The organism is Teredinibacter haidensis (assembly GCF_014211975.1).
Lineage (GTDB): Bacteria > Pseudomonadota > Gammaproteobacteria > Pseudomonadales > Cellvibrionaceae > Teredinibacter > Teredinibacter haidensis.
In genome coordinates, this window is record NZ_CP060084.1 from 3191714 (window position 1) to 3249384 (window position 57671).

Here is a 57671-nt window from a genome sequence, read left to right on the forward strand (position 1 = left end):
AATCGCTTCCATTCCGAGATTGGCCAGCTGATCAGCAACATCGTAGTTAGTGCGACCAATAGGGATAACATTGTGTTCGCCAACCAAGCGAGGGTCAGCGCTACTCAAATGAAACTCTTTGTGGATGATCGCCTCTTTTACGCGAGTAACCACTGCAATCCGGCTGAAGGTCATTTCGCTATAACCGCGATCAAACGTTTTCATCAAGCCTTCCTTGCTGTGGGCATAACCCGTCACAACAGGCAACTGAGTTGATAGGTCAATGGTTTCAAAAGCCTGGAAAATACGGTCGTCCAAATCCAGATGCTTGTCATCATCCCAAGCGGTGAGATCGACAAAGATCGCATTAACCTCGCTTTGACGTAACAGCGCCGCCATATTCCAGGCACTGTGTGCCTCACCGAGGCTGGCGAGCATCTCGCGTACGGTATCCAAATGAGATCGCAGAGAGAAATGCCCGTGTTCGCACAGATGCTGCAGATCACTGAGACAATGCTCTGCGACATCTAAACGCTCGCCAATAAAAGCATTGGCCTCAGCCAAACCGGCTTCATCACTGAAGAGAGAAGCATTAATTCCAAACAAGCGCTCACGCAGAGCCAACGTGGCTTTGCGCCAGCTATCGTCATTTACACCGTTGGCAAATTGACCATATATACCCGGCTGGCCGCTTTTTTTATGCTCTAACAAATCATCCGTCACGCCGCCGTAGGCCGACACAACAAAAATGCGCTGATACAGTTCGCTTGCGTTCAGCACAATATTGTCCCTAACAGCCGTGTAGTTGGTCATGGACGTACCACCAATCTTCTCTACCGTGTGCTGATTTAAGGGTTGATTAAGATAGTCTTTGCGGCTATCGACACTCACAAACTGCCTCCTAAGTACTGAACAGGGAGCCCATTATCAGGCTCATTGATTAAAAACCGCGCCATTATATCGATTACTTAAACGGTTTAAATTGATTCCTGCCAAAAATGCACTCTGATAGACGTTTAAAAACCAAACAGGCCCGCATTAGCGGGCCTAAGTGCCTGGTGTGGAGGTAGCGAAAGCTAGGGGGAGAAATTATCCGTCACATCGGCACGGGCTATCTGGTTGAACAGCAGCTCGATATTCGCGATACCTGAGCGGCTGACCCGGCCCTGGCGCACGTAGCTTGCACCGCCGGTTTCAAGCACACTTTCTTCAAAGATAAAGCGCTCCATTTCATCCCTATCGGCGTTTGCCATATGAGCAATATCTTCCGGTAAGCTGAACGACATCACCGGAAGACTGGCTATGGTGGTCGATGTTACCGCAACCTCGCCTAGCTGGCTGGAAGCGCCACTGTCACGATAGTGCTGGACAAACATAACCGAATGAGCGGCGTCGGAAGCGTTGCCATTGGCCGATACAAAGTAGGCTTGAACCTCATAACTACCGGCGGCATCACTGCCTTCTCCAATCCAGAGACTGCCCTGTAGTGAACCGGCACTTGTCTCTGCGCTACTGTTGATGACCTCATCCAAGCTCTGAGCAGGGACTGGATCATAGTTGCCCGAACCTTCGGATGTTTCCACCCAGTTCAGGGCGACAACATTGTCGCAATCCAGGTTCGCTTCAAACCAGTCATCGTGATCTTCATCGCACCAGAATGAATAGGCATCGTTCTGCGCCTGTATATGTGCAACATAAGCCACTGCGCCAGCACTGAAGTTAAGGGTTTCCGCAAGGCCTGACTCAAACTCCGGCAACAGCGCCAGCACTGGTACGCTGGCGACATCAAAGGCTTCCAATTCAACATGCATCACTTCGTAATCGACAGCCGCTCCACTGGAGGTCATTTTGATTATAGCGGTTTCGCCATTGGCAGCATCGACAAAACCATCCACCATTACCAGATCCTGCGCGCTAACAATTCCTGCAGAGCTGAGGTATCCCTGCTCACTGGCGTCCGCCGAGCTAAGATCGACCCACAAACCACTGGTAGAATCCCACTCTGTCATCACCTCCAGCTGGCCAGAGGCAATCGTTCCGTATTCGAACCATTCCTCATCGATGACACCATCGCCATCACTGTCCCAGGCCTCTCCCTCAATCCAGCTAATACCACTGGCCAGCGCCGTTTGCTCTACCACATCACTGGGCCCTTCTGCGGTCACAGACCCTTGAGCAGCGCACTCCACCAGGCCATCGTCGCTAGTGTGAGAGTCATTAAATGTGAAGGTAAATGTATCGTCGGCTGGCGAGAAGCTACCCGCTCCCGAGAAATTGTCACCGCCCACAAAGGTGAGACTGTTGTCCGATCCGAGGACTGCGCCCAGGCCTTTATCCTCATGTTCACCCATGATTTTGATAAAAACTTGGTTGCCCTTGGTATAGGTTTCCATAAAGAAGGTGCCATTTTCAGCTGATGCGCAGACGCCCGTGTCTGGGTCATAATCCAGGCTCTCTGCGGTGAAGCTTAGATCAGCGATGTACACACCAAAGATTTCGCCCACGTCTATATCACAGGCATCGCCTAGCCCAGCAACGCCCCCACTGTCAGCCTGATCCAAGTTGGCAACCAACTCGCAGTTATCCGCCATATCGGCAACACCATCACCATCGCGGTCGCCAGCCACGGGTTCGCCTGTGGGTTCGCCTGTGGGTTCGCCTGTGGGTTCACCTGTGGGTTCACCTGTGGGTTCGCCTGTGGGTTCACCTGTGGGTTCACCTGTGGGTTCACCTGTGGGTTCACCTGTGGGTTCACCTGTGGGTTCACCTGTGGGTTCGCCTGTGGGTTCACCTGTGGGTTCGCTTGTGGGTTCACCTGTGGGTTCACCTGTGGGTTCACCTGTGGGTTCACCTGTGGGTTCACCTGTGGGTTCACCTGTGGGTTCACCTGTGGGTTCGCCTGTGGGTTCACCTGTGGGTTCGCCTGTGGGTTCGCCTGTCGGTGCAGCAGGCGCTGTATAGTCAAAATTTGCCCGAACAGCGGCTCCTCCCGCTGCATTAAGACCCGCGTTCCGGTATATCTCACCCGCCATCCTCAGTCGGCCCTCGCGGACATAGCCCACACCATCAGAAGCATCCTCAACCACTGCCAGGATAATGCTTCCAGGATCCTCATCCTCGGTATCGAACTCGTGTAGGACCTTCTCAGACAATTCGAATTTAAGGATAAGATCGGCGTCGTTCGCTAAGGGGTCGATAATCATCCACTCAGATGTTACTGCCTGCCCGTCTGCATCCATCAGCGGCGACAAGGTGCCGTCGTGGTTGTCCAGATAGTAACTGGCGGTGCCAGTACTGCCTTCGGCTCCCGACGTATCCTCGCCCTGAAGGTAGGCCCTCAACTCACTACCATTATCATCACGGGCAACCCATACGCCCTGGTAGAAAGCCGTCATCGACTCATCATAACCGTGAATCATTTCCGCCAATGAGGTGGCCAATACCGGCACATTCTGGTCTTGGGGTTCCGGCCAGCTGGCCGCCATCCAGTTCAAACAGGCCAATTCCACCCCAGCCCAATCAACATCGCCACAAAACACTTCATAGGTGTCATTCTGGCTTATGGCCTTTACGGCGATAGCATTAACATCGGCGCCAAAGGTTGCGGCAGGATCGACCAAGCCCTCGTGTACCCAGTGCCGATCAACGAGGTTCATCATAGACTTACCCGAAGCCGAGAGGGCATATGCGCTCACGTTCCAACTGTTGAGCGTTACTCCACTGCGGCTTAAGCGAGACACGACAGCCATTTCGCCGCTGGTATTCACACTCATACCGGGAGAACTCTGTAACCAACCGCTATTAGTAAGTACCAACTCACCTCTATCCTCACTCCCCATATCGACCCAATTGGCCATATCGGAATCCCAGGAGAAGCTGTTATCACCCTCGCTATTGAGTAGGTTGTACCAGAACGAGATAGCGTTGCTAGCCATCTCACCCTCGTAATCCTGATGGCTTCCCGTAGTGAATAATCCACCCTCTGCACCAGAGGCATCGAGCGCCACAGATGAACTCACTTCTGGCATTGGCGTCATGACAACGGACATGAGTATGTGGCAGTTAATCGCAACGGTGCCATCCTCGAGGCTGACCTTGCGCTGCTCTTCCACACTGCCACTAATAACACCACTCGAAGCATTCATCAGGCCCTGAAAAACCAGGTGAGACTCCTCTTTCACACCCTCGCTTTCATGACGATCACCATGATCTTCAAGCACTATCTGACCCAGCGCATTAACCGTACCCCGGCCTGCATCCTCGCCCCTGAACTCGTCTTCAGCGAAATGCAATTTAAACGCTGTTCCCTCTTGTGAAATCAAGCCCACTTCCGCAGATACGTCACCAGTACTCTGCCCGCAGTCCTGATTAGCTATGGCCTGCCAGTCGTCATTGAGAACCTCAGCGCTGGCGGCCTCCACGGTGATATCCATTAGGTAGTAACCAGAAACATCGGGGGGATCGTCGCACAGATTCCCGACACCATCTTCATCGGAATCGATCTGATCGACATTGGCAACCATCGGACAGTTATCTGTGCCGTCTCCAGTTCCATCTTTATCGCTATCGCGATGCATCGGATCCGTGCCTAAAGCCTGCTCATCGATATCGCTAACGCCGTCACCATCGTCATCGGCATCCGTATTATTACCAACGCCATCACCATCAATATCGTCGGATTCGTCTGCATCGAGAGGGAAGCGGTCATCTCCGTCCGAAACGCCATCGTTATCATCGTCGCTATCACAAACGTCGCCTGTACCATCGCCATCATTATCCCCCTGAGGACCGGCTACTTCAGGACAGCTATCAAAGCTATCACCAACACCGTCACCATCAGTATCTGCAGACTGAGTACTGTCGTGCGGGAAAGCATCATCGACATCCGCAACGGAATCGTTATCATCATCCACATCGGCATTGTCGCCGGTGCCGTCTGAATCAGAGTCCATGTACTCTTCTGCGTTAAAGGGGAAGGCATCCTGCTCGTCGTCGACACCATCGTTATCGTCGTCGTTGTCAGGGGCCAATCCGCCGCTGTCAGCAGCACCATCACTATCGGAGTCGATATAATCGCCTTCTGGAACGGACGAATCGGTGTCATCCGTATCCTGCCCGACGGGCCATCCATCACCATCCACATCGGTGGCTTCGGAGGCATTCGGATCTATCGGGAAGTCATCATCAATGTCACTTACACCATCATTATCATCATCGTCATCACAGGCATTACCCCGGCCGTCGCCATCGGTATCGGTCTGATTGCTGTTGGCACGGAATTTACAGTTATCGCGATTATTCCCAACGCCATCGTGATCGGAGTCCAGGATTTCTGTTGCATCCTCCGGTAGCGCATCGGCACCATCTTTAACGCCATCACCATCGGTATCTTTCTTCGTTGCATCCGGGTCATTTACGTCGGCTAGGCCATCACCATCGGCATCACTGTCGGCGTTGTCACCCACACCATCCTTATCTAAATCTTTACTTTCACGACTATTGAAAGGAAAAGCATCGCCATCTACCGCGCGCGTATCCGGGGTGTTAGGCTGATCATCGCCATTGTTATGATTGGCAACACCATCGCCATCGATGTCATCATCTTTTCCATCGCCAATACCGTCACCATCGGTGTCCGTTGTTTCATCACCATCCAGCGGCAGATCATCGCGTTCATCGGGTACACCGTCGTTATCATCATCCGTATCAACACTGTTTCCCTTGCCATCGCCATCGCTATCGATAAAGGCAATGCCAGGGGAATCAGCGTTAGCATCGTCGGGATCCTGGCCTGCAGGCCAACCGTCCCCATCGACATCGGAAGCATCACTGGCGGTTGCATCCAGTGGAAAATCATCTTCGGTATCCGCAACACCATCACCATCGTCATCGGTGTCTGCAGCGTTACCGATACCATCGCCATCCGTATCGATTTTTTCACGGCTATCCAGAGGAAAGGCGTCATCGATGTCTTGTACCCCATCACCGTCATCGTCGGGGTCAGAATTGTTACCAACGCCGTCACGATCAGTATCGACACTTTCGCTTGGATCGTTGGGGAAATCATCAGCGGAATTGATCACACCGTCCTTATCACGGTCTGTATCCGATTCTGCTGGCTGGGCAGTGGTGGCCACGCTACCATCGGCCAGTTTTGATGTGTCGGCCGTGGCGCCGGTATCCGCTGTTTCTTCATCTAACAGCTCTTCAACCTGTTCAACCGTTTTACTCGTACCGGGAACCATTAAATGGGCTGGGTCTGTTTCTACAATAATGGCCGCATCATCTCCGTTGTACTTGTCGAGTGATCGGTTCTCACTATTTTTACCGTCAATATCGCCATCACTTAAATCGTCTGCTAGACCTTCCATAACGTCGTCGGTGGAAACCGATTCGCTATTTTGCTGAATTTGATAAATGATCGCGGCGACACCCGATATCGCCGTCCGATACTGCGCAACCTCGCTTAACTCTTCGTCAGTGTCTGTATCATTCGTCACCATTGGCGGCGCGGAAAAAATATCAACTTCAGCACCCATGCCAAATCCCAAGGCCGATATCAACTCGTCCGCAGCTTCGTCCAACCCTGAACTAAATTCGTCTGCCGTCACGCTGCCATCGTCGTCCGCTTTAGCAACCGCAAGCGCTACAGCCATGGTTGTTAGTGGCGTGGCATAAACCGGCTCACCAACACGGTCCTCCATTAACACCGTTCGCACCTGGGAAATAATGGGCGGATTACCAGTGTTTAAATCGACGGTATCCTCATCGGCTGTTACAACAATCAGGAAAGGGCCAGCTTCATCCGCCCCAATCTCCAAACCGCTAAATTGTGCCTGAGCATCCGTTTCTCCGTTATCCAGAAGCTCACCCTGTAGATTTGGTTGTGAAGTATCCAGGCGGTATAGCGCCACCGAAGCATTCGCAATAGGGCCATCTACCGCTGCACCTTTCAAGGCAATTGCAGGCGCTGGTGTCGGGTCCGGCGTAGCTGTCGGCGCAGGTGTAGGTGTCGCAACGACATCATTAGTATTCGGCCCATCGCTACCGTTGTCGCAACCGGACAACCACAGCAAAGCGCAACCGAGAAAAACAGTCTTAATTTTAGAGACCTTTTTTTGCGTACGTAGCGAAAAGGAGGAGAGAGAAGGCATATAGCGTTTTCCTAATATTTCATTAACCACATTTAGAGATTTGGCGGACAATGAAAGAAAGTATAGGAAGTAAAAAAGAGGACGTTATTTTTTCAAAAACCTAGAGCCGGAAACCGCGATCACCCGATAATTATTTGACGGGCCGAAAATCAATAACTTAGAAGCGCAAAAACAAAAACGGGATAATTCGTCAATTTATTGAATCTGCTTTTTTAAAATTAGTAACTTATTGAAATAAAAAAATCGAAAAATAAATATTTTCGTATTAAAAATTGACTATTTTATACTTTTTTTCAGCCTAAACGTTTTAGCAGGAAACAAATGATTCTATTGAGTTTTACACTAACGATCTCCACGAACCTGTTGCAAGAAAAAGGAAAGTCTCTACCTCAATCACCACAAATCTGTTTAGCTCACTTTGGCCAACGAAAATTCTGCGCGAAACATTCCCTCAGTGTCAGTCACTCTCAACTCAGAACCATGAGCACTTAGAACAGCCTTCACTATCTCCAAACCGAAGCCAACGGATCCATAGATTTTTCTCGATTGACTCCCCACGTTATCCTTGGTGTGAGCAATTTCATTCGTGATCGATAGTTGACAGTGTCCATCCTCCACACTCGAATTGACGACAATCAACGATTCCGGCGGCGAGTATTTTATTGCGTTGATCAACAAATTCATCAAGCTCTGATTTAGGCGTTTGGCATCGCACTGAACAAATACTCCTGCAGGACTCTTTTGCTCTATACGTATGCCAACCTCGCTGGCCAATAGTTCGACCGAATCCACAGCCTCTCGCAACAAGTTTTCCAGGGCAACCGGTTCCAGGTTTAAACTAAATTTTCCCGTTGTAATAGCCGAATTTTCGAGAATGGTGGAGACAAATTCCAAGGCCTGCTCTGCCGGCTTCCGTATTTTTTTTATGATTTCCCGCAGGCGCTCGTCGCTAACCGTCGTTTTTTCACCCATTTTGGCATAGCCGATAATCGTTCCAATCGGGTTTCGCAGATCGTGGGCAACATAGCCGACAAGCCTCTTTATACTCTCATTCAACTCCCGTAAGCGGTTTGTTTTATTCCGCAACAATACAAAGGAACCGATGGAGTTTGCCATAAGCATGATTAGATTATGCTCATGCTGTGAAAATCCATTTTTCCGCGGAGCCGTAGACGTGAAATTGAAAGTGCCAAATAATTTTTCCCCCACATAAATCGGCGCAGAGAGATAAGCCTCCAACTTCAGGTTCTGATAAACGGGATGACAGTTCATGTAGTCGAGTTTACCGACCTCGGGAAACCCTATAACGCGCTGGCTTTTTATGACTTCACGGCAATAGGTATCCTCCAACGCAAACTCCTGCCCCTTACAGAGTAGCTCTATTGGGCTAACCACATCGCAAATACGGTAGACGCCATTCTCCGTTACCTCACTCACAATACCCGTTTCCAAACCAAACACTTCAATTCCTGAAACGAGGTATTCGTGCATCAAGTCATCGAAACTATCAAATTTATTGGCCGTCAACAGATGTACACGCGTTAAATTTGATAGCATCGCTTTGAGTTGATCAATTTCGGGCAAAGTAGTGTCCATATCCCTATAGACCTGATCTTCAACAAAAGCAGGGTATTCCATCAGCAAAGAGTTCCATACGAGGTGTTTGACACAACCCAATTATAGTTATAGTAGAAGCCATTCAACCAATGCTCTTTTTACAGACATAAAAAAACCGCTGGTACTTTCAGCGGTTTTTTCGGGAGCAGAATTAGGCAATCAACACTGGCCTATTCGAACGGATTACGAAGTACAATCGTTTCCACGCGATCTGGACCTGTGGAAATAATGTCCGCCGTAATACCCACTAGCTCTTCCAGACGACGGATGTAGTTACGTGCAGCTTGCGGTAATCCCTCTATCGATTTAACGCCAACAGTGGAGTCGCTCCAGCCCGGCATGGACTCATACACGGGCTGTACATCCTCCCAGCCCTCGGCATCGCACGGAATGGTAATACTCTCACCAGCGCTATTTTTATAGCCCACGCATATTTTAACCTCTTTAAGACCATCCAACACATCAAGCTTAGTGAGGCACATGCCACTCATGCTATTGATACGCACCGCATATTTTACCGCAACGGCGTCAAACCAGCCGGTGCGACGCTTACGACCGGTGGTAGCGCCAAATTCATGGCCTTTAACACCAAGATGCTCACCCACTTCACACTCGAGTTCAGTCGGAAAGGGGCCCGAGCCGACGCGGGTCGTGTAGGCTTTAGTAATACCCAGTATATAATCCAGATAGAGAGGCCCAAAACCAGAACCCGTCGCTGTACCACCTGCGGTAGTATTTGATGATGTCACAAAAGGATAGGTACCGTGATCAATATCCAGCAGGGAGCCCTGCGCACCTTCAAACAGAATGTTTTTGCCACTCTCACGCGCGTTATGTAGCTCATCAACAACGTCGGCAATCATTGGGACTAACTCTTTCGCCAATTCCAATGCCTGCTCTAAAACCTCATCATAACTAACAGCTTCTGCGCCATAGTAATGAGTAAGCGCAAAGTTATGGTATTCCACAACATCTTTCAACTTACCTGCAAAACGTTCGGCATTAAGTAGGTCTCCCAAGCGCAAACCACGACGTGATACTTTGTCTTCATAGGCTGGCCCAATGCCACGTCCGGTAGTCCCGATCTTAGCTTTACCGCGCTTAGTCTCGCGAGCCTGATCCAAAGCTACGTGATAAGGTAAAATTAGCGGGCAGGCTGGAGATAAACGCAAGCGCTCGCGCACAGGGACACCCTGCTCTTCCAACTGTCGAATCTCTTTCATCAGCGCATCCGGCGCCAGCACCACACCATTACCAATAAAGCAGGTAACGTGTTCATGCAAAATACCGGAAGGAATCAAATGTAAAATCGTCGTTTTACCTTCAATAACCAAGGTATGGCCGGCATTGTGCCCCCCCTGAAACCGGGCAACGTGGGATACCTGCTCGGTCAGCAGATCCACTATTTTACCTTTACCCTCGTCACCCCATTGGGTGCCCAACACCACGACATTTTTACCCATTTTTAGCCCACGCTCTCTTTGCTAATCAATCCCGGCGGCAGAACTACCACCCATTGTTAAATTGGTTGAACCTCAAACTTACCATCGCACTCAACGAGTACGTAGTCACAGTTTTGATGATCAAACGGTTTTTGCTGACCAGAAAGAGCTATAACAACACGCTCTCCTGCTGCCCGCAATTCACATACTTTCTGCCAAGACTCGGTAGATTCGGCACAAGGCGCAAAGATACCGGAAATTTCAGCGTCGGCAACCTCTGCGACGCGGCTCACAGCCGTGATATCTACATTGAAACCCGTTGCCGGGCGCGGGCGACCAAAAGCTTCGCCAATATGATCGTAACGACCACCGTTGGCAATAGCTTCTCCCAACCCTGGTGCAAACGCACCAAAAACAATACCCGTGTGGTAGTGGTAACCACGTAACTCACTCAGATCAAAATAAAGCTGTGCTTCCGGGTAGCGAGGCTGCAGTACCGCCGCCAGCTCGGCCAACTCATCCAGCGCTACGGCAACTTCAGCGGGCGCTTCGGCAAACGCTTCCTGGGCCTTGGCCAGGATACTGACGCTGCCCGATAGATTTGGCAACGCCATAAACCAGCTGCGTACCATCTCATCATCGACATTCTGATCCAGCCAATTTTGGATTTCTGTCGAGGCTTTCGCCTGTAATAACGTAAACAGGCTCTCTTCTTCCGACTCGCTCAATCCAGCGACTTCGGCCAATGCCCGGAATATACCGACATGGCCGATATCGAGATACTGTTTTTCAAATCCTGCAGTTTGTAACGAATCTAGCAACAGGCTAACGACTTCGATATCCGCATCGATTCCCGCTTCACCAAAAAGCTCAATTCCCGCCCACACCGGCGTGCGAGATGCCAGCGGCGCTTTCGGACGAGTATGCAGAACATGTCCGGCGTAGCACAGGCGGTTAACCCCTTCTCGCTTAAGACTGTGGGCATCCATTCGAGCCGCTTGCGGTGTCATATCCGCACGAATACCCATGGTTCTTCCGGACATTTGATCCGTCACTTTAAAGGTTAACAATTCAATGTCGCGCCCAGAGCCCGTTAACAAAGAATCGGTAAATTCCACCATCGGAGGCATAACATAATCGTAGCCCCAGCGTCTGAATCCATCGACCAAACGGCGGCGCAGGCTTTCAACCTTATTCGCCTCGGCAGGCAACATTTCCTCAATTCCGTCTGGCAGCAACCAGCGGTCAACTCTACTCATAATTTGGTTTTTCTCAATTAGTCATTATCAACAGCAAAGCCAGTCCGATTAGCATGCTCACAAGCCCCATTATTCGCAGGCGCCGATCATCAATAAACGCCAGTGTGGCGACCAGCTTGCGCCAACGATCAGGGTATAGAAAAGGCAATATCCCCTCTATGATCAGCATCAGGCAAAAGGCTTTACCGAGTTCTTCCCACATAGTTTTAAACTGCTTTTCGAGAGTTGAAAATTATTTGCGAAGCCTAGAGGCTAAAACCATTAGCACTGCAGTTTAACGCTTCTGCTCAACAGCCCCCGACAACATAGATTCAAGGCCATCCCCGGGAGAGGTATTCACAGAGAGGTCATCATGGAGATAAATCCATGATGGCACGGAGCTTGGTGTAACTGAAGAGCTTATAGAAGCCTCTTTCTCTCCAGACCAATAGCGGCCGGTATTGCGCTATTTTGTACCAGGGCGAGCAAGGATACCAATGCGCAACCCATGATTGCTATCTGTATCCCCCAGTCCCGGACATAAAAAAACCGGCTCTGACCGAGCCGGTTACGGGATTTTACCACGATTCTATAGGCTATTTACCTTTGGAATCTTTCATATAACGGAAGAATTCACTGTCTGGATCAACCAACAAGATATCTTCCTTACTATTAAAGGTCCGCTTGTAGGCACTCAGACTGCGCATGAAGGAATAAAACTCCGGATCACGCTTGTAAGCAGACGCATAGATAGCTGCTGCCCGAGCATCACCTTCACCGCGTAGCAACTCTGCATCACGATAAGCTTCCGCTTCAATAATCGTACGCTGACGCTCAGCATCGGCACGAATAATTTCGGCCTGTTCTTTACCCATTGAGCGGTGCTCCTGGGCTTCCCGTTCACGTTCGGCACGCATACGGCTATAGACCGGATCACTCACTTCGGTAGGCAAATCAATTTTCTTAACCCGCACATCAACGACCTCGATACCCAGTGACGTCTGAGTAAATTCGTTCAGCTGACTGGTGAGATCGACCATCAGCTGGTCTCGCTCCCCGCTTACCACTTCCTGTAGTGACCGTTGAGCGAACTGGTTGCGCAAACCCTCGTTGATACGCTGCTCCAACAAACGCTTGGCCCGCAGCTCTTCACCGTTAGTCGCCGTATAGTAGGTATCCACATTAATGATGCGCCACTTAGCGAAGCTATCCACCATCATGCTTTTCTTTTCTACGGTAAGGAATCGCTCGGGACGAGCATCCAAGGTCAATATGCGACCATCAAACTTACGCACTTCCTGAACTAGTGGAATCTTGATCTTCAGCCCTGGAGACAGGTCGGGATTAGAGACTCGCCCCAAATGCAACAGTACTCCGCGCTCATATTGATTAACGATATAGAGCGAGTTGGCCAGAATAATTACCACCAGCAGAGAAATGAATAATGCAATAAAAGCTCTTACAGACATATTTATCTCCCCTCTCTACGACGCGAACTCAACCCGCTATCGTCTTGACGCAACTGTTCCTTAACCTGATCAGTCAACGTGTTGATCTCCGCTGCATTCAAACCACGAGCAGCCGATTGCTGGCTGTTGCCGACAATTTTATCCAGTGGCAGATACAACAGATTATTACCACCCTTAACGTCGATCAGAACTTTAGAGCTATTGGCCATAACCTCTTCAACAGCATCCAGATAGAGACGCTGACGAGTAACGTCGGGCGCTTTTTTGTATTCTTCCAACAAATACTCAAAACGTTTGGCCTCACCCTCGGCTTCGGCAATTACTTTTTGCTTGTAGGCCGTTGCCTCTTCTTTCACACTCTGCGCAGCACCGCGAGCTTCGGGAATAATACCGTTGGAGTAGGCCTGGGCTTGGTTTTTATAACGCTCCTCGTCTTCGCGAGCTTCGATCACTTCATCGAAAGCTCCCTGTACCTGGCGTGGAGGGTTGGAATCTTCGATGTTTACCTTGTCGATACGAATACCGGTAGTGTAAGCATTCAGATACATCTGCAGGCGGTCCTGCACTTCGAACGCGACCTGCTCACGACCTTCAGTAAGCACATCGTGCATGCGTGTCGAACCGGCAACATGACGCAGAGCACTGTTAGTCGCCTGCCTCAAGCTCTCCTCCGGATCTTTAACTCTCAACACAAAAGCCTCGGCATCATCAATGATGTACTGCACCGACAGCTTGATATCGACAATATTGAGATCTTTGGTCAGCATCTGTTCGGACGTTTGCCACTGACGGACATTGGTTACGTTAACGGTATAGATCTTGTCTATCAAAGGTGGATTCCAGCGAAACCCCGGACCGATAGTCGTGTCGTAGTTACCCAGACGCAGAACAACAGCGCGTTCCTGCTCGTTGACCACACCGGCTCCCACTACCAGATAAACACCAACCAGTACCAACGCACCAATAATCAGTATTCCCCGGCCAAAACCACTATTTGAACCAGAGCCTGATCCACCACCTGGCTTACCACCACCAAATAGAGCGGAAAACTTTTTCTGTATTTTTTTTAGCGCTTCGTCTAGATCGGGAGGACCGTCATTGCCACGATTGCCACCCCCCCAGGGGTCTTTATTGTTACCACCCGGTTCATTCCAGGCCATAGGTTACTCCGTCTTTTTATGATTTGATGACACGATATAAAGGTGATTTGCCAGTTTTCAACTGCCAAGCTGAATTCTTAAGGCCTATACGGCGAGCCGTTGCACGCCGCTACCCTCATCCTTGGAATTAATTAACGCCTGAAGATTTATTTTTTCGGCTGAAAGCATACGCTTGAGATCCACTTCGGGCAAACGAATCTCTAATTCACAAGAGCCATCACTATGGAAGTTTTCACTCTGAACTGCATTCTGGCGATATAGGCGAGCTCTTAGACTGCCCATAGAGGCCTGTAGACAGATACTCTCATGAAAGATGTCCTCTGTAAGCAAGTCAGCTATAGCGGTGAACAGCATCTCGATACCGGAACCATCTTTCGCGGCCTGCTGCGCCGATAACCACACAGCAACGGGACGCCCCTGATCATCGCGATCGATACGCGGCGCCATATCGCCCATTAAATCAATTTTGTTATACACCAGCAGCCGGGGAATTTCGTGCGCTTCGATTTCTTCGAGCACTAGATCTACCTGCTCTATATTATGCAGGCGCTCTTCTGCAGCAGCATCAATAATATGGAGCAAAAGATCGGCACTGGCGGCTTCCTCCAGAGTTGCGCGGAAGGATTCAACCAAGCGGTGGGGCAAATTACTAATAAACCCTACGGTATCGGCGAGCACTGCAGCACCCACATCAGGTAGGCTAATGCGGCGCATGGTGGGGTCAAGTGTCGCGAACAACTGATCCTGAACATAGACACCCGCATTGGTAATGGCGTTAAACAGCGTGCTTTTACCGGCATTGGTGTACCCCACCAATGAAACGGTGGGGATATCCGCACGGCTGCGAGCTCGTCGCCCCTGCTCTCGCTGCTTGCGAACCTTATCCAGCCGCTTACCAATAGTTTTGATGCGCGCGCGCAGCAGACGGCGATCACTTTCCAGCTGGGTTTCACCTGGACCACGCAAACCAATACCACCTTTCTGTCGCTCCAAGTGGGTCCACCCGCGTATCAGGCGTGTCGACATATGCTCCAGTTGGGCCAGCTCTACCTGCAATTTACCTTCGTGAGTACGGGCTCGCTGCGCAAAGATATCCAGGATCAATCCTGTTCTATCCAGCACTCTACACTCCAGCGCCTTTTCCAAGTTACGTTCCTGACTTGGAGACAGCTCGTGATTAAAAATCACCAGCTCCGCTTCATGTGTTCGAACCAAATCCTGCAGCTCTTCAAGCTTACCAGTGCCAATAAAATACTTGGGGTGGGGGGCCGAGCGTTTACCTGAGAGCATTTCCACCGGATCTCCGCCAGCGGACAGCACGAGCTCTTCAAACTCTCTAGGGTCGTCAGTGTTTGCAAATTGGGGCAGTTCCAGATGAACCAGTATCGCCAGCTCGCCTGAGTCAGGTCTATCGAAAAACAAAAAAATCTCCGCGTTGAGACAAAGAAAAAGCAGCGTTCGAGAACTTGACAATATTTTTTTGCCAGGCCCTGCTTTTACTGCTTTGCACTCTAACTCTTAACTTATTCACCAGCCTCCATATCTTCGTTACCGGTTGCTTCTGCGTTCAACATGGGTACACGAACAGGGCGGGAAGGTACAACAGTAGAAATAGCATGCTTATAAACCATTTGGCTTACAGTGTTTTTAAGCAAAACTACGAACTGGTCAAAAGACTCAACTTGGCCTTGAAGCTTAATGCCGTTAACCAGGTAAATGGACACAGGAATGCGCTCTTTACGCAGCACATTAAGGTAAGGGTCTTGTAAGCTATGCCCTTTTGACATGGGTATTCTCCTCATAAGGAACAAAAAAGTAAGTAGGCACTTATCTAGATAAGTTAATGACTATTTGCACTAAAAAAGAACATATAACAGTACGAAATATCAACTTAAGTAGAATCAGCGTAAGCGTATAAATTGACTATAGTCGCTTGGGCCGGAATGTCACGATCAATCAACACCCATCCAGAAAAAGTGCCGGTTTGTTCAGTTCTTGACCCGAAACGGGCTTTTCTCGTCAATGAAAAGACCTATGCCCATTATATGGTGGTTTGATCCAGAATTCTCAATGCTTTAATCACAATTTCATGTGACGTTAATGATTTGCCGGTTTCATTTTGGGTATAAAGCCAATTGACCTTCGCCCAGGAGCGCAACCAGGTTAACTGCCGCTTGGCTAATTGACGGGTCGCCGCCTTGCCTTTGTCGATCATTTGCTCGTAGCTATTCTCTCCGGCAAGAAAATCCCAGACCTGTCGGTAGCCCACAGCTTTGATCGCGGGCAGATCGGCATTGAGGCCAGGGCAATCGAACAGCGCTTTGACTTCATCGACAAGACCCAGTTCAAGCATTTTTTCAAATCGATCACTAATGCGTTGATGCAGAATACTGCGATCCCTTGGTGCGATAGCGATTTGAACCCAGTCGTAATCATCCAATAAACCACCAATATTTTTCTGGCGGCACTCGCTAATGGGTTTGCCGCTTATTCTATAGACCTCTAGCGCCCGAGAAATGCGTTGTGAATGATTGGGGTGTAAATTGGCTGCCGTTTCGGGGTCGACCTCCTGTAACTGCTGATGAAGATAGGGCCAGCCGTACTTCTGTGCCTCAGCGTCCAGCTGCGCGCGCACTGCCGGATCAGCGGCCGGCATATCGGCCAGCCCTTCCAGCAACGTTTTGAAATACAACATTGTGCCACCAACCAATAGCGGAATTTTCCCGCTGGCGACAATAACCTCCATTTCGCGGCGGGCATCGGCGGCAAATTCGGCAGTAGAATAGGGCTCTGAAGGGTCGCGGATATCAATAAGTCTGTGCGGGGCTTTTGCCAACTCATCGGCACAGGGCTTGGCCGAGCCTATATTCATCCCCCGATACACCAACGCCGAATCGACACTAATAATTTCGGCCCCTACCTGTTGATGCAGAGCAATAGCCAACTCTGTTTTACCCGAAGCCGTCGGCCCCATTAACGCAATTGCGCGTGGCTTGCCCGCAATATGAGTAGCAACAGAAGACCTCACTACTGGCCCCGCATAAACAGCTTGTCTAACTGTGTCATGGTAAGTTGGCTCCAGGTGGGACGACCGTGATTGCACTGGCCGCTGCGCTCGGTGGCTTCCATATCGCGCAAGAGGCCATTCATTTCAGCGATCGTGAGTTTGCGATTGGCGCGTACGGAGCCGTGGCAGGCCATGGTGCCAAGAATCTCATTAATATTCTGCTGAATACGCTGGCTTGTACCATAGGTTATAAGGTCTGCCAGCACATCCCTTACCAATTGTTCCACATCGGCGCGATTTAGAATGACGGGCAGCTGGCGAATCAGCAGCGACTCCGGGCCAGCTCTTTCCAGCTCAAAACCCAAACGGGTAAAAATATCCTGGCACTCCTGTGCGCAATCGGCCTCTTTTTCGCTAACGGCCATCGATTGCGGCACCAGAAGCGGCTGCGATTGAATGCTCTGCAACTCCTGCTGAACCTTCATACGCTCATAAATAATACGCTCGTGGGCCGCGTGCATATCGACCACCACCATGCCTTGCGCATTTTCGGCAAGAATATAAATACCTTTGAGCTGGGCCACCGCATAACCGAGAGGAGGGATATCACCCTGGTCATCGAAAACAACTGCAGACGATTCAGGCTGTGGCGTCGTAAACGCGGGCGCCGGATTGTACTGTGGTTGATAGCCTGCCGATGCTTCCGATACCTGAAGCTGAGCACCAGCACCAAAAGGCGCCGAGGCACTGCGGCCAGCCAACCCCAAACTCGCCTGCTCCGGCTCAACGTCCTGCTGCGGGACATAGCTCTGTGAAGGTGCTGCGGTAGCATCCGATGGCCGAACATCCGCCAAGGCTTTGTGCAGGCTGCGAAATAGAAAATCGTGAACCAAGCGGTTATCGCGAAAGCGCACTTCGTGCTTGGTGGGATGAACATTCACATCCACATTGGCGGGATCAAGCTCCAGGTACAAAACAAAAGCGGGATGACGACCATGATAAAGCACATCCTGATAGGCTTGCTTGATGGCATGGCTGACCAGCCGATCACGAATAGCTCGGCCATTGACATAAAAATGCTGTAAATCGGCCTGACTGCGGGAAAACGTTGGCAGCGCGACCCACCCCCATAGACGCAAACCCGCTCGCTCGATATCCACATGCACACTGTTTTCCATAAACGCCGGACCGCATATCTGCGCGACCCTACGCTCCTGCTCCGGCTGGCCATCTGCGGGCCGCCAGCTGTGAATGACTCGGCCATTGTTCTTCAGCGAAAACCCCAGCTCAAAACGAGAAAGCGCTATGCGCTTCAGCACATCTTCTATGCGTGAATACTCCGTCTTTTCAGTACGCAAAAACTTTCGTCGTGCTGGCGTATTAAAAAATAAATCGCGCACTTCTACGGAGGTACCGCGCGGGTGCCCTGCTGGCGTCACCCGCGTCTCCATTTCACGACCCTCGGCTTCCACGCACCAGCCACTGTCGCTCTCGCCATCGTTACTGGTGAGTTTTAAACGAGCAACCGAACTGATACTGGCCAGCGCTTCGCCGCGAAACCCCAGCGTTCCAACAGCCTCCAGATCATCGAGACTTAATATTTTACTGGTGGCGTGACGACTTAAAGCCAAGGGCAAATCATCTTTGCCAATCCCTTGCCCGTTATCGCGCACACGAATTAGTTTAATTCCACCATTTTCAATTTCCACGTCCAGCTGTTTTGCACCAGAGTCCACACTGTTTTCCATCAGCTCTTTAATAACTGATGCGGGACGCTCGACAACTTCACCCGCCGCAATCTGGTTGGCCAGTCGCGGGCTGAGTTTTTGGATTTTATTCATGTAATCTCTTTAGGAGGTCGGTATTCGCAACACCTGACCAATTTTGATATGAGAACCAGACAAGTTATTGACCGCTTTAATGCGTGCAACACTGACGTTATACCGGCTGGCAATGGCCGTGAGAGTATCGCCTCGGGATATGGTGTGCTGAACGGCAGTATTAGCACCGCCATTTTTTTGCCAGGCAACGTAAGAACCCGCCGGTGGGGTTTCGTGAAAATAGGACTTCACCCCCTTAAAAATGGCCTGCGCCAACTTTTTGCGGTGGCCGAAAGTATTGAGCTTTGCCGCTTCGGCGGGATTGGAAATAAAACCGGTTTCCACCAGTATCGAAGGTACATCCGGTGATTTCAATACGGCGAAACCCGCCTGCTCAACCTGATGCTTGTGCAAGCGGGTCACTCCACCGATTTCTTTTAACACTTTATCACCCACCTCCAGGCTGTTTGCCAGCGAAGCGGTCATAGACAAATCCACCAGTACACTAGCGAGCGTTTCATCAACGGTCCCCAGATCCACACCACCAACACCGCCGATCAGATCCGCTTCGTTTTCCTTTGAAGCCAAAAAACGAGCGGTCTCGGATGTGGCGCCACGGCGGGACAGCGCAAACACCGAAGCACCTCTTGCCTTCGGATTTTTAAATGCATCCGCATGAATGGATATAAAGATATCGGCACGCACTTTTCGCGCTTTATTGCGGCGTTCACGCAACGGAATATAGTAGTCGCCAGTACGCACCATATTGGCTTTATAACCCGATTCGGCGTTGACCATCCGCTCCAACTGTTGACTGATTTTGTACACCACATCTTTTTCGTAAATTTTTCGAGGCCCCAAAGCGCCAGGGTCTTCACCACCGTGACCGGCATCAATGGCGACAATAATATCGCGCCTGCCCGTATCCACAGTTACAACCTGATCCACCGTCTTAACCGTTTCGGTTTTCGCATCATATAAATCGACAACCAAGCGATCCTGTTTATCGCCGTGCTTGAGCAGCACAAAGGTGCGGGGCTTCACTTCCGAATTAAGATCAAGTACAACTCGCAAATTTTTGTTGTGCTTTCCAAAACGCAATTGTTTGATAGGAGTATCGGAAAAATCCAGGGAAGATATCGAAGCCTTACTAGTAGTACCGCCGATATCAACCACTATTCGCGAGGGGTTTTTCAGCTGGAAAACAGAATGCTCTACAGGGCCACTTAAATCGAAAACCAAGCGGGTGTGATCCGGCGCTCGCCACAGTCGTACGCTATCGATGTTTGCAGCCAGTACGGGGGAGCAACAAAAAAGTATACAAGCGCTGAATAGCAGCGTCTTGCCTGTATTGCTAAGTGCGTACAACGCCTTCACTCCCAATTCCCCAATTATAATTATGAGCTGAGTAAGCTTCGAAGTATTTTCTCACCGCAAACGGTACTGGCGACAAGCGTTAACTCTCGTGCATCTCCATCGGGCATTACCTTAGCGGTTAAATCAGGTTCTGGCAAAAAGCCCTTACCTCTTCCCGGCCATTCGATTAAACAAATATGCCCCGACTGAAAGTAATCGCGAATACCCATATACTCAAGCTCTTCCGGGTCGCCGAGACGATAAAGATCAAAATGAAAGAGTTTGATCTGCTCCAGCTCATAGGGTTCCACTAAAGTATAGGTCGGGCTCTTAACCGCACCTGAATACCCAAAAGCGTTTAGCACTCCTCGACAAAAGGTGGTTTTTCCGGCCCCTAAAACCCCATCCAGGTACACTACGGCACCGCCAGCAAGCTGCTCGCCCAGAGTTTTGCCCGCCGCAACCGTTGCGTTTTCGTCACGCAACGCCATTTGAACCTCATGCATTGAGCAATTCTCGAATATAGGGGATTAAATCGCTCGCCAGTAACCCACGCTCACCACCATCCAGCACCGCCAGGTCTGCAGCATCGCCATGAACACAGACTCCCAGACACGCCGCGTGCAATAGATCCATACCCTGCGCGATAAGTCCGCCGATAACACCGGCCAACACATCCCCCATACCGCCCGAGGCCATTCCGGGGTTGCCCACATTGGCGAGATAACAATTTTCTTCATCGGCAATCAGGGTGCCCGCACCTTTTAATACCACCACGCCGCCATAGCGCTGTTGCAACTGGTGCGCAGCAGCAAAACGATCCGCCTGAATATCGGCAATCGAACACCCCAGCAACCTTGCTGCTTCACCAGGGTGAGGAGTCAGCACCCAATTTTCACGATGAGCATTCGGCACAACCCTGCCCTGAGCCAAAATATTCAGGCCATCGGCATCGAGCACCAGGGGCAATTTTGTTGCGAAAGCCTGCTGCAACATTTGCTCGGACCAAGGCGACTGCCCCAAGCCAGGACCTATCACTACAACGCTGGGGCGCTTCAAGAGCGGCTCTAATTCCTGCCCCGAAGCGACACCCGCGACCATAGCCTCGGGAAGACGCACCAATATCGGCGTCACATATTGGGGCCGCGTTGCAACGCTGGTTAGACCAACTCCAGAGCGAGCACAAGCTTCTGCTGCCATAGCGACTGCGCCACCAAAACCGGTATCACCACCAATCATCATTGCGTGACCAAACAGGCCCTTGTGCGCATCCACAGGGCGGGGCTTTAACTTTTGCTTAAATGATTCTGTGGAAATACGCCAACTATCAGGTTTTACCTCTGCCAACGCGCTTTCGAGTTTTGCAATATTGGCAATAGCGAGGTCATCAAACAGAATTTGGCCGGTATATGCAGGTGCCTGGCCAGTCAAAAGGCCGCGCTTACATCCAATAAAAGTCACCGTGAGCTCTGCCTGCACCGCCTCCCCTTGTACCGTGCCGGTATCGCTACACAGGCCCGAGGGAATATCGACCGCAATAACGGGTGCGGTACTGGTATTCATCGCAGAGATAGCCGTGAAATAATCCTCACGTACACATCCTTTTAGGCCAGTCCCCAGCAGAGCATCGACAATAACCGTATTACCGTCGACATCTGCCATTTTTGTCGACCAGCTCTCCGCCACTGATACCAGTACACCTTCCTGCAAGGCAAATTGGTATGCCCGCTGCGCATCGCCCTTAAGACTCAGGGGCGATGCAATCGACAACACCTCCACTGCCATATGTCGCTGAGCAGCAAGAGCTGCGATCACATAACCATCGCCTGCGTTGTTACCACCACCAGCACACACCAGTATTCTCTCAGCATTGGGCCAGCGCTCCAGCAACGCATCAAAAACCGCGCGACCGGCCCGCTTCATCAATTGAATACCCGGAACTCCCCCCACCTCTATGGTGAGTTTGTCCAGCTGTCGTACCTGCTCTGCGCGAAAAAGTTGTTGGGGCAGTGTAGAATCGCTCATAACTTGCTCTGTGCTCTGAATGTTGAGCGAAATTATACGTAACTTACTCCCGCGCCCAAAGCTCAATCGTCATTCCAATACAGCCCCACACCTATCAGATGAACGAAATACAATTAAATAGTGAACAAACGGCGGCCCTGGAAAGCCTGACGAATAAAATTCAGAACTGGGCTAAAGAGCTGGGCTTTCAACAAATTGGGATTTGCGATGCAAACCTAAGCAGCGAGGCGGAACGCTTCGAAGAGTGGCTGGACAAGCAATATTACGGCAGCATGGAATGGATCGCCGAACGCAAGACCTTACGCCTGCAACCCACAGAGCTGCACGCGGGAACATGCCGTGTACTCTCTGTACGGATGGACTATCTACCGCAGGATACGGAACAGATTAAAATTCTGAAATCACCAGAAAAAGCCTACATCTCTCGCTACGCTCTCGGTCGGGATTATCACAAACTTATTCGCAAGCGCCTGGCGCTAATTGCAGAAAAAATTCGCGGTGAGGCCGAAAGCATCTTGCCGCAATTGATTGTAAGCCAGCGACCATTTGTCGACAGCGCTCCTGTTCTGGAGCGGCCCCTTGCAGAGAAAGCAGGGCTCGGCTGGGTAGGCAAACATACACTGCTGATTAACCAGCAGGCCGGCAGTTGGTTTTTCCTGGGAGAGATTTATACCAATCTACCCCTGCCGGTGAATCAACAGCTACAGGAAAACCGTTGTGGCAGCTGCGAAGCCTGCATAAAAGTCTGCCCTACCGCAGCCTTCCCCAAACCCTACCAACTGGACGCCCGCCGCTGCATTTCTTACTTGACGATTGAAAACAAAGGGACAATTCCCGAAGAGTTTCGCGAGGTGATGGGCAACCGCGTTTTTGGCTGCGACGATTGCCAAGCTATTTGCCCCTGGAACAAATTTGCCAAAGCAACCGACGAAAAGGATTTTCAACCCCGGCACGGTCTGGCAAACAGTGATTTATTGCATTTATTTCTGTGGGACGAACAAACTTTTTTAAAAAATACTGAAGGCTCTGCCATTCGCCGGATTGGCTACCAAAGCTGGCTGCGCAACCTTGCTATCGGGCTCGGCAATGCTCCGTCTTCGCCAGACATTATTCTCGCGCTTGAAACACGACTCAACCAGATATCATCGCTTCTCGACGAGCATTTGCTGTGGGCCCTGGAACAGCAGAAAAACCCTCGACGCAAACGCCAAAGAAAATTGAAACCTTAACCTTTCGTAGTGTCGGTACAACGCAACCGCAAGATAGGTTTCACACCGGCACATCAACTCCCCCGATAAGAAAAAGCCGCAGAAAAACAAGCGAGTAAAACGGCAAAAGCCAGCGCGATACTAAGCGTAATCACACTCGTTCCCCCATCGATCAACACACCAAACAAAATAGGTGAAAGGGACGTAGACCAAACCCCAAAAGAGGTCGTCATAGAGCGAATGCTGCCGATCTTGCCCGTTCCATAGACTTCAGCCCAAAGCGCACCACTAACCGGCCCACTACAACCGATAGACATCCCCATTAAGCCCAACATTAGAAATGACGCAACAGAACCGGGAACAAACGCTATCACCAGCATCGCCAACATAAGTGGCACATTGTAGAAAGGCAGTAAGCGCACCGCACTATAGCGATCTACCAAAACGCCTGCCGTCAGCGAGCTTAACCAGTGAACAATGCCGTAGCCCACGAAGCTCGCTGCAAACACCTCCATCGACCAATTTTTTTCCAGAATAAAAAAAGACTGATGAATAAAAATACCGGTAACCACAAAAGGCGCGGCAATGAGTGCAGGCAGGACTCGCCAGAAACGGCCGTCGGCCAAAACCGCTCGCCGCCCCTGCGACATATCACCATCATTTTTCTGTTGAATTGAGGCTGGCGTAAAATCAAAACCGGCTCGCCTCGCTCCCGCCAACAAAAAATAGCTGGCAGGCAAAAAAACAAAAGGTACCAGCGCTGCAATAATCAGCCAACTTTTTTGCCAACCCACGATAGCAATTAAAAATGTTGCCATGAGCGGCAAAATGATTTCGCCCACAGGAACACCCGACGCGGCAATACTGATGCCCTTTCCACGATGTCTATCAAAGCAGCGTGCCATTGTGGTCACCCCCGTATGGGGGAGCAGGCCCTGCCCACACAAACGAACAAGGAAAAAAGCACAGCCCAACAACCAAATATTGTCGCTAACCACAAAAAGTAAACAACCGCCTAGCAAACCGATTGCGACAAAAAAAGTAAAACGAATAAGCGGCAGCTTATCGATATAGCCACCCACTATCATTAAACTGGTGCCAGCAATCAAAGTGGCGATGGAATAAACCAAACCGTAACCGGAAGCAGATAAATTCAGCGCCTGCTGAATACTTGCTCCGTAGCTACCAAGGAAAAACGACTGACCAAAATTACCCATAAACACGGCCAAAAAGCCGAATGCCAACAGGTATTTACCATCGTGGAAAAAACGATATTGCGACGACACAGGAAAACCTCTCCTAGAACGGAAGAGGCGCGATTATATAGGAAATAAAGTCAACCCGACGGCTTTATAAGCCTGGGAGCTAATGGCGCAATGTCACCATAACGTCCATATTGATAGAACCATCTATCTCAAGTACGCCATACTGGCTTTTATCATCGTTACAGACGACCAACACGGCATCCTGAAACAAGGGGCGACGGATAAAGGCAAGCTGCCAGCCAAATCCTTCCATCTGCGTTAACGACAAAGATTGATCGTCGTTTAAATATTCTTTGAAATTATAGGGGATGGGACGGCTTCGGTCTCGGCGATCAGGCCGACCACTAACGGAAGCCGTTGTTGTCGGTATAGAACCCGCGTCAAATGAATCAGATTCCGAAACGTTATAGAGGGGTACAGAAAAACCATTGTATTGCATAGATCTCATTCCTTCGAGCTAAATACGATTAAAGCCCGTAACAACACATTAACCGGCCGTAGCATCCGGCGCGTTTCTGCCGATGCACAACCAATGTGACTGACTTGTTACTAAAAGCTTTGTCCTGAAGTGCAATTTTGTCAAAAAACCCATTGCACTAAAAACATCTGAATTAATACCGATTAATGATATCGGCACAGCGGTCGCCATCATACACCCCTTCATATGAATAAAAGCGGTGTACTATGCCATGAGTTAGATAATTTATAGCTTAGGACGAAGAAGGCAAGAATAAAAAAATCTAGCCAAATCAACCTACTTGTGGACCCGCTCACTTACGAATAAAGTGCTCACGGTAATAGGCCAGCTCAGCAACAGATTCCCGAATATCATCGAGAGCCAAATGAGAGCCCTGCTTTTTGAACCCTTTAAGCATCTCGGGCGACCAGCGCGCAGCCAGCTCTTTAAGTGTACTAACATCGATATTGCGATAGTGAAAATAATGCGCGAGGCGGGGCATAAATCGCTGTAAAAAGCGACGATCTTGACCGATGGAGTTGCCACACATGGGTGATTTCCCCGCAGGCACCCATTGCGCCAAAAAATCGAGCGTAGCCTGTTCAGCCGCTGCAATCGTGATTTCGCTGCTTTTTACCCGAGCAGTTAAACCTGACTTGCCATGCTGATGGGTACACCATTCGTCCATTTGTTCTAGAACTGCATCGGGCTGGTTAATCGCAAAAACCGGACCCTCCGCCAAAGTATTGAGGTTCGCATCTGTAACGACGGTGGCTATTTCGATAATAACATCGTGCTCGGGGATTAACCCTGTCATTTCCAAGTCAACCCAAATCAAATTGTTTTCGCTGATAGCCATAGTTTTTTCCATTACAATACAATTCATGATTTTAGCAGCTAGAAGAGGAAGTTCCCATCAATAGGCGCCCGGCACTAAGAGTACCGTTAAGTATAACCTCGGTTATTATACGTTTTTCAATCGCGGGACACCCTGCCTTAGCGCCTCGCACTGGCTCGCATGACTAAGCGTAAACTCAGCCACCAACAATCACGCAGAATCGCGCAAAACCAGCAGCGGCGCAGCCGACAAGCCAGTGAGCAGCCCCAGGGTAGCGGTATCGATGAGCACGGGCTGGTTATCGCCCGCTTCAGTAAGCAGGCCGATATTGAGGCCGCCGACGGAAAAGTGTGGCGCTGCCACCTGCGTGCGAATCTTGGGGATATTGTTACCGGTGATCGGGTGGTTTGGCAGCAACACGATGAAAGCAGTGGCGTTATCGTTTCCGTAGAACCCTGCCGTAACCGACTACAACGGCCAGACAGTTACGGAAAAATGCGTGCGGTCGCAGCCAACATTGATCAGGTTCTGATCACCTTGGCGCCCGAGCCTGAACCCCATACAGGCCTGATCGACCGCTATTTGGTCGCCGCCGAAAACCTAGGCGTTACGCCGGTGCTACTCGTTAATAAATCAGACCTGCTCAGCTCTGAAAATGAACACCCCATCGAAAAGCAATTAATTCACTACCGGAACATCGGTTATAACGTGATTCGAGCCTCAGCTAAAACCGCATCGGGAATGGATCAGCTCAAGCATGAACTCAAGTCTAAAATCAGCATTTTTGCCGGGCAGTCTGGCGTCGGCAAATCATCTCTAATACAACAACTGCTCCCCGGTGAAGACATTAAAATTGGTGAGCTCTCCGAGCAGGTCGCAAAGGGTCGCCACACCACCACCCACTCCCGGCTGTACCACTTCCCCGAGGGCGGCGACTGTATCGACTCTCCCGGCATACGAGAGTTTGGCTTGTGGCACCTGAACAAAGACGAGGTGATACAGGGCTTTGTCGAGCTAAAACCCCTGGCGGGCCAATGCAAGTTTCGCGACTGTAACCACGAACAAGAACCGGGCTGCGCCATCAACACCGCTGTTGAAAAAGGCCAGATATCCGCAGAGCGATTTTCCAGTTTTCGCCGTATAATCGGGTCGCTAGACGATGTTGATATAAAAACATTTTAACGGCCCCTACAACCCTAAATGACGCCTCCATTACGGCCCCAAGGAACTCACTTCGTGAAGTCATTCTTATTTATCACTCTACAATATCTCACACCACACCACCTGCTTTCGCGATTGGTTGGCTGGTTCGCACAGACGGAAATCCCTTGGTTAAAGGATTTTCTAATACAGCGATTTGCCGATAGCTTTAATGTCAATATGGCTGAAGCTGAAGAGGAGAGCCTCACTGCTTATAGCAGCTTTAACGAATTTTTCTGTCGAGCCCTGAAATCCGAGGCTCGCCCTTTAGCCGATGACAGCAAGCTCCTGATTTGCCCCGCTGATGGCGCCATTAGCCAGACTGGATCCATTAACGGCAGCACGATTTTTCAGGCCAAAGGCAAATCCTTTACCACAACGGCTCTGCTGGGAGGTGATACCGACCTGGCAAAACAATTCGAAAACGGACAGTTCTGCACCGTCTATTTGTCGCCGAAAGACTATCACCGAGTCCATATGCCCATTGCAGGCAAGTTGAAGTCCATGACTCATGTTCCCGGCGCACTTTTCTCCGTCAACCCGACAACAGTAGACAATGTCGATAACCTCTTCGCCCGCAACGAACGCGTTGTCTCCATTTTCGAAACTGAGATCGGCCCTGTCGCCGTTATTCTGGTGGGCGCTATGATTGTGGCCTCTATTGAAACAGTCTGGGCTGGAGAAGTGGCTCCGCGCGGGAATAAAACCGCCTGTTTCCACTACCAGGAACAAGAATCGGTTTCACTGGAGCGAGGCCAGGAAATGGGTCGCTTTAAGCTCGGCTCCACCGTTATAGTCCTGCTGCCGGAAAACAGTGCCAAGTGGTCGAAACGGATTGCTCCAGGGCGAACTGTGCAGATGGGCGAAGCGATTACAGAAACCCCACAATAGTCGGATCCGGGTCGTTTTTAGCGCATTCGGCATGTAGAGTTATTCAACATTATTCTGAACAAGCTCAATATGTCGAATCAAAACGAACTCAATTATCGGCGAATGACCAAAGCGATTCAGCTCCTGCAATCGCACTTTCTCGATCAGCCATCTACCGAGCAAATCGCCAACCAACTTCACTTAAGCTGCTCGCAATTCCACACACTATTTCGCCAATGGACAGGCCTAACGCCAAAACAATTTCTGCAACAGGTAACTGTAGAGCAGGCCAAGCAGCTGTTGGGCAAGGGTAACTCCTGCCTGCAAACCAGCTTGTCATTGGGCATGTCTAGCGGCAGTCGGCTGTACGATCATATGGTGACGTTGGAAGCAGTCACTCCTGGCGAGCTTAAAAGCGGCGGTAAAAACCTGGATTTTTATTTTGGCGACGGCCAAACGCCCCTGGGAAGAGCCCGCCTCATCTGGAATAACCGCGGCATTCACAGCCTAAGATTTGAAGCCGGTAATGCCGATCTCGCGAAAGCGGATTTTGAAAAAAGTAAAAATCAGTGGCGACATGCTAACTGGCACCAGGACAACCCGGCAGCGCAAGATCAACTCCATAGCCTTTTTTCACGCCGCAAAGCCGAAAAACTGCACCTCTGGGTTAGTGGTACCAATTTCCAGGTCGCCGTTTGGCGCGGACTGCTTAAGATCCCACCAGGCCACATTCAAAGCTACGGTGAACTCGCCGAAAAGCTAGGAGATAAAAACGCCAGCCGAGCCGTTGGTCAGGCCGTTGGTTTAAATCCCGTCGCCGTACTGATCCCCTGTCATCGGGTAATTCAGGCCAGCGGCGCACTAGGTGGCTACCGCTGGGGGCTGGAAACTAAAAAAATATTATTGGGGAAAGAATTACTCGCACACCCGGTACAACCATTAGAGACCGGGTAATTTCAGGCCTTTGCGCCTAAACAAGCCCAGTAAACCTCGCCCCTGCTTGCGCTGAATATACTCATCCCGAATACCGGCCACATCAACATCATATGCACCAGGCTGGAGATCTTGAAGGATTTCAACACGCTGAATGTCTGAAGGGCTGTATTTGCCGGAATCCAGTTTCGTTTGTTTATCTTTTTCGTCTGCCGCTAGATCGACCAACTCAGACTTTTTCATGGTCTGTTTATAAGCATCCAGTACCACCATAACAACAGGCTTTAAACGACGCTCAAAATTTTGCTCTACAACAACACCAACTTCGCCAGTAGAGAGTTCCACCAAGGTTCCCGTAGGGTACAAACCAATCGCGCGAATAAATTCCACGACCAACTCTTCCTGAAATTCAATTTCGCGCAGCTCGTATAACTTAGCAACAGCTCTGGATGGCGACAACGGCTGTGCTTCGCCGCGGGGATTTACGGTTTCATCGTAAAAGGTGACAATACCTGCGATCTTGCCCAGTAGAGGAATTTTATCACCACGCAGATGCTGCGGGTAGCCACTGCCGTTGACGCGCTCGCAATGGGTTTTAACCACAGAGGTGACTCGAGGCTGAACATCTGGCAATTTGCGTAGGATTTCTACACCGTAATCAATAAATTTTTCGTAAGCTTCCTGCTCAGTACTGGAGCGCCTCTTACTTTCCAGTAAATGCTTAGGCAAGCGTGTCTTACCAATATCTTTCAACAGTACACCCATTGCCAACACATCGAGATCTGCTTTGGGTAGACCAATATGACGACCAAATAAAATGCCCCAAACGGCCGCGCGCACGGCGTGGGAATAGGTGTACTCATCCTTCTCTCGAACCCGACTTAACCAGGTAAAGGCATCCGGACTGCGCAGTACGCTGTCTACCATCTGACTAGCGACGCGCTTAGTTTCATTGATGGGTACGTGCTGGTGATCCTGATTCAGATGGCCCATCACACTGCCTACGGCGTTGTACACCTGCTGGTGCAATTCGCGCGCGGGAGCCATCTCTTTCTCCAGTGGCTGAACTTCGCAGTAAACATCGCGCCGAATTTTCAGTGGCGCCACGTCGACAATACGTGTTTGCTGGGGAGCTCGCGCGGCTTTTCGACCACTGGCGGAGCGCTCTGTGAGCTTACGCAAACTAGTTTTTACCGGGGAAGAGCCTTTAACCACATCTATATAGACGGTGTTACAGTGTACTTTTAACTCTTTAATTTCATCGAGGTCACGAATATAGAAGCCCTGTAACGGAAAGGGAGTTTGTGTCCACGGCCTGTCGAGGCCCGACACAAACATGCCAACCGTTAACTCATTGACGTCTATTTTGACCTGCTTAATCCCCAAGAATTTTCCCCCTGCAACAACGACCCGAAGCAACTCAACGCGTTCATTCAAGCTATAGTGACAATATATAGATTAGCACGCCAAATGGATTTTCGCGCCACTTTCTTAACGATCAAATTATAATCGAGGACAGTTAAAACGGGTAAGGGTACACGACGAACGGATATGTGTAGTTGTTGATCCGATCCATCACCTGTCAGGCCAAATATAAATCGATGTAATATGTAAGCATTATATTAAGCTGAAACGCGAATAATTTCCCTATTCGCTATGATATTTGTAGGACAGGTCATGAACTGCGCGGATAAACGCCCCCGCATGCTCAGGATCGACTTCAGGCGTAATACCATGGCCTAGGTTAAATACATGCCCATTGCCCTTGCCGTATGCTGCCAATATGGCCGATACCTCAGACACAATTCTTTCCGGGCTGGCGTAAAGCATGGTTGGATCCATATTCCCCTGAAGAGCCACTCTCTCGCCTACGCGCTGTCGGGCCAACCCAATATGGGTTGTCCAATCCAAACCCAAGGCAGATGCACCCGTATCCGCCATGGACTCCAACCACTGGCCACCGCCCTTAGTAAAAAGGATCACCGGCACTTGGCGCCCCTCGTGCTCTTTAATGAGTCCGCCAACGATACGCTGCATGGGCTCCAGCGAGTATTTCAAATAGGCATCGTGAGCAAGAGCTCCACCCCAGGTATCGAAAATCTGGACAGCCTGGGCTCCGGCACGGATCTGGGCATTAAGGTAGTCGGTGACCGATGCTACTAATTTATCCAACAGTAGCTGGGCAAGCTCAGGCTGATCGTAAACCATGGTTTTGGCGCGTCGAAAATCCTTACTTGAGCCACCTTCCACCATGTAGGTCATTAAGGTCCATGGGCTTCCAGAAAAGCCGATCAATGGCACCCGCCCATTCAGCTCGGAGCGAATGGTTTTAACCGCATCGACCACATAAGTCAGTTCTTTTTCCGCATTCACCACAGGCAGGCTTTCAACATCTTTCGCTGTGCGCACAGGCTTGCGGAATTTTGGCCCTTCTCCCGTTTCAAAATATAAACCCAAGCCCATCGCATCGGGAATGGTAAGAATATCGGAGAACAGAATAGCCGCATCCAGCGGGTATCGCTCCAAGGGTTGCAATGTCACTTCACAGGCACGCTCGGGATTGGTACAGAGCCCCATAAAATCGCCGGCCCTGGATCGAGCGGCTCGGTATTCAGGAAGATATCGTCCTGCTTGGCGCATCATCCAGACAGGTGTTACATCGACGGGTTGACGCAGCAGTGCGCGGAGAAAACGATCGTTTTTTAATTCGGTCATGGGTCTAAGTCTGCGTCGAACCACTCTTACTTAAGATATTGCATTAATGCCAAGACGCGAACAGGACGAAACGGCAGAACGGCTACTGACAGGCATCAGCCTCGACCCCAGGTTGGGCAAACAGCACGATCTAAATAGTTTCACCCTGTGCGAGCTTGCACGCGCCTTCCTAAGTAAGCGTCATTCTGCTCAAGGGTTGCGATAAGGCCGAGAAAAGTACAGTCGGCCACTCATATTTATATGTTAAGAAAATCCAAAATACCATCGGCCGCTTCCCGGCCTTCCCAGATCGCGGTAACAACCAGATCCGAGCCGCGCACCATATCACCCCCGGCAAACACTTTTGGGTTGGACGTCTGAAATTTAAATTTTTGCTTTTCAGGGGCTTCCACACCACCCCAGCTGTTGACCGAAATAGCGTGCTGCTCAAACCAGGGCGCAGGGCTTGGGCGGAATCCAAAGGCAATCAGTACAACATCTGCAGGAATAACCTCTTCGCTGCCGGGAATAGGCTCCGCGCGGCGGCGGCCATTTTCATCCGGCTCACCCATTTTAGTGGTAATGACCTTAATACCTTCAACTTTACCTTCGCCTACGATTTCGATCGGCTGACGGTTAAAAAGAAAGTTAACACCTTCTTCACGTGCATTGGTTACTTCTCGACGCGAGCCCGGCATATTTTCTTCATCGCGACGATATACACAGTTAACCTTATCCGCATTCTGGCGAATGGAGGTGCGGTTACAGTCCATGGCGGTATCACCTCCACCCAGTACGACAACCCTCTGACCTTCCACGCTGATAAAATCGCTGGCTTCTTTTTCAAAACCCAGGTTGCGATTGGCATTGGAAATTAAGAAAGGCAGCGCATCGTATACACCGGGCAGATCTTCACCAGGAAATCCCCCTTTCATATAAGTGTAGGTGCCCATGCCAAGAAAAACGGCATCGTACTGATCCAGAATTTCATCCATGGTTATATCTTTACCCACTTCCGTATTTAAACGGAACTCAACGCCCATTCCGGTAAAGATTTCACGACGCTTTTGGATTACAGACTTTTCCAATTTAAATTCGGGAATACCAAAAGTCAGCAAGCCACCAATTTCCGGATGACGATCAAAAACGGTGGGTTTAACTCCGTTGCGTACCAGAATATCGGCACACCCAAGACCAGCAGGGCCGGCACCAATCACAGCCACTTTTTTACCCGTCCAGGTAACTTTGCTCATATCCGGCTTCCAACCCAAAGCGAAAGCTGTATCGGTAATATATTTTTCAGTGTTGCCGATAGTTACCGCACCGAAGCCGTCGTTGAGGGTACATGCACCTTCACACAAACGATCTTGTGGACAAACGCGTCCACAAACCTCGGGCAACGAATTGGTTTGATGACACAATTCAGCCGCCTCGATAACGTTGCCCTCAGCAACCAGTTTTAACCAGTTGGGAATGTAATTGTGTACCGGACACTTCCATTCACAGTAAGGGTTGCCACATTCAAGGCAACGATGCGCCTGCCCCTCTACCTGCTTTTCGGTAAAAGGCTGATAAATTTCCTCAAAACTCTCTTTGCGCGTGACAATATCTTTTTTGTCCGGATCCTGCCGCCCGACATCGAGAAATTGGAAGTTGTTGTTCAGTCTTTCAGACATACATTCAGCCCTTGATACTCTTTGCTTGTGTACATTTCTGCACCCGGCAGTGTGTACTGCCCTCTCGTTCAACTTCTGGCATGACACCAGAAGCTGGCAAATTTATGGATTACTCGCCGCGCCGCCGCACACTGTGGAGCATACTGTCGAGATCTGCAGCGCGAGGCTTCACCAGCCAGAACTTGCCGACAAATGTGTCGAAATTATCAAGAATGTGCTGACCCCAGGTACTTTTAGTTTCAGACACAAACTCGTCAATCACGCTGCGCAAATGGTTGCGATGAGCTTCCAATGCCTCGGTATTGATACGCGTAATATCCACCAATTCGTGATTGTATTTGTCGACAAAATTGTTCTTCTGGTCCAGCACGTAGGCGAAACCTCCGGTCATCCCGGCACCGAAGTTCACGCCAGTATCACCCAGAACGGTAACCACTCCACCAGTCATATATTCACAGCAGTGGTCGCCAACACCCTCGACAACCGCATGTGCACCGGAGTTGCGGACGCCGCAACGCTCGCCTGCGCGGCCCGCAGCAAACAACTTGCCACCGGTAGCACCATAGAGGCAGGTATTCCCCATAATACTGGTGTCCTGACTTGCGAACGCAGACCCTTTAGGAGGACGAATCACCAGCTTACCGCCGGCCATGCCTTTGCCCACGTAATCGTTGGCATCGCCTTCCAGTACCATATCAAGACCACCGGCGTTCCACACACCAAAGCTCTGACCAGCAACACCCTTGAGCTTTAGGGTAATGGGTTTACTGGCCATTCCCTGATTGCCGTGACGCTTGGCAATTTCACCACTGATACGCGCACCGATGGAGCGATCACAGTTAGTAACGATAAACTCGAATTGACCGCCCGATTTGGATTCAATGGCCGGCAGAATAGTGTTCACCATTTCTTCGGCCAGCAGCCCCTTATCGAAAGGTGGATTGCGTTCCAATTTACAGAATTGAGGCTTGGATTCCAGCAGTGTGTCCGTATGCAGCAGTGGACTAAGATCCAATTTTTGTTGCCGGGGCGTATTACCCTCGATAGCCTCTAACAGATCAACACGACCGATCAAATCATCAATAGTGCGAACCCCTAGCTTAGCCATCCACTCCCGAACCTCTTCAGCAACAAACCTAAAGAAGTTCATCGCCATATCTACGGTGCCAATGTAATGATCTCGACGCAAGGCCTCCTGCTGAGTAGCAACACCGGTAGCGCAGTTGTTCAGGTGACAGATACGCAGGTACTTACAACCCAAAGCAACCATAGGCGCCGTGCCGAAACCAAAGCTTTCCGCGCCGAGAATCGCTGCTTTAATCACGTCCAGACCAGACTTAAGTCCACCATCCGTTTGCACGCGAACCTTACCTCGAAGGTCGTTGGCACGTAGAGTCTGATGAGTTTCCGCCAGTCCCAGCTCCCAGGGCGAACCAGCATAGCGGATGGAGGTCAGTGGGCTTGCCGCCGTACCGCCATCGTAGCCCGAAATCGTAATCAAATCCGCATAGGCTTTAGCAACACCGGCTGCAATCGTACCCACGCCCGGACGCGATACCAACTTTACGGATACCAGGGCATCCGGGTTCACCTGCTTAAGATCGAAAATCAGCTGAGCCAAATCTTCAATGGAATAAATATCGTGGTGAGGGGGTGGCGAAATCAAGGTAACACCGGGTACAGAGTAACGCAGACGAGCAATCAACTCGTTTACTTTTCCGCCAGGAAGCTGGCCGCCTTCCCCAGGCTTTGCGCCCTGGGCGACTTTAATTTGCAGCACCTCAGCGTTAACAAGGTAGTGGGGCGTCACACCAAAGCGACCCGAGGCAACCTGCTTGATCTTGGAGACTTTGTTGGTTCCAAAGCGCACAGCATCTTCGCCGCCTTCACCACTGTTGGAGCGACCACCCAGTGTATTCATGGCTTGTGCCAGAGCTTCATGGGCCTCCGGGCTCAAGGCTCCCAGCGACATCGCCGCCGAGTCGAAACGGCGAACAATCGACTCCATCGATTCCACCTGATCAAGCGAAATCGATTTATCCTCGTCGTCCTTCAGCCTTAGCAGATCGCGCAATGTTGCGACCGGCCGGTTGTTGACTAACGCTGCGTAGTCACGCCATATCGCGTAATCACCGGTCTGTACGGCTTTTTGCAGGGTTTGCACCACATCCGGATTGAACGCGTGATACTCCTGGCCGTGGATATATTTCAATATGCCGCCAGGCTCAATGGTTTTGCGCGCCTTCCAGGCATCCTTAGCGAGAGACTTTTGGTCCACTTCAAGGTCAAGAAACTCGGCACCTTTAATACGGCTGGGCGTACCGGCGAAGCAGGTATCCACCACATCTTCCGATAAACCAACGGCTTCGAATAGCTGGGCGCCGCGGTATGAAGCTATAGTAGAAATCCCCATTTTGGACAGGATTTTCAACAACCCTTTGCCCAAACCTTTGCGGTAGTTAGTACTGGCATCGGCGTACTCGGTAAGCAACTCACCGGATTTCACCAAACGGTCAAGCAAGTAGTAACTGAGGTACGGGTAGACAGCGGTGGCGCCATAGCCGATCAATGCCGCTAGATGATGAGAGTCCCGCGCGGTTGCTGTCTCCACAATAATATTGGCATCACAACGCAAGCCTTCACGGGTGAGACGGTGATGCACGGCACCGGTCGCCAGCAAGGCATGAATAGGCAATTTGCCTTCAATAATCTTCAGATCCGATAGCACAACCAGGGTTTTGCCCACTTTAACCTGAGCAACAACCTCTTCCAGCATTAGTTCAATAGCCTGCTTGAGGTTAAGCACTTTGGTATCGTAGTTGAGGTCAATCTTGACCGCTTCATAACCGGATCGCCCAAGGTGCATTAGTGCTTTAAATTTTGCTGGCGATAATACCGGGTTGGTTAGAATGACACGGTTTGCGTGCTCTGCTGTCTCATCAAATACAGACAGTTCGCGACCAATACAGGTCTCCAATGACATCACTATCGCTTCACGCAAAGGATCGATAGGTGGATTGGTTACTTGGGCGAACTGCTGACGAAAATAATCGTAGAGCGAGCGGCGCTTCTCCGAAAGTACAGCCATCGGCGTGTCGTCCCCCATGGACCCAACAGCTTCCTGGCCCGCCTCCGCGAGAGGGCGAATAACCTGATCGCACTCCTCGAAAGTGACTTGGAACATTTTCATTGCCGTTTCAACCTGAGCTTCATTCAGGCCGTTTTCCGGCATCTCACGATCTAGGCTAGCTTCAATACGAACAGCATTTTCCTTCATCCACTGAAGATAGGGCTGGCCGGTTTTAAGCATTTGGTCGATATCAGCGGTATGGTGCAAGGTTCCAGTTTCGGTATCTACAGATAAGATCTGACCCGGCCCCAATCGGCCCTTAGCAACCACATCTTCTGGAGAATAATTGTATACACCAATTTCCGAGGCCACGGTAATAATGTCGTCTTTAGTTATTACCCAGCGCGAAGGCCGCAAACCGTTTCGATCAAGGGTACAAACCGCGTAGCGACCATCCGTTAAGACCAAGCCTGCGGGACCATCCCAGGGCTCGATATGCATAGAGTTGTATTCATAAAACGCCTTGAGCTCGCTATCCATATGCTCAACATTCTGCCAAGCGGGCGGCACCAGCATTCGGGCGGCACGGTGCAACTCCATGCCACCAACCAATAGTAACTCCAGCATATTATCCAGGCTGGACGAGTCCGAACCAGTACGATTTACCAGTGGGACAATCTCTTCAACATTGGGCAGTAACGGAGTCTGGAATTTTTTGGTACGCGCAACAGACCAGTTACGGTTACCCATAATGGTGTTGATCTCTCCGTTGTGCGCCAACATACGAAATGGTTGTGCCAGCGGCCACTCAGGTAATGTGTTGGTGGAGAAACGCTGGTGGAAAACACAAATCGCGGTTTTCAGGCGTTCGTCCGCCAAATCTTTATAGAAGCTGGGCAAATCCACTGGCATCATCAAGCCTTTATAGGACAAGACCTTGTGGCTCAAGCTCGCAATATAAAAAGACGCATCTGCGGCCAAACGGATTTCAGCTTTACGTCGCGCAACAAAGAGTTTCGCTCCCAGCTCCTGGTCGCTCAGATGATCCGCATTCACAAATAGGTGGTAAATGGAGGGCAGTGTTTGCAGCGCGATAGGGCCTAAACAGTTCGAGTCTGTTGGTACTTCGCGCCAAGCGCATTCAGCAAAACCAACCGCTGCCAACTCCTCTTCGACGACAGTACGTGAGGCGTCCGCTTCGGCTTTATCGGTGCTGAGCATAATGGCACCAACACCGTAGCAACTGGCCAACTCAAATCCGAGCTCTTCACGTGCGACCGTACGCAAAAAGCTATCCGGCTTCTGAATAAGCAAACCACAGCCGTCGCCCGTTTTTCCATCGGCGGCAATGCCACCACGGTGCGTCATACATGTCAGGGCTTCGATTCCCGTGGACAACAACTTGTGACTCGGATTGCCCTTTAAGTGGGCGATCATGCCAAAGCCGCAGTTATCTTTAAACTCGTCCAACCGGTAGAGACCAGTATTCATAGGCTCATTCACTTTGTTCATTCGCTTCCATCTGTTAACGCACCATCTAGGGGCGCAATTGATACTCTCTAGCAGCCGCCATTACGGCGAACACTATACTATGCACAATTCGATCCGGCTGCCTGCCGGCACGGTACAAAAACCACTTAGATTTAGACAGCTTTTACGTATCTAGTTTACATACAGCTTGTTGGAGGGCGCAGCGTTAGGGATGGATTTAAACATGCAGCTTTAAGAAGCAGTTTCGCAATTCCCGGTTCTCACCAAAGCTGAAAGGCATACAAACCAGACAAAAAAACCCCATAAATTCGGGGCTTTAGATAATCTGGGCGAAGCATGTTAACTGCACTTAATGGGCTTGGCAAGAAAAACTCCACTCAACAAAAACCCTATTAATTGCGCCGAATTGCGTCGATCTCCTGTTTAATATCTTTTAACGAGCGAGGCCACGGGCCTGCCGTTCGCTGCTCTGCTGGCAACTGATCCCGCGCATTCAACGCTGCCGACCTGGAAGCGTAGACCCCCGCAAGTACGATCGCGCGCCGCTCTCCTTTTCTAAGCCCCTCGTAGACATACAAGGACTTACGGTTGGCCTGGCGCGCCATATAAGACTGGAGAGAAGCCTCTCTGCTGGCAACTAACACCTGTAAAGTGTACTCGCCACTTGAGCGAGAAAGCAAAAAAAGCTCGTCGTATTCGAAGGCTAAAGATTCAACGAATGGAGCAGGTGTGGGGCTGGGCGTGGGCGTGGGCGCAACATTATTCCTGGCGGACGCAACAAAAGCTGGTTTCGCAGGAACAACTACAATCTCTGCAGCTTCGGGTGAAGTGCCTGCAGCCAATCCACCAACAATCTCGACTGAGCCTGTTAAATCGATACCTTCCTTTGCTGCTGACTCGGAGGAAACACTACCAAGGGCTTGCACTTTTTCCGGCACCTTACGCTCTTCCGTAAGCTGTCCAGAGCTGAGGGTCGGCGACAAAACCAACTTCGGCGTCTCACTTATATTCTGCGACGTCAGCGCCCAAATGAGGACGCTAACCAACACCAGCATTGCTACGATATGGCCTAGCGGTAAACCAAACGTTTTTCCCTTTGCGCTATCAGTTTTAGACCGCGATTCACCGGCCCCAACCATTGACTCCAAAAGCCCTAACGCAACACCCGGATTGCCCATCGATTTAGCCCAAAGGCTATTCAGAGCTTCATCATCAAGCCGCCCCGACCACTCCAACCCTAGATCTGAAAAAAAAGCCCGCAACTCTGCGGCGGAAAGAAGCGGCATCTCAAAGTCATAAACAGGCACTTCCAGCAACTGCAACTCATCCAAGCGCTCCACCAAACCCGACTGAGCAGCCAAGAGCAACACTAGACCATAACCTGCAGCCTCCTGCTCCTGCCCCTGCACCAAACTAATAAGCGCACCAAGCGTTGAATCATCGAGTAGGTGGGCATTATCAATTATCAACACGGCCTGCTTCTGCTCTGCAGTAAGTGACTGACTAAAATGCCTTAAAGCGGCCAGCATTTCGCCCGGACCACCCATTGCACCGATGCTAACCCCAAGACGTGCCGTAATTAGAGCCAGATTTTTCTGAAGATCAGCGTCACTCTCTGCACAAAAATTGACGCACAAGGGGAGGTGTTCGAGATGGCTTTTTAACTCATTGAGAAAACATGTTTTCCCCGCTCCAGCGGCACCGACGATAACCGGTAAACCTTCGCCGAACTGAAGCAAATGTAAAATTTGATCGATAAGTACCTGACGCCCAGGTGTGGCAAAATAAACCGGCCCTTGCCTATAACCAACTTGAGGCTGATCAACACCCTCTTTTGGGATCACTAAATCAAGCTCTTGGTTGTCCATAATAGTTGCGCCCAGTTGTCTTAACTACAGAACTCCGTTAGCGTTTCTTCAAGTTTTTTAGGGTCAAAGTCTGCTGTCACTACGGACTCTCCGCATCCAGTTAAAAGGACCAAGCGCAAAGTACCATCAAGTACTTTTTTGTCGACAGCCATATATTGCATAAAAATATCGGGGGTCATTGTTTCCGGCACTTTTATCGGCAATTTTGCCTTCTCAATCAGCTCTATGGCTCTGTCATAAACGCTTTGCTCAATCCACCCCAAGCGCAAGGATAAATCGCACGCCATAACCATGCCGGCACCAACCGCCTCACCGTGAACCCATACGCCATAGCCCATATAGGACTCTATTGCATGACCAAAGGTATGCCCAAGGTTTAAAATGGCCCGCAGACCGGATTCAGTTTCGTCTTTCGCGACAATATCGGCTTTCGTTTTGCAGGATACGTCGATAGCATAGGCCAGAGCATCGCTATCTCTCGCCAGAAGGGCATCCATGTTCTGCTCAAGCCAGGAGAAAAACTCCGCGTCAGCAATCAAACCATATTTGATCACTTCAGCTAAACCTGCAGAAAGCTCTCTATCGGGAAGAGTTGCCAGAACATCTGTATCGATAATGACCGACTTCGGTTGATAAAACGCACCGATCATATTTTTACCCAACGGGTGGTTTACACCTGTTTTTCCGCCAACTGACGAGTCGACCTGCGACAACAGTGTTGTCGGGATCTGGATAAAATTTACACCCCGCTGATAACTAGCGGCGGCAAAGCCGACCATGTCGCCAATAACACCGCCCCCCAAAGCCACCAGTGTAGTGCGCCGGTTGTGGCGCTTACTTAACAGACCATCAAAAATGAGATTTAATGTTTCCAGGTTTTTAAACTGCTCGCCATCGGGCAACACTACCTTATCCAAGCGAAAGCTTTCACCCAGTAGCGCTTCAACTTTATGGGCATAGAGAGGATCTACTGTTTCATTGGTTACAAGCATTACCTGATCGGAAGATAGATACGGCTTTAAATAATCGCCACAATTCAGCAATTGCTCACCAATAAAAATGGGGTAACTTCTTTCACCAAGCTCAACATGTAATCTTCGAGTTGCCATATAGTGTATTAAGTCCAATAGATGTATTTAGCACAAACAGAAACAATCGGCGACATTGTATACGAGAACACCCTAAGATATCACTGCAGGCAAAAAGGAGGAGGTTTCCGCAACAGGCTGGAATGAGAAAGACTATGCTTCTGGAGAAATTAGATCGACTATTGCCTGCACAACATACTTAGGGCTGCGGCCATCGGTAACAAGAACATAGCCCGCTACCTCACGGTAAAGAGGATCACGCAGATTATATAGCTCAATAATTTTGGCTTTTGGGTCATCGACCTGAAGCAAAGGTCTTTTCTTATCTTTATAAGTTCTCTCGACAAGCTGCTCAATGGTCGCCGTAAGGTAGACAACTGACGACTGCTTTTTTAGCATCTCTCGGTTTTCTTCCCGCATGACAATACCGCCGCCGGTAGCAATAACAACGGAATTTTTCTCAACCATTTCTGCAAGAACAGCAGATTCGCGCTCGCGAAAACCCGCCTCACCTTCAACATCGAAAATCCAAGGAATATCGGCACCCGTGCGCTGCTCAATAACATTATCAGTATCCAGAAAATCACAACCCAAATGTTGGGACAACATTCTACCGATAGTGGATTTGCCGGCCCCCATGGGGCCGACCAGAAAGACAGAGTGGCTCACGTTACTCCAGGAAGTCTGAGCTCATGATACGAGGCGTAACAAATATGAGTAGCTCACGCTTTTGCTCATCGTTAATATCGTGGCGGAAGAGTGTACCCAAGAAAGGAATATCTCCCAGTAGCGGAACCTTGGTTTGACCTTTAACGGTTTCAACAGAATAAATGCCCCCAAGAACAACCGTATCGCCATCAGCGACCAACACAGAGGTTTCCAGATGGGTCACATCAATAACCGGTACCCCAGCGGAAACACCGGTAACAGAGTCCTGATCAATCTCCAGATCCATAATGATGCGATTATCCGGCGTAATTTGCGGCGTAACATTCAAACGCAAGACGACTTCTTTAAATGACGTTGTGGTACCACCACTGGCAGACTCCGCCTGGTAGGGCACTTCGGTACCAGATTGAATGGTTGCAGGCTGCTTATCTCCAGTGATGACTTTTGGCTGAGAAACAATTTCAGCAAATCCAGAATCCTGCAAAGCAGATAACTCCATACCCAGCATGAAATTGCTACTAATAACGTTCCACGCCAACGAGCCGGTAGGATTAAAGACACCAAGATCCACTAAAGTATTCTGCGGGAAAGAGTGCTGGCTATCTGCTTGCCCGTCACCATCAGAATCGGTAAATGCGCCAACAATTCCTTTAGTCTCCGCATACACGCTATCCATTGAGCCCGTAAACTCGTGTATATGACTACCGGATTCAGAGCTTTCTACCGCATCACCCGCGATTCTAAATCCCAGCTCCTTGCGAAATTCCGAGTTGGCAATAACCAAACGAGCCTCGATCATTACCTGCTTAACCGGAATATCGATACGATCGACCAACAGCTTAAACTGGTTAATTTTTTCTTCAGTATCCGTCAGAATTATGGAATTGGTTCTCTCATCCACAATCGCCTGTCCACGATCAGATAACATGCTGCCCGTTGAATTGCGGGAACTACCACCAGCTCCCGACTCTGCACCTCCACCGCCAGCGCTCCCAGCCATAAATAGTGTGAAAAGCTCACGCGCATTGGCATAGCGAATACGAATATACTCCGTGCGCAATGGAGCCAATTCTTCTAGTTGCTTCTTGGTTTCAATTTCCTGCTTTTCCCTTTCCGCAATCTCTGCCGCCGGTGCAACCATCAGCACATTGCCAATCTGCCGCTTGTCCAGCCCCTTGGTTTTTAATACTAGATCCAAAGCCTGGTCCCAAGGTACATTTTCTAAACGCAACGTAATATTGCCTGTTACTGTATCGCTAGCAACAAGATTCAACTCAGTGAAATCTGCAATCAACTGCAACACTGAGCGCACTTGTATATCCTGAAAGTTTAACGACAAGCGCTCACCAACATACGCGAACGTCTTTTTCTTGTCTTCGATTTCCTGGCGAGAGAGAGGCTTTACACTGATGACATATTCGGTATCTGCCTGGTACGCAAGGTAATCATAATCACCAGTAGCATCAATTTTAATAACGGTATTTGATCCGCTCATGCTCGAGCCGAGCATGCTCACCGGCGTAGCGAAATCAATGACATCGAGTTTTCGGTGCATTTCAGTCGGCAGCGCAGTGTCCATAAGGGTAACGTTAACTCCCGAAGACACCTCTTCGACATCAATCGCAATATTGGGGTTGGTTAAAGTAACGATAACCTTCCCTTCCCCGGTTTCACCTCTACGAAAATCTATCCCGCTTACCGATGAGCCCACATTACTATACTGAACACTCCCGTCTTCCAACGAAACGGGAGTGGAAACATCTACCGACGTCGACGCATTGCTTACACCAACAGACTCCGCCCCCACCTCCACAACCAGCTGCTCACCTTCAACTCGCGAAGTATAGGGTACTAAACTATTGAGGTTTACAATTAATCGCGTCCGACCGCCACCGGCGACAACAACCGCACTGCTAACCTCGCCGACTGACATTGAGTACTTTTTCTGCGGCAATAAATTTTCAACATCAGAAAAATCTAACACAATCCGTGCGGGCTGATCGATCGTATAGCCCTCAGGCTTGGAGATCGCCCCCTCGAACAACAAGCGAATTTCTGCACGCTCACCAGGTAACTCAGAGAACTGAATATCTTTCAGATTCGCTGCGCTAACCACGCCTGAAACCAACACAAGGGTACCAGAGAGCAGGATTATTAATTTACGTATGAACATGTTGTTTATTCCTTCTCAGCTAAAGCAAGTACACTTGGTCTTTCCAGCCAGCCATCGAGACCATCAGAGACAATTTCGATCAAATCCAGCTTTGCTTCCGACATTTCGACAACTTTGCCATGGTTGTTACCCAAATAATTACCCTGAGTAACCAAATGAATACGACCCTCACCATCTTTAATTAGCGCCCAAAGGGTTTCGCCCTTTTTCAAACTACCGACCATCTGCAGTGAGGACAAAGCAAAATCTTCTAAAAACTCTTTTTCTCTCGAAAAATCCGGCTTTACGTTTGCGCTTGAGCTTGCGTAAACGCGTCTCTCCACATCCATGGGCAAATCAAAAGGACTGCGCATCGCAGCAGAACTGTAAATGAAGGCTTCGTAAGGCCGAAACGACGGCAGAGGTTCAATAGATCCCGCAGGCCTTTGTTTCACTTCACCTATATATGAGCGTAAGTCGGCATGGTCACTCCCCGAGCTACACCCAACAATCGATACACCAATTACTGATATCAACAAAATGCGATTTAGTATCTGCATTACTATCTATCCTGGGATTTATAGCGATATGTCTTGGCGATAATTTCCATCGACAAGCCACTATTCACCAAACTTGCGCCCTTGCTGGAAGCTTTGGTCTTGCGAATATTAAAGTCATGTAGGGTTACAATACGTGGCATCCCCGCCACCCCACTAACAAAGGCACCGAATTCGTGATAACCACCGGTTACTTTTACTTTGATCGGCAACTCCACATAAAACTCGGTAGTAACCTCGTTCTGCAGCGCGATACTTTGTATTGCTAAACGGCTCTCAACACCTTTATCATCGATATCCTCCAGCAATCCGGGCACTTCTGTTTCAGTCGGCAGACGGGACACCAGGGCACCAAAAGACTCTTGCATTTCAATCATTTGCTTACGGTATCGATCCAGATTCGCCGCTTCAAACGCTTTTGATTCAAAAGATTTCTTTAACTCAACTTCCTTATTTTGCGCCACACCCAAATCGTGAAACTTATCTTTAACGACAAAAAAGTACATCGCAAAGACAATAAGCCCTGCCGCCAATACGCATAAAAACATTCTTACGGGAGTAGGCCAAACACCTACCCGATCCCAATCCACATTATTAAAATCAAAATTTTTCAGCTGCTCTACGTACTGATTCAAATCAGCCATTCTACTTGCCCTCCTCTTCGGGAAGAACTGCCTTTAGCTGCATTCGAAAAACGCTAGCCTGTTCGCCGTGTTGAGGCGCAGCAACAACGGAACGTAAATTGGGCCCAGAAAACCAGTCAGAATCATCCAGCTGGCGCATAAAAGTGGAAACCCTATTCGTCGATTCACTCACACCCTCAATAAAAATGGTACTTCCCGACTTGGAGAGGGAAGTAATATACACACCATCCGGTACCGATTTAGCAAAAGCATCAAAATAGTGGACGATAATCGAACGCCTGCCCTCCAACCCCTGAATCACCTTCATCCTATCCAGCAGCTCGCGCCGCTTATTTTTCAAGTCTTTGATTTCGCTAACCTGGCTTTGAAGCTGTGAAATTTCCGCCTGGAGTAAATTATTGCGAGATTTCTGAGAGGAAATACTGCCCTCAACAGACTGAATCCACAAATAACCTATACCCAGAGCAAGCAAACAAACGCCACCTAACTGGAACAAAAACTCTTTCTTTTTCTCCTGGCGATGCTCTTCTCTCCAGGGCAATAAGTTAATCTGAGCCATGTTACACAAAGCTCCTTAGGGCCAATCCCGTAGCAATCATTAAAGAAGGCGCATCGTTGATTAGCGCAGCGGCATTAACTTTTGACGATACCGACATGTTGGCGAATGGATTGGCAACAGTGGCTGATGTTCCAAGTTTCTCTTCAATTAAGCCCGCCAACCCTTCCATCGATGCAACGCCACCGGCAAGAACAATATGATCCACGTCGTTATATTGACTAGAGGAAAAAAAGAACTGGAGAGACCGGGTTACCTGCTGAACCACAGCATCCTTAAACGGCTCTAACACCTCTGGCTCATAATCGTCAGGGAGGCCACCCTGTTTCTTAGCTAACCCTGCCTCGTCTGCAGAAAGTCCGTATCGGCGCTGAATTTCTTCGGTTAACTGCTTGCCACCAAATAATTGCTCGCGGGTGTAAATGGTCTTGCCATCAACCAGAACACTTAGCGTCGTCATGGTCGCACCAATATCCACAATAGCCACGACCTGCTCTTCCTGGTCTTCAAGCTGCTCCCTGATCAGCGAAAAGGCGCGCTCTACGGTATAAGCTTCAACGTCGACAACTTTTGCGTTCAAGTCGGAAAGCTCAAGCATAGACGCTCGCATATCAACGTTTTCACGGCGACATGCCGCCAATAAGATTTCAAGCTGATCGGGATCTTTAGACGAGGGGCCAAGCACATCAAAATCGATGGCGACCTCTTCAAGGGGATAGGGAATGTACTGATCTGCCTCGAGAGAAATCTGCGTCTCTAGCGCTTCTTCGTTCAAGTGACCCGGCATTTCAATCACTTTAGTGATTACGGATGACCCCGGTACCGCAACAGCGGCATCCTTAACCTTGGTTCTCGATGATTGAACAACAGCACGAATGACCTGTGCAACAGCGTCCACGTCAGTAATATTTTTTTCAACCACCACGTTCGGCGGTAGCGCGCGGACTGCATAGTTTTCTACCCGATAGCCATCACCCTGCCGACTGAACTCCAACAGCTTCACTGTTGTCGAACTCACGTCCAGACCGAGTACGGGTTTCTTTTTCTGCTCGAATAAACTGAGAATACCCATTTTTCTATCTATATCCGCTACTTAGGTTATGTTTATGTTATAGCACTTTAAGTATATGCTGCAACTAGAGACTGCGTAGGTAAAGTGTGAAAAAGGTCTTATAATGGCAAAACTCATCACAATCTGACTCTTTATTCAGTTTTACAATACTTAAATGACACTAAAAAAACCTTTTCTTATCGTCGCCATCTGGCTGACGCTCGCTGGCACCGGTGGCGCAATGTGCGTTTTGACCGGAATGTACCTCTATCTGAGCCCACAATTGCCGCCGGTCGACAGCCTAAAAGACGTAAAACTACAAACGCCTTTGCGCATTTACTCTTCGGATGAAAAGCTTATCGCAGAATTTGGCGAAAAGCGTCGCACTCCCATCACATTTGACCAAATACCGAAAACCTACGTCGATGCTCTGCTGGCCGCCGAGGATGACAACTTCTTTGAGCATAGCGGTGTTTCAATAAAAGGCCTGATGCGAGCCGTCACACAATTACTATTAACTGGGCGCCGCGCCTCCGGTGGTAGCACCATCACCATGCAGGTTGCCCGCAACTACTACCTCTCCCGAAGAAAAACGTTTGCCCGTAAATTCAACGAGATATTGCTGGCCCTTCGCATCGAACAGGAGCTAAGCAAAGAAGAAATTCTGGAGCTCTATGTCAACGTGATCTTTCTCGGTAACCGGGCCTATGGTATTCACGCCGCAAGCCAAGTTTACTACGGCAAACCACTAAGCCAATTAAGTCTAGCTCAATTTGCCATGCTGGCAGGGTTGCCTAAGGGCCCCTCAACGATGAACCCCATCGCAAATCCGGAACGCGCCCTAACAAGACGGAATTGGATTCTAGGCAGAATGCTCGCGCTGAAGATGATTGATGAAACTGAATACACTGCGGCCGCATCAGAGGAAATTTCATCAAGCTATCACCGCGGCAACGTGGACGTACAAGCTCCCTACGCCGCCGAAATGGCTCGAGCTAAGGCTATTGAACTCTTTGGGCTAAACGCTTACACCGAAGGTTACCGCATCTATACAACCGTCGATAGCGAGATGCAGAACAGCGCACACAACGCTGTCATTAAAGGGCTTTTAACCTACGATAGCCGGCATGGATACCGAGGCCCGGAACAAAAACTAGAACCACCCAAGATTCCCGAGCTTGGCCCTACACCAATAAACGGCACAACATCAACGTCCGACAGCGAAACAGCCTCCGACAAAGAACAAGCCATTGACCCTCACCCCTATATTGAGGCCTGGCTTGACCAACTGAAATCCATCCCTACCTATGGGGGGCTATCGCCCGCTGCAGTGATTCTGGTGTCAGAGCAATCCATCACTGCCCTCACCCACGAAGGTGAAACAGTGGAAATAACCTGGAAACAGGGGCTCAGCTCCGCAAGGGCCTACATCAACCAAGACGCCGTGGGCCCCGCACCGGTAACAGCATCGGATATTGTTTCAGTAGGGGACGTAATTCGTCTGCAAATCAACGATATTGGTGAGTACTCACTTAGCCAGGTGCCTAACGCTCAAGCGGCTCTTGTGTCGCTAAAGCCAGATGATGGAGCCATACTCTCACTTGTTGGAGGCTTTGACTTTAACCAAAGTCATTTCAACCGCGCCACCCAGGCCAAACGCCAACCCGGCTCCAACTTCAAACCTTTTGTCTACACCGCCGCACTGGAAAACGGGCTGACAGCAGCAAGTATTATCAACGATGCGCCTATAGTGCTCGATGATGCCACGATGGAAAGCACCTGGAGACCAAAAAACTCCAGCGGCAAGTTCGATGGCCCCACCCGGTTGCGTAAAGCCCTCTACCGCTCGCGCAACCTGGTCTCCATTCGTGTACTCCGCGAAATCGGCGTGGGCAATACTATTCGCGGCATGAGCCGCTATGGTTTTAACGAAGATGAGCTTCCGCGCGATCTTTCTCTCGCACTTGGCAGTCACGGACTAACACCACTGGAAGTGGCAACCGGCTACGCGGTATTTGCTAATGGGGGCTACCGGGTACAACCCTATTTAATCGAACGCATTCTCGATAATACTGGCAAACGAGTGTACGAAGCATTACCGGCGACCGTTTGTCGTGATTGCGAGACTGACATTAACACCGACACAGCAGCGATCAGCCAAGACAGACCAACAGCAAACGCCAGCGGCCCCGAATTCGCTAAAATTGAAGACGACCCCTTCGCATTGACTTTCAACATCAAAAGCCTGCTGGGACAATTAGAGCCCAGCGACTACCCCCGCGCAGAGAGAGTGCTCGATGAACGAGTAGCCTACATCATCAACTCCATGCTGCAGGACGTTATTCGTCGGGGCACCGGCATACGCGCAAAAGCTCTAGGCCGCTACGATCTTGCGGGAAAAACAGGAACAACCAATGGGCCGGCAGATGCGTGGTTCTCCGGTTATAACAGCGAAATTGTTGCCACCACCTGGCTGGGCTTCGACCAAATAGCCCCCATTGGCCAAAGGGAATACGGCGGTAAAGCAGCCCTTCCCATATGGATCGACTTTATGCGCACCGCCCTCGCAGGAAAACCGGAAACAACCCGCGAACAGCCCCCCGGGATCGTGACGGTCCGAATCGACCCAGAAACAGGAGATCGTGCCAGAGCCGGTGACCCAGACGCCATTTTTGAATACTTCAGAACGGAGAATACGCCGGAAGAATCGGAGGAGACATCCCCCACAAACCTGCGCTATGAAAACGAAGAAAGGCTAACGGAAGACCTATTTTAAAGGAGGCGCCATTTTCCACCATATTGCTTGCTTTGACAGCACATTCTGGTAGTATGCGCGATCCTAAATTTGCGCCTCTCACTGAAGCCAAATTGTTCTCTAAACTGCGGTGCGGTGCTAGGCAAATGACCCGGTAGCGGCACACATAAAAGCCACGAAGGCTGCAAGAGGCAAAACCATGCAAGAAAATATTCAACCAAAATACGGTGAAATGACCGCCACTTGCAGTTGCGGTAACACCATTAAAACTCGCTCTACTCTGGCGAAAGATATTCATATCGACGTTTGTTCCGAGTGCCACCCTTTCTATACAGGCAAGCAGAAGGTTCTGGACAGCGGTGGTCGTATCGACCGTTTCAACAAGCGTTTTACGCGTCGCGGCTAGTAATTAAGCCAGCGCTAGCAAGCCGTTCCGAAAATACCCGCTCTAAAGCGGGTATTTTTTTGCCCACCAACAATCAAGTCAGCTGCCGCACAAGCTCTCGTGTAGAATCCCCCCCATGACCGCAAGCACCCAGACCCAACAACAATGGTACGCAACCATCGCCCTGCCCGTACCCCTGCGCTCCCTGTTCGATTACAGTCTGCCCCAAACAACCACGCCTGACACTCGAAAGCAGCTAGCCGGCTGTCGCGTAAAAGTGAGTTTTCGCTCACAAACACTGATAGGCATTATCATCAACTGCCACCAGACTCCCTCTTTCGATCCCAATAAAATCAAACCATTGGACGAAATACTGGATAAACGAGCCACCTTCCCCGCTGAACTACTAAAGCTCTGCTGGTGGGCGGCCAACTACTACCACCACCCCATCGGCGAAACTCTATACACAGCCCTGCCACAACAACTGCGTCAAGGAAAGCCCGGCGAGCTGACCACAACGGTATGGCGACTTACGGTCGAAGGCCGTGGACTACCGAAAGACGGCTTAAAGCGAGCCCCCAAACAGCAGGAAGTACTGCAGCACCTACTTGTTCACCCCCACCTGAGGGGTGATGAAATTGAGGCACGTAATATAAGCCCCACCACCCTCGCAGCCATGATTAAAAAAGGCTTGCTCGAGAAAGACTCAACCATTGAACCACCACCAACCCAAGCCGAAGTGGACAACACCTTAGTCCTGGAGACACCGCCCAATCTATCTCAGGAGCAGCAAGCGGCGATCGACCAGCTGCGCTACCACCAATTCAAGACCTACCTCCTGGAGGGCATAACGGGAAGTGGCAAAACCGAAATTTACCTGCAAGCCATTGCCCGAGTACTGCAAGCAGGTCAACAAGCACTGGTACTCATTCCAGAAATTGGCCTGACGCCTCAGACAATAAAACGTTTTCGCCAGCGTTTTAGCTGTCCGATTGCCGAACTTCACTCCAATGTCAGCGAGTCCAAGCGCAATCAAAACTGGATGGCCGCGCGGGACGGGCGGGCGCAAATTGTCATTGGCACGCGACTCGCGGCTTTCACACCAATGAAGCAATTGGGCATAATCATTATTGATGAAGAGCACGACCTTTCCTACAAACAACAGGACGGATTGCGCTACTCAGCACGGGACCTATCCATCTATCGCGCCAGCACTCTCCGAATCCCGGTCATCCTCGGCTCGGCAACCCCCTCACTGGAAAGCCTGCACAACGCCATTCATGGGCGCTATCACCACTTGCGTCTCACCAAGCGCGCCGGCTCAGCCAAACCACCACAAATAAATATTCTCGATCTTCGACAAAAGCCGCTTTTTGCAGGCCTGTGTGGCGAGGCCGTAAAAGCGCTGGCAGACACCCTAGCGAACGGACATCAGGCAATCGTATTCATCAACCGTCGCGGTTATGCCCCTACGCTACTTTGCCATCAATGCGGCTGGATTGCTGAATGCCGCAGCTGCGATGCCCACATGACACTGCATCGCACACCACTGCACCTACACTGCCATCACTGCAACGCTCAACAACCGGCACCCCGTCAATGCCCCAGCTGCCATAGCACGCAACTGAACCCCAGAGGCCTGGGGACAGAACAAACCGAGCAATGGCTCCAGCAACAGTTTCCGCAGTACCCAGTCATACGCATCGACCGCGATACCACTCAGCGAAAAAATGCACTCACAGAAACCCTCGAAGAAGTCGGCAAGGGCGAACCCTGCGTACTGATTGGCACCCAGATGCTGGCAAAGGGTCATCATCTGCCCAAAATTGCCCTGGTTGTCATCGTGGATTGCGACCAAGGGCTACTGAGTTCAGATTTTCGCGGCTCCGAGCGCCTGGGCCAGTTAATTGTCCAGGTCGCAGGGCGCGCAGGGCGTGAAGACGTTCCCGGCCGAGTGCTAATCCAAAGCCACACTCCAGACCACCCCCTACTGGAATGCCTAATGACGAAAGGCTACCACCGCTACGCTCGCCAACTATTAAGCGAACGCCAGGCAACGGGACTCCCCCCCTTTGGGTTTTCTGCTCTATTCAGAGCTGAATCCAAACGCCCAGAGAACGCAATCGAGTTCTTACAGATGGTGGCCCGCACGCTTTCTCAAATAGCGCCCGCATCCAGAGATATCCAATACTTAGGACCCATACCGGCACGAATGGAAAAGTTAAACGAGCGCTTTCGCTATCAATTTCAGCTAAAAACGAGTTCAAGAAAGGTTTTGCAGGGCATATTAAAAAAAGGGGTTAAGCAAATCGACCAGCATGCTCTCACCAAGAGAACACGCTGGTCGGTGGATGTGGATGCCTTAGAGAATTAGATAGAATTCAATCTTGCTCACAGGGATAACCAAGCCCCTCCACATCGCTCGGACACATATGCAAGCGCATTTCGGTCCAAATAGTTACTGCCGATTTCCCTGGGCAAGTTTCTTTCTGGCAAGGACCATCATACACCCCGTTACCCTCGTCCCGGATTCCATTATCATTAGAGTCCAAAAAGTACTCACCTACTTCATAGCTAGCATTAGTATTTAGATCCAAATACGCCTCACCCAAATCAACAAAGGCCTCATTGTCGTCATACACATTATTTCCATTTAGGTCATTGAAGAACTCGGCACCGCTAGAAAAAACTAAAACGGGAATCCAAGGGTCATTATACGGGTTGATTATTCCGGCGCCGGCGGTACTGGTCCAGGAGGCGCTACATCTGCCGGAACTTATAGTGCAAGAAGAATCGATGGCGCCGTAATACGGAGTCCAAAAGCTAATTCTTGTACCGTCAAATGCATAATTACCAAACTGGTCGGACGCAACGACAACAAACCCCACATTAGTACCAACAGTATCTAAAGTTCCAGACTTATACCAATCAGCGCCAACGGATAAATGTCCATCGACGGGGATACCACTGGAAACCGTTATATCATCCGAGATAGCGGCTACATCACTCCCGATAACTTCGGCAACAACATGAGCGACCGTACTTACCGTACCACTTGCAACGGTTACAGCGATTAAACCATCACCATCGGAGGAAACGAGCGTATAGCTCCCTGCCAGCGAAATCCCACCGACTGACGTATCAAGCGAAAAACGAACCTGCACACCACCAATAGGATCGCTGGAGGTGTCTGTCACGACAAAAGTCACAATACTACTTTCGGCGCCACCCTGCCCTTTCAAGCTGATTTGGTCCGGTGAAGCAGACACAAAAGAAAGCATCACGATTCCGTCATCAACCTCGATCTCCCCGTCAATTGTCGAGCTATCGAAACTCGGATTATTTGAAGGAGCCCCGCCACAACCGGACAGTAAAAGTCCGAGCAACAGAGTTAAGAAGAAGGGTTTATAACTGAGCTTTCTCGGTGTCATAACGATATCCGCTGCTTTGAGTTAGGAGGAATTCTTGCCTGCGCCCACTCAATGGTGGGCATGGTGGTACTTATAGTATGAAAGCACCCTGACTATTAAGAACTTTAGCAAATGTAGCCGCACACAACTCGCAGCGGTAACATTTTGCTACATTTATACTCGATAATATATTAAGTTGTAGACGTAAACCAATAAAATTATTAGGAAATTTAAGTTCAACAGCTCTTCATGTGGTACGCTTTTCAATGTTCTTCAAAGATCGGTACAATGCTCCCAGCTAAGCTTTAACCACCAGTCAACGCAAACCCAAATCGATACAAATTTTCCTATGGCGCAAAACCACGCCCGAAAAAGTCGTTCCCACGCTAACCGTAAATCCGTTGAGACCCGCGTTCCGGCCTGGGTATGGCTGTTTACCGGCTGCATACTGGGCGCCTTTATTATGTTTTTAATGCGCCTCTCCGAAATGGATCCCGTGCAAAAGGTCGCCAGCAAAGCGGCGCCGGAAGTGAGCGCAAAAAAGGAGAAACCAAAAGCCGAGAAGCCCGCCTCACCCCGCTTTGACTTTTACGACATTCTCAAGGAAAACAAAGTCACCATTCCCGACTTTATGAAAGAGAACGAAACAACCGGTGACACGCCGACCAAACCCGCAGAAGAATATATTCTGCAGGTGGCCTCCTTTAAAAAGGCCTCCGATGCCGAGCAACTCAAAGTCGAATTGATACTGCTAAATTTGCAAGCCCATATAGAGCAAGCCCGGGTGCGTAACGGTGAAACCTGGCACCGGGTTCTGGTTGGCCCTTTCGAATCTCGCTCTCAGCGGGAAAAAGCCCGCAGCACCCTAGTTAGCAACAAATACGAGGCCCTGGTACTAAAACGTGCGCCCTCTGCGAAGTAAACTTGAAATCAGCTAGGCAGCCCCAACCTTTTCAGCATTCCCTCAGCAACCATAACCATTAAGGATTTTCCGTGGAACAATATCGCGGTACGACTATTCTCTCTGTCCGTCGAGGCAATCAGGTCGTGATTGGCGGCGACGGTCAAGTTTCCCTGGGCAACACCATTATGAAAGGCAACGCCCGCAAAGTAAGACGCTTGTACAAAGATCAAGTCATTGCCGGATTCGCCGGAGGCACCGCCGACGCCTTTACGTTATTTGAACGCTTTGAAGCCAAACTGGAGGCTCACGGTGGACAACTCACGCGCGCGGCAGTCGAACTGGCTAAAGACTGGCGCACCGACCGCGCCCTGCGACGTCTCGAAGCCCTTTTGGCAGTAGCCGACAAAGACGCCTCCCTGATCATTACCGGAAATGGCGATGTCATTCAGCCGGAAGACGACCTGATCGCGATCGGCTCCGGTGGTGCCTTCGCCCAGTCCGCTGCCCGCGCACTGCAGGAAAATACGGATCTACCCGCAGCTGAAATTGTGAAAAAAAGCTTAACGATTGCCGGTGACATTTGCGTGTACACCAACCACAATTTCACTATCGAACAATTGCAATACTGAGTGGCGCCCCACGCGATTCAGCAGTATTAAGGCTTAGCTATGTCTCAAATGACCCCCCGTGAAATCGTCCACGAGCTGGACAAACATATTGTTGGCCAGCAGGCTGCGAAGAAGGCCGTTGCCATTGCCCTGCGCAACCGCTGGCGTCGCATGCAGCTGGACAAGCAGTTGCGCAATGAAATTACGCCTAAAAATATTTTAATGATCGGCCCCACCGGCGTCGGTAAAACCGAAATCGCCCGACGCCTGGCCAGGCTCGCCAACGCGCCTTTTATCAAAGTGGAAGCGACCAAATTTACCGAAGTCGGCTATGTCGGCCGCGATGTGGAATCCATTATCCGCGATCTGGTCGACCGCTCGATCAAACTCTACCGCGAACAGGAAATGGCCAAGAGCAAACACCGAGCGATGGAAGCCGCAGAAGAGCGAATACTGGATGCCCTATTGCCCCCAGCCCGCAACGACGAAGAACAAAACCACGAATCCAGCACCCGGCAGATCTTCCGCAAAAAATTGCGCGAAGGAGAATTGGACGAGAAAGAAATTGAGGTGGACGTATCTACGACTCCCGTCGGCGTCGAAATCATGGCCCCCCCCGGCATGGAAGATATGACCAGCCAGCTCCAGAATATGTTTTCCAACCTCAATACGGGAAAAACCAAAAAGACCAAACTCACGGTTAAAAAGGCGTTTAAGAAGCTGACCGATGAAGAAGCCGCCAAGCTCATTAACGAAGAGGAGCTGAAAGCTCAGGCGATTGAAGCCGCTGAACAAAACGGCATTGTCTTTCTCGACGAGATCGACAAAGTCGCCAAGCGCGAAGGCACTTCCGGAGCCGATGTCTCCCGCGAAGGCGTACAGCGCGATCTGCTACCACTAATCGAAGGCTGTACCGTGAGCACCAAACACGGCATGATCAAAACCGACCATATCTTGTTTATCGCCTCTGGAGCTTTCCACCTGTCCAAGCCCTCGGACTTAATTCCAGAGCTACAGGGTCGCCTGCCGATTCGCGTCGAACTCGAAGCTCTGACACCGGAAGATTTTCAGCGTATTCTCACCGAGCCAGATGCGTCGTTAACCGAACAACAAGAAGCACTGTTGGCAACCGAAGGTGTTAAGCTCACATTTACCGAAGATGGTATTCTCCGCATTGCCGAGATCGCCTACGAAGTAAACGAGAATACCGAAAATATCGGCGCCCGCCGCTTACATACGGTACTGGAAAAACTGCTGGAAAGCATTTCCTATGAAACCGATAGCCCCGACACTGAAATCAGCATCGACGCAGCCTATGTCGAGCTACAGCTGGGCGAGCTATCGAAAAACGAAGACCTCAGCCGTTTTATTTTATAAACCATGAACCTCACTCCCAGCACAATCAAGCTCCACCGCACATCCTGCATACTAGAGGTGGCCTTTGGCGATCAGCGCTTTCGGCTACCCGCAGAATATTTGCGGGTATATTCGCCTTCCGCAGAGGTTAAGGGCCACGGCCCAGGCGAAGAAGTCCTACAACTCGACAAGGAAAATGTCGCCATTACCGGCATTGAACCCCAGGGCAACTACGCGATTAAATTAATTTTTAGCGATGGCCACGATTCGGGAATTTACTCCTGGCACTATTTGCATGAACTGGGAACCCAACAGGAAGAGAAGTGGCAGGAATATCTGGCGAGAGTCGAAGCCCACAAAACACAAAGCCAAGCGGAAGAAACCGCCGCAGTACGCTGGATAACACCGGAATAGCGAAAACCCATCGCCCGAAATCAGCGGTCACCTCCACAGATACCTTGTTGGCCATTACTGCGCTCTTTTTAAGGTACAATACCGAAGTCGAGAATAAGAGGTTCGCCCATGTCCAAAGAGCACACCACTCACTTCGGTTACGAAACTGTAGACGTCGAGGAAAAAGCCAAACGCGTTGCTGACGTGTTCCATTCAGTCGCCGCAAAATACGACTTAATGAACGATATAATGTCTGGCGGCGTTCACCGTATCTGGAAAAAATTCACTATCGAGCTTTCCGGTGTGCGCACGGGCAACACCGTGCTCGATATTGCCGGTGGCACCGGCGACCTCACCGCAAAATTTGCCCGCATCGTCGGCCCTGAAGGCAAGGTCGTACTGGCAGACATTAACGACTCTATGCTCAAAGTTGGTCGCGACAAGCTTACCGACAAAGGCTTCGTCGGCAATGTGCAGTACGCCCAGGCCGACGCTCAATACCTGCCGTTTCCGGACAATAGCTTTGACTGCATCACCATCGCCTTCGGCCTGCGCAATGTCACCGACAAAGACCTCGCCCTGGCCTCGATGTTTCGCGTACTAAAACCCGGTGGGCGTCTACTGGTACTGGAATTTTCCAAGCCTCAAAACAGCCTGCTGGAAAAGCTCTACGACACCTACTCCTTTCGCGTACTCCCATTTATGGGCAAGCTGGTCACCAACGACAGCGACAGCTACCGCTACTTAGCCGAAAGTATCCGCATGCACCCAGACCAGGAAACGCTCAAAGGAATGATGGCAAACGTCGGTTTCGCCGAATGTAAATACTACAATATGACCGGTGGTGTCGTAGCACTGCACAAGGGCATTAAGCCCTAATGAGCACAGATCCAAGCTACGTAACCGCGTTTGCTCAAGGCTTAGAAAGCGTAATAAATGCTGCCTTGAAATACGACCCCGGCACGCGCCGAAACCTCACTAAAATCAACGGCAAAGTGCTCGCAGTCGACTGCCGACAACCCGAATTGACATTTTATTTTCAAGCCATTGATGAGCAACTACAGGTGCTGGCTCACTACGAAGACGAGCCGACCACAAAAATCGAAGGCAAACTGTTTAGCTTGTTTCACCTAATGCAGAACCCCGGCCACAGCCTTGCGGATAGCGGCGTCACCGTAAGCGGACAAGTTGCCTTACTGAGCGACTACCAACAGATTTTAAAAAACCTCGAGATCGATTGGGAAGATGCGCTTTCCTCCCTGATGGGTGATTTGCCTGCCCACCAAATAGCTCAGCTCGCACGCGG

The 57671-nt window shown here is 50.2% G+C and carries 45 protein-coding genes (2 of these 45 running past the window's edge); 14 read left to right on the plus strand and 31 right to left on the minus strand.

Translation table 11 applies throughout. The features are described from left to right. The 15 genes from H5715_RS12710 to H5715_RS12780 all read right to left on the minus strand — a co-directional run. A protein-coding gene (locus tag H5715_RS12710) for an aspartate kinase (protein ID WP_075185408.1) crosses the window boundary here: on the minus strand, nt 1-870 show its 5' portion. Its footprint begins 582 nt before the window's first position; 870 of the gene's 1452 nt are visible here — the first part of the coding sequence; the start codon lies at nt 868-870; the stop codon falls past the left edge of the window. Nucleotides 871-1055: 185 nt separating this feature from the next. Next, the gene (locus tag H5715_RS12715) at nt 1056-7133 is read right to left on the minus strand and encodes a PT domain-containing protein (RefSeq protein WP_185906530.1); all 6078 of its coding nucleotides are present in this window, start codon (nt 7131-7133) and stop codon (nt 1056-1058) included. A 408-nt stretch (nt 7134-7541) separates the two neighbouring features. Beyond that, entirely contained in the window at nt 7542-8771 is a 1230-nt protein-coding gene (locus tag H5715_RS12720; protein WP_075185452.1) for a GAF domain-containing sensor histidine kinase, read from the minus strand. A gap of 149 nt (nt 8772-8920) precedes the next feature. Then, a complete protein-coding gene (locus H5715_RS12725) occupies nt 8921-10213 on the minus strand; it encodes an adenylosuccinate synthase (protein ID WP_075185451.1) in 1293 nt (430 codons plus the stop codon). 56 nt (nt 10214-10269) lie between these two features. Beyond that, nucleotides 10270-11451 carry an ATP phosphoribosyltransferase regulatory subunit gene (locus tag H5715_RS12730; RefSeq protein ID WP_075185450.1) on the minus strand — a complete coding sequence of 394 codons (1182 nt, stop codon included), beginning with the start codon at nt 11449-11451 and terminating at the stop codon, nt 10270-10272. 13 nt (nt 11452-11464) lie between these two features. Further along, nucleotides 11465-11653 (minus strand): DUF2065 domain-containing protein, encoded by a 189-nt coding sequence (locus H5715_RS12735; RefSeq protein WP_075185449.1) that lies wholly within the window; start codon nt 11651-11653, stop codon nt 11465-11467. A 373-nt stretch (nt 11654-12026) separates the two neighbouring features. After that, entirely contained in the window at nt 12027-12899 is an 873-nt protein-coding gene (hflC, locus tag H5715_RS12740; RefSeq protein WP_075185448.1) for a protease modulator HflC, read from the minus strand. Between the two features lie 2 nt (nt 12900-12901). Next, on the minus strand, nt 12902-14059 hold the full coding sequence (gene hflK, locus H5715_RS12745) for an FtsH protease activity modulator HflK (protein WP_075185447.1): 1158 nt from the start codon (nt 14057-14059) through the stop codon (nt 12902-12904). A gap of 84 nt (nt 14060-14143) precedes the next feature. After that, nucleotides 14144-15481: a ribosome rescue GTPase HflX gene (gene hflX, locus H5715_RS12750; RefSeq protein ID WP_075185446.1), complete on the minus strand. Its 1338-nt coding sequence runs from the start codon at nt 15479-15481 to the stop codon at nt 14144-14146. A gap of 101 nt (nt 15482-15582) precedes the next feature. Next, nucleotides 15583-15846, minus strand: coding sequence for an RNA chaperone Hfq (gene hfq, locus H5715_RS12755; RefSeq protein WP_075185445.1), 264 nt, complete (start codon nt 15844-15846; stop codon nt 15583-15585). Nucleotides 15847-16100: 254 nt separating this feature from the next. Beyond that, nucleotides 16101-17033, minus strand: coding sequence for a tRNA (adenosine(37)-N6)-dimethylallyltransferase MiaA (gene miaA / locus H5715_RS12760; RefSeq protein ID WP_083608004.1), 933 nt, complete (start codon nt 17031-17033; stop codon nt 16101-16103). Between the two features lie 53 nt (nt 17034-17086). Further along, the gene (mutL, locus tag H5715_RS12765; protein WP_075185443.1) at nt 17087-18907 is read right to left on the minus strand and encodes a DNA mismatch repair endonuclease MutL; all 1821 of its coding nucleotides are present in this window, start codon (nt 18905-18907) and stop codon (nt 17087-17089) included. A gap of 9 nt (nt 18908-18916) precedes the next feature. Further along, nucleotides 18917-20224, minus strand: coding sequence for an N-acetylmuramoyl-L-alanine amidase (locus H5715_RS12770; RefSeq protein WP_075185456.1), 1308 nt, complete (start codon nt 20222-20224; stop codon nt 18917-18919). A 59-nt stretch (nt 20225-20283) separates the two neighbouring features. Next, a complete protein-coding gene (gene tsaE / locus H5715_RS12775) occupies nt 20284-20748 on the minus strand; it encodes a tRNA (adenosine(37)-N6)-threonylcarbamoyltransferase complex ATPase subunit type 1 TsaE (RefSeq protein WP_075185442.1) in 465 nt (154 codons plus the stop codon). Continuing rightward, entirely contained in the window at nt 20741-22267 is a 1527-nt protein-coding gene (locus H5715_RS12780; protein ID WP_075185441.1) for a bifunctional ADP-dependent NAD(P)H-hydrate dehydratase/NAD(P)H-hydrate epimerase, read from the minus strand. The genes tsaE and H5715_RS12780 overlap by 8 nt, the downstream gene beginning before the upstream one ends. A 98-nt stretch (nt 22268-22365) precedes the next feature. Between H5715_RS12780 and queG the strand changes: the two genes are divergently transcribed. Further along, the gene (queG, locus tag H5715_RS12785; protein WP_075185440.1) at nt 22366-23496 is read left to right on the plus strand and encodes a tRNA epoxyqueuosine(34) reductase QueG; all 1131 of its coding nucleotides are present in this window, start codon (nt 22366-22368) and stop codon (nt 23494-23496) included. Nucleotides 23497-23549: 53 nt separating this feature from the next. Here queG and H5715_RS12790 read toward each other — a convergent pair whose 3' ends face one another. From H5715_RS12790 to orn, 3 genes are all read right to left on the minus strand, one after another. Further along, nucleotides 23550-24761 carry an MFS transporter gene (locus tag H5715_RS12790; RefSeq protein ID WP_246434531.1) on the minus strand — a complete coding sequence of 404 codons (1212 nt, stop codon included), beginning with the start codon at nt 24759-24761 and terminating at the stop codon, nt 23550-23552. 79 nt (nt 24762-24840) lie between these two features. Next, nucleotides 24841-25179, minus strand: a complete 339-nt coding sequence (locus H5715_RS12795; RefSeq protein WP_083608002.1) for a hypothetical protein — start codon at nt 25177-25179, stop codon at nt 24841-24843. Between the two features lie 331 nt (nt 25180-25510). After that, nucleotides 25511-26056: an oligoribonuclease gene (gene orn / locus H5715_RS12800; protein ID WP_075185454.1), complete on the minus strand. Its 546-nt coding sequence runs from the start codon at nt 26054-26056 to the stop codon at nt 25511-25513. 159 nt (nt 26057-26215) lie between these two features. Between orn and rsgA the strand changes: the two genes are divergently transcribed. From rsgA to H5715_RS12815, 3 genes are all read left to right on the plus strand, one after another. Continuing rightward, a complete protein-coding gene (rsgA, locus tag H5715_RS12805) occupies nt 26216-27217 on the plus strand; it encodes a small ribosomal subunit biogenesis GTPase RsgA (RefSeq protein WP_075185438.1) in 1002 nt (333 codons plus the stop codon). A 54-nt stretch (nt 27218-27271) separates the two neighbouring features. Then, a complete protein-coding gene (gene asd / locus H5715_RS12810; protein ID WP_075185437.1) occupies nt 27272-28126 on the plus strand; it encodes an archaetidylserine decarboxylase in 855 nt (284 codons plus the stop codon). A gap of 69 nt (nt 28127-28195) precedes the next feature. Then, a complete protein-coding gene (locus H5715_RS12815) occupies nt 28196-29059 on the plus strand; it encodes a methylated-DNA--[protein]-cysteine S-methyltransferase (RefSeq protein ID WP_075185436.1) in 864 nt (287 codons plus the stop codon). Here the strand turns inward: H5715_RS12815 and H5715_RS12820 are convergent. Together H5715_RS12820 and hemE are read right to left on the minus strand one after the other, a co-directional pair. Further along, complete coding sequence (locus H5715_RS12820) at nt 29045-30424, minus strand: cyclic di-GMP phosphodiesterase (protein ID WP_075185435.1); 1380 nt, start codon at nt 30422-30424, stop codon at nt 29045-29047. The two genes, H5715_RS12815 and H5715_RS12820, sit on opposite strands and share 15 nt — an antisense overlap. A gap of 261 nt (nt 30425-30685) precedes the next feature. Then, a complete protein-coding gene (gene hemE, locus H5715_RS12825; protein ID WP_075185434.1) occupies nt 30686-31753 on the minus strand; it encodes a uroporphyrinogen decarboxylase in 1068 nt (355 codons plus the stop codon). Nucleotides 31754-31799: 46 nt separating this feature from the next. On the opposite strand from hemE, the gene H5715_RS12830 reads away from it, so the two are divergent. Continuing rightward, nucleotides 31800-31958, plus strand: a complete 159-nt coding sequence (locus H5715_RS12830; protein ID WP_175574253.1) for a hypothetical protein — start codon at nt 31800-31802, stop codon at nt 31956-31958. Nucleotides 31959-31989: 31 nt separating this feature from the next. Here the strand turns inward: H5715_RS12830 and H5715_RS12835 are convergent, their stop codons facing one another. From H5715_RS12835 to H5715_RS12880, 10 genes are all read right to left on the minus strand, one after another. Next, nucleotides 31990-33408 carry an FAD-dependent oxidoreductase gene (locus H5715_RS12835; RefSeq protein ID WP_075185433.1) on the minus strand — a complete coding sequence of 473 codons (1419 nt, stop codon included), beginning with the start codon at nt 33406-33408 and terminating at the stop codon, nt 31990-31992. A 109-nt stretch (nt 33409-33517) separates the two neighbouring features. Continuing rightward, on the minus strand, nt 33518-37969 hold the full coding sequence (gene gltB / locus H5715_RS12840; RefSeq protein ID WP_185906531.1) for a glutamate synthase large subunit: 4452 nt from the start codon (nt 37967-37969) through the stop codon (nt 33518-33520). A 392-nt stretch (nt 37970-38361) separates the two neighbouring features. Then, nucleotides 38362-39837, minus strand: coding sequence for an SPOR domain-containing protein (locus H5715_RS12845; RefSeq protein WP_075185431.1), 1476 nt, complete (start codon nt 39835-39837; stop codon nt 38362-38364). A gap of 20 nt (nt 39838-39857) precedes the next feature. Further along, nucleotides 39858-40946, minus strand: coding sequence for a 3-dehydroquinate synthase (gene aroB, locus H5715_RS12850; protein ID WP_075185430.1), 1089 nt, complete (start codon nt 40944-40946; stop codon nt 39858-39860). 132 nt (nt 40947-41078) lie between these two features. Beyond that, nucleotides 41079-41594: a shikimate kinase AroK gene (gene aroK / locus H5715_RS12855; RefSeq protein ID WP_075185429.1), complete on the minus strand. Its 516-nt coding sequence runs from the start codon at nt 41592-41594 to the stop codon at nt 41079-41081. Nucleotide 41595: 1 nt separating this feature from the next. After that, the gene (locus H5715_RS12860) at nt 41596-43767 is read right to left on the minus strand and encodes a type IV pilus secretin PilQ (protein WP_075185428.1); all 2172 of its coding nucleotides are present in this window, start codon (nt 43765-43767) and stop codon (nt 41596-41598) included. A gap of 5 nt (nt 43768-43772) precedes the next feature. Further along, nucleotides 43773-44306 (minus strand): pilus assembly protein PilP, encoded by a 534-nt coding sequence (locus tag H5715_RS12865; RefSeq protein ID WP_075185427.1) that lies wholly within the window; start codon nt 44304-44306, stop codon nt 43773-43775. A 2-nt stretch (nt 44307-44308) separates the two neighbouring features. Then, nucleotides 44309-44947, minus strand: coding sequence for a type IV pilus inner membrane component PilO (locus tag H5715_RS12870; RefSeq protein WP_075185426.1), 639 nt, complete (start codon nt 44945-44947; stop codon nt 44309-44311). Between the two features lies 1 nt (nt 44948). Then, nucleotides 44949-45506, minus strand: coding sequence for a PilN domain-containing protein (locus H5715_RS12875; RefSeq protein WP_075185425.1), 558 nt, complete (start codon nt 45504-45506; stop codon nt 44949-44951). Nucleotide 45507: 1 nt separating this feature from the next. Continuing rightward, nucleotides 45508-46575: a pilus assembly protein PilM gene (locus H5715_RS12880; RefSeq protein ID WP_075185424.1), complete on the minus strand. Its 1068-nt coding sequence runs from the start codon at nt 46573-46575 to the stop codon at nt 45508-45510. 154 nt (nt 46576-46729) lie between these two features. On the opposite strand from H5715_RS12880, the gene H5715_RS12885 reads away from it, so the two are divergent. The 3 genes from H5715_RS12885 to H5715_RS12895 all read left to right on the plus strand — a co-directional run bounded on the left by H5715_RS12885 (nt 46730) and on the right by H5715_RS12895 (nt 52068). After that, complete coding sequence (locus H5715_RS12885) at nt 46730-49330, plus strand: penicillin-binding protein 1A (RefSeq protein ID WP_075185423.1); 2601 nt, start codon at nt 46730-46732, stop codon at nt 49328-49330. Nucleotides 49331-49508: 178 nt separating this feature from the next. Next, nucleotides 49509-49715: a 50S ribosomal protein L31 gene (gene rpmE / locus H5715_RS12890; RefSeq protein ID WP_075185422.1), complete on the plus strand. Its 207-nt coding sequence runs from the start codon at nt 49509-49511 to the stop codon at nt 49713-49715. Nucleotides 49716-49830: 115 nt separating this feature from the next. Beyond that, nucleotides 49831-52068 (plus strand): primosomal protein N', encoded by a 2238-nt coding sequence (locus H5715_RS12895; protein ID WP_075185421.1) that lies wholly within the window; start codon nt 49831-49833, stop codon nt 52066-52068. A 7-nt stretch (nt 52069-52075) separates the two neighbouring features. Here the strand turns inward: H5715_RS12895 and H5715_RS12900 are convergent, their stop codons facing one another. Then, nucleotides 52076-53125 carry a hypothetical protein gene (locus tag H5715_RS12900; protein WP_075185420.1) on the minus strand — a complete coding sequence of 350 codons (1050 nt, stop codon included), beginning with the start codon at nt 53123-53125 and terminating at the stop codon, nt 52076-52078. A gap of 328 nt (nt 53126-53453) precedes the next feature. Here H5715_RS12900 and H5715_RS12905 point away from each other — a divergent pair, with 328 nt between their 5' ends. From H5715_RS12905 to H5715_RS12930, 6 genes are all read left to right on the plus strand, one after another. Beyond that, on the plus strand, nt 53454-54026 hold the full coding sequence (locus H5715_RS12905; RefSeq protein WP_075185419.1) for an SPOR domain-containing protein: 573 nt from the start codon (nt 53454-53456) through the stop codon (nt 54024-54026). 71 nt (nt 54027-54097) lie between these two features. Next, entirely contained in the window at nt 54098-54637 is a 540-nt protein-coding gene (hslV, locus tag H5715_RS12910; RefSeq protein ID WP_075185418.1) for an ATP-dependent protease subunit HslV, read from the plus strand. Between the two features lie 39 nt (nt 54638-54676). Further along, complete coding sequence (hslU, locus tag H5715_RS12915; RefSeq protein ID WP_075185417.1) at nt 54677-55993, plus strand: ATP-dependent protease ATPase subunit HslU; 1317 nt, start codon at nt 54677-54679, stop codon at nt 55991-55993. 3 nt (nt 55994-55996) lie between these two features. After that, complete coding sequence (locus tag H5715_RS12920) at nt 55997-56386, plus strand: gamma-butyrobetaine hydroxylase family protein (RefSeq protein WP_075185416.1); 390 nt, start codon at nt 55997-55999, stop codon at nt 56384-56386. 108 nt (nt 56387-56494) lie between these two features. Further along, nucleotides 56495-57244, plus strand: coding sequence for a bifunctional demethylmenaquinone methyltransferase/2-methoxy-6-polyprenyl-1,4-benzoquinol methylase UbiE (ubiE, locus tag H5715_RS12925; protein ID WP_075185415.1), 750 nt, complete (start codon nt 56495-56497; stop codon nt 57242-57244). Further along, nucleotides 57244-57671: the 5' portion of a ubiquinone biosynthesis accessory factor UbiJ gene (locus tag H5715_RS12930; RefSeq protein ID WP_075185414.1), read on the plus strand. 199 nt of this gene lie beyond the right edge of the window; 428 of the gene's 627 nt are visible here — the first part of the coding sequence; it begins with the start codon at nt 57244-57246; its stop codon lies off the right edge, out of view. The genes ubiE and H5715_RS12930 overlap by 1 nt, the downstream gene beginning before the upstream one ends.

Bases quoted from the DNA above. Each gene is read 5' to 3' on its own strand.
- H5715_RS12725 (WP_075185451.1), bottom strand. From the start codon at position 10,213: ATGGGTAAAAATGTCGTGGTGTTGGGCACCCAATGGGGTGACGAGGGT.
- H5715_RS12920 (WP_075185416.1), top strand. From the start codon at position 55,997: ATGAACCTCACTCCCAGCACAATCAAGCTCCACCGCACATCCTGCATA.
- H5715_RS12815 (WP_075185436.1), top strand. From the start codon at position 28,196: ATGTCGAATCAAAACGAACTCAATTATCGGCGAATGACCAAAGCGATT.
- H5715_RS12860 (WP_075185428.1), bottom strand. From the start codon at position 43,767: ATGTTCATACGTAAATTAATAATCCTGCTCTCTGGTACCCTTGTGTTG.
- hflK (WP_075185447.1), bottom strand. From the start codon at position 14,059: ATGGCCTGGAATGAACCGGGTGGTAACAATAAAGACCCCTGGGGGGGT.
- rpmE (WP_075185422.1), top strand. From the start codon at position 49,509: ATGCAAGAAAATATTCAACCAAAATACGGTGAAATGACCGCCACTTGC.
- H5715_RS12845 (WP_075185431.1), bottom strand. From the start codon at position 39,837: ATGGACAACCAAGAGCTTGATTTAGTGATCCCAAAAGAGGGTGTTGAT.
- H5715_RS12730 (WP_075185450.1), bottom strand. From the start codon at position 11,451: ATGAGTAGAGTTGACCGCTGGTTGCTGCCAGACGGAATTGAGGAAATG.
- aroB (WP_075185430.1), bottom strand. From the start codon at position 40,946: ATGGCAACTCGAAGATTACATGTTGAGCTTGGTGAAAGAAGTTACCCC.
- H5715_RS12895 (WP_075185421.1), top strand. From the start codon at position 49,831: ATGACCGCAAGCACCCAGACCCAACAACAATGGTACGCAACCATCGCC.
- H5715_RS12830 (WP_175574253.1), top strand. From the start codon at position 31,800: ATGCCAAGACGCGAACAGGACGAAACGGCAGAACGGCTACTGACAGGC.
- hflC (WP_075185448.1), bottom strand. From the start codon at position 12,899: ATGTCTGTAAGAGCTTTTATTGCATTATTCATTTCTCTGCTGGTGGTA.
- H5715_RS12795 (WP_083608002.1), bottom strand. From the start codon at position 25,179: ATGCAATACAATGGTTTTTCTGTACCCCTCTATAACGTTTCGGAATCT.
- H5715_RS12865 (WP_075185427.1), bottom strand. From the start codon at position 44,306: ATGCAGATACTAAATCGCATTTTGTTGATATCAGTAATTGGTGTATCG.
- H5715_RS12875 (WP_075185425.1), bottom strand. From the start codon at position 45,506: ATGGCTCAGATTAACTTATTGCCCTGGAGAGAAGAGCATCGCCAGGAG.
- H5715_RS12905 (WP_075185419.1), top strand. From the start codon at position 53,454: ATGGCGCAAAACCACGCCCGAAAAAGTCGTTCCCACGCTAACCGTAAA.
- miaA (WP_083608004.1), bottom strand. From the start codon at position 17,033: ATGGGGCCGACGGCTTCGGGTAAAACAGAGTTGGCTATTGCTCTGCAT.
- tsaE (WP_075185442.1), bottom strand. From the start codon at position 20,748: ATGCATGAGGTTCAAATGGCGTTGCGTGACGAAAACGCAACGGTTGCG.
- H5715_RS12720 (WP_075185452.1), bottom strand. From the start codon at position 8,771: ATGGAATACCCTGCTTTTGTTGAAGATCAGGTCTATAGGGATATGGAC.
- hslU (WP_075185417.1), top strand. From the start codon at position 54,677: ATGTCTCAAATGACCCCCCGTGAAATCGTCCACGAGCTGGACAAACAT.
- H5715_RS12880 (WP_075185424.1), bottom strand. From the start codon at position 46,575: ATGGGTATTCTCAGTTTATTCGAGCAGAAAAAGAAACCCGTACTCGGT.
- H5715_RS12715 (WP_185906530.1), bottom strand. From the start codon at position 7,133: ATGCCTTCTCTCTCCTCCTTTTCGCTACGTACGCAAAAAAAGGTCTCT.
- ubiE (WP_075185415.1), top strand. From the start codon at position 56,495: ATGTCCAAAGAGCACACCACTCACTTCGGTTACGAAACTGTAGACGTC.
- H5715_RS12870 (WP_075185426.1), bottom strand. From the start codon at position 44,947: ATGGCTGATTTGAATCAGTACGTAGAGCAGCTGAAAAATTTTGATTTT.
- H5715_RS12735 (WP_075185449.1), bottom strand. From the start codon at position 11,653: ATGTGGGAAGAACTCGGTAAAGCCTTTTGCCTGATGCTGATCATAGAG.
- H5715_RS12780 (WP_075185441.1), bottom strand. From the start codon at position 22,267: ATGAGCGATTCTACACTGCCCCAACAACTTTTTCGCGCAGAGCAGGTA.
- H5715_RS12885 (WP_075185423.1), top strand. From the start codon at position 46,730: ATGACACTAAAAAAACCTTTTCTTATCGTCGCCATCTGGCTGACGCTC.
- gltB (WP_185906531.1), bottom strand. From the start codon at position 37,969: ATGAATACTGGTCTCTACCGGTTGGACGAGTTTAAAGATAACTGCGGC.
- mutL (WP_075185443.1), bottom strand. From the start codon at position 18,907: ATGAATAAAATCCAAAAACTCAGCCCGCGACTGGCCAACCAGATTGCG.
- orn (WP_075185454.1), bottom strand. From the start codon at position 26,056: ATGGCTATCAGCGAAAACAATTTGATTTGGGTTGACTTGGAAATGACA.
- hemE (WP_075185434.1), bottom strand. From the start codon at position 31,753: ATGACCGAATTAAAAAACGATCGTTTTCTCCGCGCACTGCTGCGTCAA.
- H5715_RS12900 (WP_075185420.1), bottom strand. From the start codon at position 53,125: ATGACACCGAGAAAGCTCAGTTATAAACCCTTCTTCTTAACTCTGTTG.
- H5715_RS12835 (WP_075185433.1), bottom strand. From the start codon at position 33,408: ATGTCTGAAAGACTGAACAACAACTTCCAATTTCTCGATGTCGGGCGG.
- rsgA (WP_075185438.1), top strand. From the start codon at position 26,216: ATGACTAAGCGTAAACTCAGCCACCAACAATCACGCAGAATCGCGCAA.
- queG (WP_075185440.1), top strand. From the start codon at position 22,366: ATGAACGAAATACAATTAAATAGTGAACAAACGGCGGCCCTGGAAAGC.
- hfq (WP_075185445.1), bottom strand. From the start codon at position 15,846: ATGTCAAAAGGGCATAGCTTACAAGACCCTTACCTTAATGTGCTGCGT.